Source organism: Methylophilus sp., from assembly GCF_035460085.1.
Classification (GTDB): domain Bacteria; phylum Pseudomonadota; class Gammaproteobacteria; order Burkholderiales; family Methylophilaceae; genus Methylophilus.
Genome location: NZ_DATHWZ010000016.1, coordinates 1 through 55,275, shown reverse-complemented (window position 1 = coordinate 55,275; position 55,275 = coordinate 1). Strand labels below are relative to the sequence as shown.

The window sequence follows — 55,275 nt, the reverse complement described above, 5'->3', positions numbered from 1 at the left end:
GAAACCATCGTCATCCGCATTCCTGCCAGCCAGAAGCCGGTGGTGAGTAACCTGATGGAAGCTTATGCTGCAAAGCAACGCCTCAATCAGTTGAAAGCAAACCTGGATGCAGTAGAAATGTTTACTCAGCCAACGGAGGATTTGCAGGCCATCAGCTTGCCGCTATTTCAATCCAAAGTCCCTGCTGGCTTCCCTTCTCCGGCAGATGATCATGTGGATAAGCGGCTGGACCCAAACGAATACCTGATTGACCAGGCAGATACCACTTTTTTTGTAACAATACAGGGCGAGTCGATGATTGACGTAGGCTTGATGCCGGGCGACAAAGCCGTGATTGATAAAGGAAAGGTAGCAGTGGTCGGCGATATTGTGCTGGCGATGGTGGATGGCGGATTTACTATTAAAACGCTGGCAGAGCAGAAAGATGGCCGCCCGAAATTATTACCGGCCAATGCATCCGGGAAGTATGCGCCTATCCTTATTCAAGAGCCTATGCAGTTTCAAATCTGGGGTGTAGTGATTGGCTCGTTCCGTCGATTCAGGTAACGCGCCTGAATAATACAAAACCCGGCATCTGGATCAGATCACCGGGTTTGTTGAACATAATAAACAAACTTATTTGTTCATAACGTACATAGTGACTTCAAAGCCAAAACGCATTTCAGTAGCAGCTGGTTTAGTCCACATGATGATCTCCTTATTTGATTCACCGAGCCGACCCCATGTCTGGCTGGTGTGAATGTATTATCGGCCCGGGGTTTAAAAAACATGCTATTGCAGATCATGAACAACCTTTAAAGAATTTCATGAAACAACCCTCATGCAAATAAATACTTCTAGCCCGCAACAGCCCTCAACGCGAGCCATCGCACTGGTTGACGTAAACAATTTTTACGTGAGTTGTGAGCGCGTGTTCAACCCCAAAATACGTAATCGACCCGTTGTTGTCTTAAGCAACAATGATGGCTGTGTGATCTCGCGCAGTGCTGAAGCCAAAGCGCTCGGTATTGCGATGGGCGCACCCTGGTTCAAGATTCGCAAATTTATTGAGCAGGAAAACGGATTTGTCTTCTCTTCAAACTATGCGCTTTATGCAGATATGAGTGACCGCGTGATGTCCATTCTGCGACGATTCAGTCCCTCCCAGGAGATCTACTCAATTGACGAATCTTTCCTCGATTTGAGTGGCTTCACTCATTTCGACCTCACTGAGTATGCGCAAAAACTGCGGCAAACCGTGCTGCAGGGAACCGACCTGCCGGTGTGCGTCGGTATAGGCAGCAGCAAGACCCTGGCAAAAATGGCCAATCACTGTGCCAAACAGCAGATATCCTTAAATGGTGTCTGCAATTTCAATACAATGACTGAAAGTGATGTAGATGCCAATTTGCGCGAAATTTCAGTAGGCAAGGTGTGGGGAATAGGCAGGGGATTATTCAAAAAAATGAATGACCTTGAGATTTACACCGCTTACGACCTGAAATGTAGCGAGGCTGCCACCATGCGCAAAAAATTTAGTGTGGTGCTGGAAAAAACCGTGCGCGAACTGAATGGCACGACTTGCCTGGAACTGGAACAGATCCGCGGGCCACACCAGCAAATCCTCAGCACCCGCAGTTTTGGCCAGACTGTGCGTGACCTGCAAACCCTGGAAGAAGCGGTCACCCTGCTCACCACGCGCGCAGGCGAGAAACTCCGCCAGCGCCAGATGTTTGCCGGATGTGTGTATGTCTATATCCGCACCAGCCCATTCCGTGACATCGAGCAACAATATGAAAATGGGTTCAACCTCCCGCTGCACACGCCAACCAACAGCACTTTGCGCCTGGTGGAAGCTGCTTTCAAGGCGCTACGGCAGATTTACCGGCCGGGTTTTGACTATATGAAAGCCGGCGTTTCATTGCGGGAACTGGCTACCGCGCAGGCACAGCAGCAGGACATGTTTGATACATCCACCACGCATGACAAGTCCGTGAGGCTGATGCAGACCATAGATACCATCAATCAGAAAATGGGCCGTGCCACGATCAAACTGGCCAGCGAGGGAGTACAAAAACACAGGGGCATGGATATAAAGCAGCCGTGGCGAATGAAACAGGAAATGATGAGCCCGCGTTACACCACCAGCTGGGACGAATTATTAGAAGTAGATTAATTATCTAAGGACCGTGAATCCGATTTCATTAACTAGATTTTGTCAGCCCGGTTTCGATAATGAAACAGAGCTAAAAGTCACCGCGCTAATAATAAGAAAAGCCCCAAACAACTGAGCATGCGTAGGTGGCATATGCTCGAAAGCGGCGATGATCATCGTAGTCACTGGCACCAGGTTCATAAAAATAGCTGCTTTGGATGGTCCGAGATGAGAGATGCTCGCGTTCCAGAATAGATAGGCCAACACCCCGCCACCCAAAGACATCATCAGGAGAGCAGTACCCGCATGGATGCCAGGCAAGGAAACATTACCCCCATGCATGAAGGCGGCAATGCTCAATGCTATGGCACCAAAGGTCATGATGCCTGCGGTATTCGCAATTCCACTCACATTCTTTGGCATCATCTTTTTCACTAACACGTTATACAGTGCCCAATTCAGCGTGGCGATCACAAGGTAGATATCACCAACCGAGACAGTCAATTGTGCGCCTGCGCCCAGCACTACGATCGCTACCCCTGCTATCCCCACCGGGAATGCAACCAGTTGACGATTGCTAGGCTTATCGCCAAGAATCAAATAGCCAAGGATAGCGGTCAATAAAGGATTCAACCCCATGATCAAGGCGCCGTTGATCGCTGAGGATGTCTCCATACCCAGAAAGAAAAACAGGTTAAAACCAAAAACGCCCACCACACCCAATGTGAGATACGCCTGCCAGTGCCTTAATGGCGTCGCTTCTTTTCTCATCTGCGCGATCAATATCATGACGGCGGCCGCCAAAACATAGCGGCTGGCACCCGCGATATAAGGGCTCATTTCAGCCAGCACCGGGCGCGCCAGATTGAAGTTTGCTCCCCAGAAAATTGCAGCCATGGTGGCCATTAAATAGGTTTTGCTATTACTCATTTATTTTTCTTTATGTACAAGTCAGGGGCCGGAATGTTCGTCATCTATCAATGTTTCATCAACATTTCAGCAACGGTCACATATTCACAAAGTACGACCTTAGCCGTCAATCCCTTCTACAATAAATACACGATACTCCGCGCCTTTATGCCTGTGTTTGACTGCATGCTGATATTGCGGGCTGTGATACCAGGCCTCTGCTGCCTTGACTGTCGGAAAGCGATGGATCAAACATCCTTCAAACGCCTGGCCTTCCAGGATATTCAGTACGCCATACCTGACCAGCGGCGTCACCGGATGCCCCTCCCTGGCGAGAGGGGCCTGGCTGGCGTAAGTATCCATTTCGACCTGATCCATCGTATGTTCGCGGATCATGACCACATAGGCGCTCATGATGTACTTTTACCCTGCAAAAACTGAATCAATGTGGTGGCAGCCTGGGCAGATGAAGCCGGATTTTGACCGGTAATCAGCAAGCCATCCTGCAACACATATGATTGCCAATCATCGCCTTTAGAATAATCACCACCAAGTTTTTTTAACTCGTCTTCCACCAGGAAAGGCACCACATTGGTCAGGCCCACCGCTTCTTCTTCAGCGTTGGTAAATCCGGTGACTTTCTTACCAGTCACTAATGGGTTTCCGTCAGGCTTTTTGGCATGACGCAACACGCCTGGCGCATGGCAAACCAGTGCAACCGGTTTACCGGCACTCAGGGTAGTCTCAATCAAGCCAATTGAATGTGTATCTTCAGCCAAGTCCCATAATGGGCCATGTCCACCGGGATAAAACACCGCATCAAATGCCTGATGTGAAACGGAATGCAAGGGTACGGTGTTAGCCAGCGCTGCTGTGGCCTCGGTATCCTGCTCAAGTCTTCTGGTGTCTTCGGTCTGAAAATCCAGCTCATTGCTTTTCGGGTCCAATGGTGGCTGCCCGCCTTTTGGTGAAGCCAGTGTCAACTTGGCACCTGCCGCTTTGAAAACATAATAAGGGGCAGCCAGCTCTTCCAGCCAGAATCCGGTTTTTCGGCCTGTGTTGCCAAGGGCGTCATGCGAGGTCAGTACAATAAGTATGTTCATTTCAGTGCTCCTTTATGGATGAAGATTATTAAGCGTTTCAAATTCAACTTAATTTGAGTTGTGATGGTTTGTTTACCAAAACAATCAGATGAAAGAATAATGATCTCTTTCATTCCATTTATGAAATTTATTATGTATATTTTAGTTATTCACCAGTAAAATAACTGACATGCGTTACGACCTGAATCTTTTACGTGTATTCATCGCAGTGATGGAAGAACGCAGCGCGACGCGCGCGGCTGATCGACTGGGCATTACACAGCCTGCACTATCAAATGCATTAAGCCGCCTGCGGGATATCCTCCAAGACCCGCTGTTCATCCGGGAACGCTATGGCATGCAACCGACCCAGAAAGCCGAAGCATTGGCGCCAGGCATCATGCTGGCGATTGGGCAATTGGATGAGCTGGTACTGGAACAACAGGCATTTGACCCGGCCAGCGCCAACCTGTTATTCACCATCGCGCCTAATAGCTATGTCGAATATGTCCTCGTGCCCGCTATCGTGGCAAAACTACGGGAACAGGCGCCGGGAATCAAATTGCGCATTATCCCTTACGGCAATGACCTCACCGAAACGGGCGTCATTTCCGGCACCACGGCGCTGGTGTTGGGGCGTATCATCGACCCGCCTGATAATTTGATCGTGCAACATTTAATGGAAGATAGCCTGGCGTGCGTGGTGAGAGCAGACCACCCAACGGTAGGGAATGTCATCACCAAAGACCAATATGAGCATTTGAAACATGTGAATGTAATGCCACCAGGACGCATGCGCGCGGGCCTGTTCCAGGCATTGGATAGACAAGGCTTAAAGCGTGAAGTTGCGGTGTCTGTCACGCACTTTCTGTCGGTGCCGGAAGTGATTTCGGTTACGGATTACTGCACTACATTGCCCAACCAGATTTGCCGGCGTCTGGCGAATGACGCGCGTTTGAAAATTTTAGCAACCCCGGTAGATCTTGGCACTTTCCCCATTGATATTGCCTGGCATGTGAGATACCGACATGACCCGGCACATCGCTGGTTACGTTCCGTGATTGAAGAAGTGGCGCGTTCGCTTTAGGCTATCAATGGGATGAGAGATCGGAGAATTTAAAGTCTCTGCAAAGTTAGGCAAGTTACTCTGTATCAATCAAACCATGCTTCATCGCCAGCCTGACCATTTCCACCGGGCTGTTCACTGACAGTTTTTGTTTAATTAATGTGTAGTAATTGGCGACGGTTTTCTGGCTGATTTTAAGCATATCCGCAACATCTTCAACCCGCTTGCCTTCGGCCAATAACCGGAAGACTTCAAATTCGCGCGAGGTCAGCTGTTGTAAGGGATTACTCTCCCCTATCAAAGTTTGCAACGCTACTTTTTGCGCGACATCCTGACTGAGGAAAGTTTTACCTTTGGAGACATCCAGCACCGCTTGCAATAAGTCATTGGCGGCACCAGTTTTAGTGACATAGCCTTTCACGCCAGTTTTCAATGCCTGTGCTGCAAACGAAACGGCTTCATGCATTGAAAAAATCACAATTCTGGCTTGTGGATAGCGCTGCAAAATACGTTTGGCAGCTTCCAGCCCGCCCATGCCCGGCATGGAAATATCCATCAGCACCACATCGGGCGATACCTCGCCATAGATTTGATAGGCCATTTCACCAGTATCCGCTTCGGCCACAATCTCAATCGACTTATGGCTTTCCAACAGCCGCCGCAAGCCTGAGCGCACGACAGTATGATCATCCACTAAAACAACTCTAACTGTCATGACGCTATATCCTGGAATTTATCTGTTTTATGAAAGCGCACTTCTATGCGCGTGCCTTGCTCGGGCGTACTGGTTATCTTCATGGTGCCCATTAATCCTTCAACTCTTTCCTGCATGCCTGCCAAACCATATCCGCGACTAGGCACAGCGGTATCAAATCCTCGGCCATCATCTTCTACCAACAAATAAAGACCTTGGTCGGTATCTGCCACTTTAATAGTCACCCGATTGGCCGCAGCGTGCTTGCTGATGTTAGTCAGGCACTCCTGCACAATGCGGTATACCGTCACCGCTACCGATTCATCCGGCTGCATCAGGTGATTGGAAATATCATTGACCACCATGATGTTGCGGTTACGGTCATGCCAGTGGTGAATCAACTCTGCCAGCGCCAGGCTTAACCCCAATTCATCCAGCACACGCGGACGCAAACGAGCCAGCAAATCCTGGATGGTGAACATCATCTGCCGCGTGATCTGCGCAATGGCGGTGGCACTTTCACGCGCAACCGTCAGTTTCTTGGCCGCCACCATCGCGCTGGCATCAATGTGGACCGCGGTCAGGTACTGGCCGATTTCATCATGCAGGTCACGCGCCAGCTTTTTACGTTCTTCTTCCTGCAAATGAATAATCTGCTGGGTCAAGCGATGATTATTGCGGATACTCTGCTCCAGCGTACTCGCCATCTTGTTGAATTTATCGCTGATCTCGCGTAATTCAATCTGCTCAAAACTGGGCAAGCGGCTTTGATATTCACCATGTTCGATCTGGTTTAAACCATGAATAATCTGCTTCACTGGCTTAAATGTGGTGCGCACCGCCAGATAAACAAAAAACAGCACACTCAAGCCAAACAATCCTACAATCGCCAGCAAACCGGAAGTATCTTCCCAGATTTCCCGCAGCTCAAAACTGGGATCCGGCGTGATCACCAACTCACCGATCAAACGGCCATTCAAAATGATATTCTTGCGCTTGGGTTCATTGAGCACACTTGAAATATCCAGTAACTTCACAAACCATGCAGGCGGGTCTTCCCCATCATGTTCTAGCCGCGTCGTGCGGTTAGACTCACGCAAATGGCCGGTAGGATCAAAAAAATCCACTTTCAAATGCCGTATATTCATTAACTCTTCCAGCTTGAAAATATCGATCTCACCTTTTTCACTACGATCAAGCCAGCCGAAATCGGTCATGTAATGTGCAATTTGCGCATCCAGCAAATGGATCACCAGGCTAGTGGTCGACTCCACTTCTGCCAGCACATCTTCCCGCGCGTTTTTGATCACAGAGATCGCCCAGGTAAACAGCAACCCCAGCAATAACAAGGTAATAGTCAGGTTGAGTTTGAACTGTAAACTGAAAGATTTCATCATGCTCAGCGGATTGTAAAGTTTATTGCCCAGAATCTATCGGGAATTTTTCCCAACTCATGCGCAGGCATGAATAGAAAACCACCCCATTATAGGGTGGTCGGGCATGAACTTGAAGTGCGCCTGACAATTTACCAGCTAGCACTGAAGTGATTAAGGACTTATGACATCACCATACATATCTAAGTCTATGCAACAGTGTTGAGATGTGTGCCTGGCCATATTTGTGTTTTAATGGATGACCACGCCCCAAGGCAAATTGCCTACCGCAATATCCTTCAATTTCGCATTCGTTTGCGTGTCTATCACCGACACACTATTGCTACGCCCATTAGCGACATAAAGCTTTCTTCCGTCCGGTGTCAGCGCCATATTCCACGGCCTTTGCCCGACGGCGATCGTTGCAATCACCTGATGCGTGCTGCTATCGATCACACTCACATTATGGTCGCCGCCATTACTGACATAGATACGGCTGCCATCGAAATTGACCTTGACTCCGTTAGAACGCAGCCCTACTTTGATATTGGCTTGCACTGTCCAGTCCTTGGTAGACACGATTTCCAGCAGGCTGGCAGCTTCGTTCGCGACATAAGCCCATTGGCCGTCCGGACTAAAGCCAATGCCTCGTGGATGTTTGGTTGCGGCAATCAAATGCTCGGATTTCAGTGACTTTAAATTAATTACATCGACATTATTGCTTTCTTCATTGCTGGCCAGCAGCCATTGCTGGTCAGGTGAAAAGACGCAGTGTTCAGGGTTCTTGCCTTGGGTAGCGATGGTGTGTTTGACCTTGTTGCTGTTTAAATCCACCAGGGCCACCGCATTTTCTTCTTCCAGGCAGGCAGCAAGTAATTTGCCATCCGGTGAAATATCTATGCCTTCCGGTTCATCACCCACTTGAATCAAGGCGATTTGTTTACCTTTTTCAGTATCCACCACGGCGACTGCGTTTTTATCGCGTACGACTACATATAGCTTTTGGTTAGTCGGGTGAATCGCGGCGGCCTGGACTTTTTTGCCCAGCTTACCTTTTGAAGGAAATTGTTTGATGACTTCATCAGTAGTGGTGTCAATGACTGACACCGTGCCATCTTTTTCATTAGGTACATAGGCCAATGGCTGTGCAAAAAGGGAGTAAGACAGGCTGATGAAAACTGTCGCGATGAGTGATTGTTGCAGTGTTTTTTGCATAGAGTGCCTTTTAAAAAAATTGGCCGATTGCTGCAACAACCGGCCTGTACATGGAGATATACTTTATGCAAATCAATTAAATTGAAGAATTTAAATTGATAATGCATCTTATGCGTTCAGGTTTTTCATCAATAGCGGCATGCTTCCTTATTTCACTGGGAAAACTTCCCGGAAACAACTTGTTACCCAGGCTGTCAAGCGACTGAATTCAGACGATTTCTTTAACGTAGACTGCCTATAAACTGTCCGAATGCGCGCGGTTGCGAGCCAACTTTAATGTCTTGCTTTAATGTCAGGCTTTGGCTATCGATGACTGCCACCACATTGTCCATCCAGCTGGCGACAAATATCTGTTGATGCTCGGCATCGTAAGCAATGCCTTCAGGCGTTCCCGGCACGCGAATTTTTCGGATGCGCTTTTGGCTGGCAAGGTCAATGACACTCACGCTGTCATCCCCGGTATTGGTCACGAACAAGCGTCCTCTGCTGTCTGCTGTCACACAATAAGGGTGATTACCGGTCGCTAGCGTACTGACTACCTGGTTGCTGCGGGTATCAATCACACTAATGTTGTTTGAATAGACATTGACGACAAATAGCTGCTGACCATCCGTACTCAAATTCAGGCCAAAAGGATGCTGGCCGACCTTGATTCGATGAAGCTGTTTATTGGCTTGCGTATCAATCACACTGACGTCATTGCTATCCCGGTTAGCGACATACAGCCTCGCTTCATCGCTACTCAACTGCAAGCCACCAGGTGCTTTGCCGACTTCAATTTCTGCCAGCGTTTTGCCAGAATCTGCAGCGATTACCAACACATTGGCGTGATGCCAGTCGGCCACATATAAACGGTCACCTGCTTTATTGAGCGTGATGCCTACTGGCGCAATCGATAAAGGAATCGTGTTTATCACTTGCTGACTCAACATATCGATCACCGAGAGTGAGTGTCCTTCTACGTTACTCACATACACTTTGTGGTTTTGCTGATCTATAGTCACGCCGACCGGGGCTTTGCCGACAGCCAGTGTTTTAATCACTTGCTGTTGCTCGATATCAATTACCGAAACCGTGTGTTCACCTTGATTGGTAATGTAAGCAAAATTTGCCGCCAGCCCGCAAATTGGCAGACAAAAGCCAGCTAAACAGAGCAAGGCTTTAAAGGACTGCTGCAAAATGTTGAGTGTGCGTAACTATTCATGTGTGCACTTTAGTTTTTTTCAACAGAAAAGGATTGAGCCGTGCTCCCGCGAGCTGCCGGGAATTTTTCACCAGCAGTTCGGGAGAGGTCAAAAAGCATCAGTGCTCTGCTGACGAACGCTGATTAAAATGTGCCGTGATCGCCGTCATATCCAGCGTTTGCCACATCTGCACATGATGGTTCAGTTCGTGTGCATGCATGGCGCCGTTGACCATATCAATCACCACCCGCTCACGGATCGCCATCAGGGCCGGCACTTGTGTGACGCGAAAATTGGCAGCCAGGTCTGCTGCGAGGTCAATATCCGCCGTCGCGAATACGGCGTGCGGATATTGTGCGGCGACTTCGGCAAACACGGGCGCAAATGGCTGGCAGGGATCACACCATTTTGCGGTAAACAGCACCACCAGAAAATCATGCGTTGTCACACGCTGGTTAAACTGTGCCTGGTTTTCTATCGTCACTGGCGTGGTGACCGTGTTTGCTTCGGCGCTCATTTATCATTCCTTTCGCGGTGGTACGCTGCCCGCAGGCAGGTGTTTGATGGTACTGATGGTCCAGTGCTGCGGCCCGGCAATGCTGTGCGAGCACCCAAGGTCATGTGCTGGCTCAGCTGCGGTCAACATATGTTTAGTGTGGTCAGCAGTTTGCACCTGCATAAACCAGCGGTCTACCCAGACTTCAACACCGCCTTCTTGTGCCACTTCAGTCAATTGCAATGTCACCAGCATGCCGCCATGCGCCAGGCAGAGTGAATCATCTGTTTCAACCAGCGTGACCAATTCTGTTTGAAGGACGCCAGCATGTGCTGTCATGCTGCAACATAGACCGATTAAACATAAAGCCAGTAAGCGAGCCCGTATAAGCATGGCGATCACTTAAGCGCAGACTGACATACCCAGGCTCTTAAACAGCGGTCGCATGGTCACACAAATTTTATTGCGCCATACAGTTTGGTTAGTCGCCGTATTTTTACGGCCATCTTTCAGGCCTTGCAGGCCGTCTTTGACAAAGGTATCCACTGCATTTTTGGCAGATTCATCATCTTGCCCTGCTGGCGGCTCATTACCGGTGAATGCGCGGTAGTAACGTGCGGTCCAAACCACCTTGGCATTGGCGCCCTCTGCGCTTACTTTTATTTTGCCATTGAGCGAGCTGACAGGCAGCGCTTCCAAGTCGATGTCGCCGGATAAGCGGTAAGCCACCACCATCTCGGCGGCAGATACTTCATCAATTTCCTGCAACAGTTGCTTGCCGTTTTTGAGGGTGATCTTTTGCTGTTTATCACTCACCGCTTCGCAAGCGGTGACTTGCGGATGCCATTGTGCCAAACCGCACGGGGCGCTCACTCGCTTCCATACTGCTTCAGCAGCGGCATTCACCTGTATGGATTCATCGGTTTTTTGCGGCGTTGGACCATGCGCCCACACATTGGCACTTAACATTAATCCCGCTATTAAAAAATATCTATTCATTACGACTCCTTCTTTATAAAATCTAACCATACTTGCCTCCGATCACTGCTTATCCCACCTTTTGGCTGGGATAAAAGCCTGCCTGATGCCTTGCAATAGTCTGCTTAACCCACTACTCCACGTTGCACCCCAGTGACTTCCTGCAAATGTCAGTGCCAGGTATATCAGCCAGCAAAGGCAGGCAGGTAAAGCCAGCCAAGGTCGATAGTCAGTATCTGCCCAGCGCCAGGCGGTCATGCCTAAACCGGTCGCCCAATGACTGCTTTGTGGAGCAGATTCCAGCCGCACATAATGCAAACCGGTAGTATTCGCCAGGCGTTGCAGATTCTGTTCATCCAACCCTGACAAATGCGCATTGCTTAGCAACTCATTGCCCGGCCCATGACCGCCATTGCGGTCATGTTGCCCTTGCTCCATCGCAAGTACTGACAAGGTTTCTGCCATGCCGAAATTACCAAAGCGCTGCACCTCTTCCTGCTCCCAATAACCGGCAACCGCATTCTTTTCATCCAGCTTGGGGATTTTGCTGGGCGTAGTGTTACCCATGCCGACCAGGTATCCCTGCACGTCCCCAAGCTTGCCAGCATAAGCAGGCATATATTTAGGATTAGCCGGCGGTGCTTGCTGGCCATCGGTAAAAAACATCACCCGCATCTGCTTGCCTAGCTGCGGCGCCTGTTCCAGCGCGTTATACAAGCCGTGGGCGATAAACGAGTCCGCCGCCCAGGCCATGCGCCAATCCATGCTGGCAACCGTTTGGTCCAGTGCCGCAAAATGACTGCACACTTCTATAGGCTCAACCACATTGACCACATTGCGCTCGGTAAACATGCCCAGCGCCACCTGTGAGCCACACGGCAATGCCGATAAGGTTTTGCGTATGCTTTGTTTGGCCATCTGCAAACGGCTGATGCTTTTGCCAGCCAGCTGGTAATCTGGCACATTCATGCTTTGTGTGATATCCACCACGAAATACCAGTCATACACGCGGTTGGGTAGCTGAAAATGTGGCTTGAACAAAGCAAGGGTCAGCAGGAAAAACGCAATAATGAGGGAGAGTTTGCGCCAAAGATCCAGCCGGGAATCTGCGCCAATCAGCATCCTCAAATGCCTGGCCCAGGCATTGAACCGGAACTGCATTTAAGGCATACCTCTTGGATTACCGGGCATCGCAGGCCAGCCGCTGGGCTCATCCTCTGCTTTTAATTGCTCATCCTCATATTGCTGCGGGCCGGACATGCCATGGGTAGTTGGAGCCAGCCTTAATGCCAGGTGATAGTTATATTTTGCTTCTGACCAATGGGGATCTATACGCAAGGCTTTCTGGTAACTCTCTTTGGCTAGCGCGACCAACGGCCCAGCTTCATCCCAAGCCGGCAAACCACGCTCTTCCAGCAAACGCACAGCCGTGCGCATGTAGATATTCCCCGAATTGAAATAGGCCTGTTTCCGGAGCGGGTCATCCTCGGCCACTTTACCAACTAGCGCGGCATACTGCGAAAGCGCCTGTTCGGTTTTTCGCTGACGGTCATAAAACACGGCATTGGCGAACAATGCTTTCGGCGTCTGGTTGGCATCCACAAAGTTTTTTTCTATTAGCACATGGGGATCCAAGCTATCGCGATAAACCTGTGCCTGGTAGATTTCAATCACTTGCCTGACCAGCATGATGACTGCAATCAGCAATAGCAAACCCGCCCAGGGTAAGCCGCGTCGCAATGTGTTTAGCCAGTGAGTATTCATTTTTGCCACCGCTTTAACTCCAGTCCGGTCAACCCTAGCAATACCGCAGTTGCCAGCCACGCCATGACGTAAGCATATTGGCTTAAATCTTGTCGCGAGACTGGCTCCAGGTATCGGGTAGGTTTATTTTTTAACTTGGAAATATCACTCACCGCTGCCATCACCGCTTCCGGATTTTCGGCTTCGTACATGTGATATGGCACATTTAAAGTCTGGAAATATTCGTGCAGCGCATATTCGGGATAGGCATCAATGTTTTCATCTTCGCCCAGGCTTTGCTTGAGGCTGACGCCATTCTCCGAGCGCAGGTAAATCCAGTAGAGGGAAGCCTGTTGCCGCATGACCATGGCCCTTAACATGTCCTGCGTTTTGCCATCCAGGTGTGCGCCACCATCAGACACCAGGACAATGGCACGTGCGCCGGTCACCGGCTGATCAGCAAAGTAATCCAGCGCCATGCCCAAGCCACGCGCGACAGCAGTAAAGCCCATGCCACCGGCTTCTGTTGCATCCAGCGCCGCCTGCACAAACTCCCTATCCGTGCCCAAAGGCGCGGCCAGAATCGGTGAAGTGCTGAATGTCACCATGCCCATCAAATCATCCTGGCCTTGCTGCACCAGCGTTTTTAATACATTGCGGGCGACCTGCATCTTGGGCAGGCGTGCCTGCGCATCGCCCTTTTTCACGAAAGGCTCATTCATGCTGGCACTGCGGTCCAGCACGATCATAACGTGAGCACCGCGGCCTACTTTCTCTATCATTTGTGATTTGAGGTATGGGCCCGTGAGTGCCATGCTCAATGCCAGGATCAACAGGCTGACAGCGACTTTCCAGGAACGCTCCAGCCAAACGGACAAGGGGTCGGCAGGCAATCCTTGCAAGGCTGGATGCGAGAAACTCTGTTTGCCCTGCAATATCCAAGGCAACACTGCCAGCGGCACCAGAATGAGTGGCCAGAGTTGCATCAAGCCCCAGTGCTCGCCAAAGCCGGAAACGAAGATCACCGCTTGCAAACCTTCATCCCACATATTCAGGAAAGCTCCACCTGGCTTAGCTGTTTAGCCAACTGCTTTAAATCAGCCAATGATGCCGATACCGGCTTGCCTGCGAAAAAAGCTTGTTGTATATCCTGATAAAAGGCTTGCAACTGGCTTTGATAAGCAGTGAGCGCAATATGCATAGAGGTCACCTGGTTTAAATTTTCAGCGGTCACCGCGACGCCGGCAAATTGATCCATGGCGCGGCTGATCAGGCGCATGGCTTGTTTTGCGACTTCCTGTGGATTGCCTTTTAATTTGCGAATCTCGCGCCATGCTTGTCGGAAAGGCATGTTTTTTTCTTGTGGCAACTGGATCCAGCCCATCACCCAGGCAATATAGATCAGGCCTAGCACTGCAAGACTTAACCAGCCAGCCAGTGTCCATAATTGTTTGGCTAGTGACCATTCAGGTAATGGCGAATCCGGATAAAGCTGGACGTGCGCCTGATCGATACGCGCGGGCAAAAGACTGGAGACAATGACTTTATCTGGCGGCACATCGATGGTCAGGCGCTGTTGCTCTTTCTTGAATTCAAGATGCAATTTTTTTAATGGCATAATCCTGACTGAGTCACCAGCCACGAATATCTGCCAATCTATGTCCAGATTTATCAGACGCTCAGTTTTTGATTCAGTGGTCGTCCAGTGTGCACTCCTTAATTCAATGGCCTCATTCTGGGCGGGCGCTGGCAAGCTGGCGGGGTCGAGTTCGAATCCTGGTGGCACATGCAGCGTGAGATGCTGCCTGGCGATGCTACCCAGGGTGTAATCTGCTTCACGCGTGCTGCTTTCAGCCCGTAACTGAAAACGACTTTCTCCCGCATCTGCACTGGTTAACAAACACAGGCATAGCACCAGGCCGCCAATCAACTGCTGCATGGTTTTGCAATCAATCAATACCCTCATGCCATGGTCTCCATCAGATGGCGGCTGACTTCTTCGGCCCGCCACTGTGGCGCGAGCCATAAAGGCGAGCGTGTGCCGGCTTTCATAAACTGTGTATTGAGAATATGTTTCTGTTGTACAACGTGAGCTCCGATTTGCTGATGCAAGCGCTTACGCAGCATCCAGCTACGTTCTTCACCGCTTTCCATATCCCGCAACCTCGCCCAGCCAAAGGCCGGCATTCCTTCTGTCGCAGAAAGGTCGCGTAACACCACAGGAATGACATCGTGTGCTTGCGCGGCTTTAAGGCTTTGCTGTAATAACGGTGTATCCCAATAAAAATCTGATATTAAAAACACCAGTGCCCGTTGCGGGCCTATCTCTTCAATTGCCGCGGGTATGGCTGAGGCATCGCGCGCAGACAAGGCATGATTGCTTTGCCAGTACCGGGTGATTTTTTCTGCCGCCACTTGCGCGGTGCCGGGTTGAAAAGTAGGCATTATTTGCCATGCTGACTGCACAGCATCATTAGCCGCTGTCATGCCAAAAGCATCACCTTGCCGATTGGCTGACCATGCCAGTGAAGACACAAACTCGGTCACCTGCTGACGCATATTGGCCTCACCCTGAAATAACATCGAGCTGGAAACATCGACAATGGCAAACACGCGCACGGCGGCGCGTTCGAGGTAGGTCCTGACCAGCCATTGCTGTGGGACAGTACGTACACTGGCGCGAATATCAATCCGCTTGGGGTCAGGGCAGGCCAGCAACGAAGCGAAGCCGGCGAAATCACTGCCATTGCCATGGTGGGAAGTGAGGGTTGCGCCAGCGTGATAGGTACGCGAACGCCAGTTGATATTGTAGAAAAACTGGCGGGGTTCAAACGCAGCATGCAAGTGAGCTGAATGACTTTTCATGGCTGAAAAATCTGCTGTGGAATCTGTGGAAATAGCCATAGGGGAAACTGCCAATCACCTAACCAGGGCCAATTAAGGCGCAGATACTTTATCCAGCACCGCTTGCAGCAACAGTGGCGCCAGTCGCTCGTGTTGCAATGCATAAGCGCCATTGAAAAACACCCGGTGCTTGACTACAACGGTCCATACCGCGCGAATATCATCTGGAATTAAATAGTCACGTTCTTCGAGCCAGGCACGTGTGCGTGCACTACGCATCAGCATCGCCATACCGCGCGGGCTGGCACCGCCAGCTAACAATCGCGACATATCCACATCGGGCAATTGAATACCTGCTGCCAAAGGGTCTTTCAGCACACGCCATAATTCGACTGCATAGTTTTGCAACGGCATTTCTGCCCTGACTGAAGCCTGCACAGCCTCGGCTACGAGATTCAATTGGTCATAAGGCGTTAACCCTGAAGGTGATTGGCTGATCAGTGCATCAACATCGTAATAGCGGGTATCAAACATCAATGCGCGTTGCAGGTCAGGCTCATCCGGTGCTTTGACTGAAATCTCCATCAGAAAACGATCGCGCGCCGCAACGGGAATTTCAAAGGTCTCTTCACGCTCCAGCCGGTTACGGTCGGCGAACACAGTCAGGTGCGGGAAATGATATTCACGGTTGAATGCATTGACTGAACGCTCAGCCATCAGCCGTAAAAACAAGGCATGCGCCTGTGGCCGGGCACGATTGATCTCGTTAAAGAAAAACACCGCCAGTGCTTCTTCATGCTGTAATAATGGCCCCGGCTTAACCGCGGCTTGCCCCTGCTCATTGATAAACGCGTTGTAGAGAAAGTCGCTGGGCATCAGGTCAATCGCGCCTTCGATGCGTTGGTAACCACCCCCCAGCAAATGCGCTGCAGCACGCAATAAAGTGGTTTTGCCGACCCCTACATCGCCTTCGAGCAACACGTGTCCGCGTGAAAAAATCGCAATTGTCAGGGCCCGGATCTGCTCCGGCATACCCACAACGACCGTATTCAACGCCTGCTCAAAAGCCAGTGCGCGCTCGCGCCAGGCTGGTAATTCAATTTTATTTTGCATACATACCATATCGAATGAAACAGGCCACTGCCGACTGCACGCAATCGACACCGGTTTGCCACATACACAGGAGCGATACTGACAACAGACACGCGCCGGATTTTTGGGAAACACTGGATAATTGGCTACTCGTGCAGATGGCAGCGTTGCACGTTACTTAAAACCTTCATATACCTGATTTGTACATTCCGGTTACTGCGTTCCGTACGCCTTGCACTTTGCCCGTTCGCTCAACTATCCAGCGCGTCCTTTTTTGGTGGGGGGACTTCAGATTACTTCACGTCAAACACGAAATTACCGCTGGATTTTGCATTCGCAATACGTTTTGCATTACGTTCATCCATCGCTTTAATCGACTGCTCTTGCTTGTTGAGTTCAACCGGGTCATGTTTCGGGTCATATTTCGAACCCGCGATTTTTTCCGGATAGCCGGGTTTGGCTTCCCAGCAGTTTCCTGGCTCTTTACAGTTTTGACCGTCGTAAGCCAGCGCCTGATTTGACACAGCAAACACACCGGCGACTGCCAGTAATGTCAATACGTGTTTCATCACTTTCTCCTTCATCACAAATTAGCTGGTGTATTGTTTTCTATTAACGGATTGCCCACCAGCCTAACAATCCGATAATCGGTTTAACCGTGGGGTGCTGCACCACCGTTTTTAAGGTTCTCTTCGGCTTGATGGCGAATCCAGGCGATCACATGCAGGATCTCATCTACCGTCATGCGCCCTTGCTGTGGGCCCATCATGCCGGCTGCACCGCCATAAATGGTTTCGAAGATACCCTTATCGGTTTCATTCTTGGGATATGTCCAATATTCGTCTGCCAGCGCCGGGCCCAACTTACCTTCAGCCAGATGGCCGTGACAGCCGGAGCAGGCGGTAGAGAAAATGGTGTAACCCTTCTTGATTTCGGCCTCGTTACCGCGGTAAGGATTCTCACCGGTCGCCATGAAATGCTTGGCTTCAGGGGTGAAAGTTTCATCTTCCATCGGTGCCAGATCCAGCACATCGCCGGACAGCGTGCCGCGGAATTCTATAGGCGGCCCGTCTTTCAGCGCGACTTTGGCCGGTGCAGCCTGGGCTGCCTTATCGGCACTGGCCGGTGCATCATCCTTGGCGCAAGCGACGGTGAGAAAAGCCGCCACTACCAGCCCGCTGATACCAAATGCCATCGCCAGCGGTTGCCGCATGCGGCGCGATTGAGGTTGTTGAGATACTTTCAATTCAAACTCCAAAACTTGATTAATAAACTGTATTCATAAAACGGGGATTAATGCAGTGCCAGCAGCGGTACGCCTTCATCCTTGAGGATGGCGGCAATCTCGGCCCCCTGGCTATCGATGACCCGGTTCAGGGCTTCTACCAGTTCAGGATGCTGCTTGCTGACGCCCATGACGACGTCGTAATGCATGGGTATTTTTTCACCATTGGTTTTCTTGGCGGTGTCATCGACCAGCACCATGTTCAATGGCACCTCTGAAGCACGCACATAACGTGCAGCCTCCGGCGCCCACAACATCGCCATATGCAGATGCATATTGGCAACATCATTCACCAGGCGTGAAGGTTCGACATGCACATAGCGGTTACGGGTAGACTGGAAATTCTGGATTTCGGTGAAGTAATCAAACATGTCGTCAAAGCGGTTGATTTGCAGCAACATGTTTTTACCAGGGCTATCCGGCATCACGCCGATACGGAAATTCTTTTCTTTCAGGTACGGGTGATCCCAGGAAGTGATATCTATTTCGCGGTCTTTGCGGGTGACAAATACATAACCGGAACGGTAGTAAGGTTTGGTGACCAGTACACGCGGATCATGCGGATCTGTGCCGATCAGCAGGTCACATTTGCCCTCCTCCATGTCTTTTTGCAGGGTCAGCGGATTAGTCCACCAGAAATAATTCACAGGGACATTCAATGATTTACCAATGACAGCGGCAATCTTGTTTTCAAAGCCTTGTTTCTGGTCATTGGAAAAAGGTAATTCGGATTTACCGGCACAGATATTCAGTGCACTGGCAGCCAGTGTCGGCAAGGCAAACACGCTTAGCGCCACGGAGAAACATAGACTCAACCATTTGCGGTGAGATTTTTTTACTTCAGGAAACATCTGCTCTCTTCTCCATGCTTAGAGAACAGGATGACCATCGTTGTGGCTGACGGCCATCCTGCACATTACATCAACAGGTTAACTGTATGAAATTACAGGCTGAACACCATCAGGCCACCGCCCATTTGTGTGTGGTTTTGCAGTTCTTTGAACGCACCAACCGCACCCAAACCAGCGCTAGGGTCTGTCAGGTCAAACACCAGACCTACACCAGGCCAGCCACCAACACCGTACATGCTGCCAACGTACTGTTTACCCTTGAAGGAGTAAGTCATAGGAGATCCGATACCACCGGATGGCATCTTGAAGTTCCACAACTCTTTACCGTCTTTGTTATCCAAAGCCTTCAGGTAACCATCAAGTGTTGCGTACCAGACCAGACCACCTTTGGTATACAAAGTACCGCCCCAAGCCGCGAATTTCTCCCACTTGGTCCATTTCGCCTTACCTGTAGTCAGGTCGAAAGCACGGATCTGACCCATTTCTTTCTTGGTCGGGCCGTTAGGTCCAGGGTACATCGCCAGCGTTGCACCGACGAAGAACTGACCTGCACGGTATGGCAGCATGAACGGCTCCCAATCCATACAAATGTGGTTCAGGCCTGCGTACAAGGTACGGCTTTCAGGATCGTAAGAATCAACACCCTGGTTGTGGAAGCCCATCGCTGATGGACAAATGTTGGTACCTTTGTGGTCCATACGGGTTGCAAACTCTGGATCACGTACTGGCGTACCTGTTTTCAGGTCCACTTTTTTAAACACGTTCACAGCCGGGTCCACTTTTTCAGCGACGATCAGGTTGCCGTTTTCACGGTTCAATGTGTACAGGATACCGTTACGGTCAATGTGGCTCAGCAGCGGCGTCATTTTGCCGTTGACTGGCTGGTCAGTCAGCACCATCTGGTTCACACCAGCAAAGTCCCACTCATCATGAGGCGTCTTTTGGTAACCCCATTTCGCCATACCGGTGTCCAGATCGCGACCCCAGATGGTCATGGTCCACTTGTTGTCACCAGGACGCATGGTTTCGTTCCATGGTGCCGGGTTGCCGGAACCGTAGTAGAACAGGTTCAATTTAGGGTCATAGGCATACCAGCCCCAGTTTGTACCGCCACCGATTTTCCAGGCATCGCCTTCCCAGGTTTTTGTACCCAGGCCGAATTGGCCATAATGTGGATTGTCTTTGTTGAAGTCTTTAGCCAGGCGAACAGAATCATCAGAACCGGTCGCAAATGCACGCCATTTCAACTCACCTGTTTTCAGGTCAAAAGCATTCACTGCGCCACGTACACCCAGCTCAGCACCTGAACAACCCATCAAGACAGTGTCTTTCGCTACGAATGGGGCTTGTGTCAGTGTTGAACCCACTTTTGGATCACATACTTCCACTTCCCAGTTGGTTTTACCGGTTTTAGCATCCAAAGCCAGCAAATGACCGTTAGCTTGTTTCTTGATGATCTGACCAGCACCGAATGCCAGGCCGCGGTCAACCACGTCACAGCACATTACCGCTTTAGTTGAAGCATCCTGCTTAGGCTTGTGTTGCCAAACAATTTTGCCTGGATCGTTCAGGTTCAGGGCGTATGTATTGTTCGGGAAAGCAGAGTGGATGTACATCATGTCACCGATGACCAATGGCGCACCTTCGTGACCATTCAATACCCCGGTGGAAAATGACCACGCAGCTTTTACGTTTTTAACATTAGATTTGTTGATTTGCGCGAGTGGGCTGTTGTGTTGGCTATAATAGCCACCCGTTGCGATGGGCCAGGCGCCAGGTGTATTTACCTGCTTGTCCAAGTCCGCATCTGCCATGGCCAGGCCGGAAAAGCTTGCAAACAAGCCCCCGACCAAAGCGCCAAGAATGGCACTAGATGATTTTACTTTCATACTTTCTCCTAATCTCTCAAGAATGCGTTTTTACGTGGTGTCGCGGACATCCCCCCGAATGCCGCACTTCACGAACTGAATTGTTAATAATTTGTAACAAAGGCAATAGATGAATGATTCCCTATGATGGGTTCAACAATTCATCCGTGCAGACTGGTCATTAACGGGAATTTTTCATGAGGTACTGGGGATTGATGTGGTCTATAGTTGCCCAGGTCAAGAGCAAGAGGCTCTATCCGCAGTTTTGAAAGTCTTTGGTTCTTCAGTCATGCATTCTTATAACCGGTCTACCCCTGTGGTTAATGTCACTCACAAATTCGGCAAGCTTAAATTCGGCAAGCTCAGCCGTCCTGCCCAGGACACGCTCATCGTTATCGCGGGCGTGATACTGACGTTCGTCTGCTCTTCAGAGTTTGATTTAGCCGAGCGCATCAATGCGTGGCTGCTTACCTATGAATACGCCCAGCTGGATGAGATCCCGCTGACCTTATTTGTATTTGTGCTGTTTAGTGTGTGGTTTGGCCAGCGGCGCATGCGCGAAATTCATGCAGAAATCCAGCGGCGCAAACAGACCGAGCTGCAATTGAGCAACAGCCAGTTGCTTTATAAAACATTATTCGATGGGGATTTAACCGGCAATGTCGTGCTGGATTTAAATGGCAATATCGGCATGCATAATCGCGCTTTTGACCGCATCTGTCGTTTGCTCACCACCGACAGCAATGCGCGCCGCCTGTTTGCTTTTGACTGGGCAGAGTTTGTGATCCAATTACAGCATCATCAGGAAATCAATTTCAGCAAACTGCAGATCCAGCGTCCTGATGGCTTGCCTTGTTATGTCGGTGCCCGATTTGTATATGTGCCGGCAGAAGAAAATACTCAAGAGAAAAATAGCGCTGCGATACACGGCTACCTGGTCGATATGACCGAGCAATGCCTGGTAGAACTGGATCTAGAGCGCACCTTGAATGAAAACCGAATCCTGGCGCGCCATGCCATGCAGGTACAAGAACAGGAACGCAAATACATCGCCAGTGAAATTCATGATGAAACCGGGCAGTATTTAACCGCCATCCGCATGGATGCGCTGGCGCTGCAAAAAAGTACTCCGGCACAAGCCAATGTGATCGCCGTCAGGATCGCTTCGAATACCCAGCATGTACAGCAATCCATCCGCGTGCTCATCAAGCATCTGCGGCCACCCGCGCTGGATTCTTTAGGCCTGATTGGCGCAGTCGAACGACTGATTAATGACTGGAAAAAACTCAATACGCAGGTGGAATGCCATGTGCAACTGGATACCAATGAGCATGCGTTGAGTGAAGATATTAATATAGTTGCCTTCCGCGTAGTGCAAGAGGCTCTGACCAATATCACGCGCCATGCACAAGCCAGCGAAATATGGATAGATATCCAGGTAATCAAACGGCAAGAAGTGCCTATGCTGCAGATCGAAATCCGTGACAACGGCAAAGGCATGGATACCACACAATCCACCGAAGGCGTCGGCCTGGTGGGCATGCGCGAACGTGTTGAGTCACAGCACGGCAGCTTCAAACTGATGAGCGGTTTAGATGCCGGCACGCTGATCACCGGATTAATTCCGTTACAAGGGCAAAGACCACCATCGTCCCGGCCCGCCACTTTATCATCTGACTCAGGAGTAAATGAATATGCCACATCCTAAATGGTTAGCTTTGATTGCATTGGCTTTGCCTTTAGTGTTATCTGCCAAAGATTTAAAAACCGAAGAGCGGCCTTTTCTTGATGCTTACAGCGGCCGGTCGCGCCAGTATGTCGAAGAGAATTTAGGCAAACCGGTCAAAAAGGAAACTGCCATCAAGCCGCATAATGCAGACCAGATTTTGCAGGAAAAGGGCCAAGCCCTTGCCGGCGAAGGTGAAAATGTCGAGATGTGGTATTACCGCGGCAAAATCCAGTACGCGCCAAACAAGTATTTCAATACTGCCGAACTCACATTTGCCAATGACAAATGTGTCAACATTACTTTTGCCAATAAGAAGTAAACCTTTATGGCAAAAGTAATGATTGCTGATGACCATGCCATGCTCAGACAAGGTCTGCGCACCTTGCTTGAACAGGCACATCATGACGTCACCACCGACGCGCTCAATGGGGAAGACGCTTGTGTCCTGGTTGAAAAACATCATCCTGAGTTATTGATTCTGGATCTGGATATGCCAGGCATAGGCGGGCTGGAAACGCTAAAACGCATATTGCACCGCAAACCGCAAATGCGGGTGCTAGTGTTCAGCATGCATGATGATTGCATTTATGCGACCCGCGCCATCCAGGCCGGTGCCCGCGGTTATGTGACTAAAACAGAGCCCCCAGAAATCGTATTGGAGGCAGTACAAAAAATACTGAAAGGCGGGCGTTACATCAATAATGACCTGGCGCAAAGTCTCTCCATGTATCACCTGGAGAGCCCGGAAAATCCGATTCAAAGATTGTCCCCGCGCGAGTTTGAAGTGTTCAGGCGGATTGCGCAGGGTGAAGCCCTGGCCGCCATTGCCAAGGGCATGCATATCGGCTACAAAACCGTTGCTAATATCCAGACTAATGTACGCCAAAAGCTGGGGGTGGAAACCACCGGCCAAGTGGTACACATCGCGGTTCGTTTTGGCATTATCAAAGGCTTATAACGCCGTTTTTTGGATAATTCACATGATTCTGGTCATTGCCCGCAAAGAACTGCGCAGTTTATTCGCCACGCCGATGGGTTGGCTGGTGCTGGGCATTTTCCAGGCTATCGTTGGTACTTATTACAGCCTGAGCTTCAACCAATACTTTGAGATCATGCAGAGCGCACAATGGCAGGTGCAGCGTATTGGCATCACGCAATTTATGGCAGAAGGCGTATTTGGGGTGGCTGCGGTATTGATGCTGTTTGTCGTGCCGCTGGTGACCATGAAATTGATCAGTGAAGAACGCAAAAACCAGACCATGGCCTTGTTAATGAGCGCGCCATTATCGATGAGCGAGCTGATCCTGGGCAAATTGCTGGGGATAGTGAGCTACCTCAGCCTGCTGATCGTGACGATGGTGCTGATGATTGCGATGATGTTGCCCTGGACCGAAATAGATATACCTTACTTACTCACACACGCTTTTGGCCTGTGGCTTTTAGTAGTCGCGAGTTGTGCACTGGGCTTGTATGTCTCCTGCCTGACAGCCAACCCTATTTTGGCGGCGTTTGGTAGCCTGGCGGCGCTGACCGTCTGCTTGTTGCTGGACAAGTTTTTTGCAGATAACAATCAGCTTCTTTTCCACGATTTTTCATTGATGCAGCATTATCGCCAGTTTGCGCTCGGCATGCTGAATAGTTACGACGTGTTGTTTTTTGTGCTGTTCTCGACATTCTTTGTGCTGCTATCAGTTCGCCGTTTAGATGCTGATCGACTGTATGGCTAATTCACAATCATCCAAATTGTCCAAATCCTGGCAATCCCTAACGCTGGCATGGCAGCATCGTCTTGTCGTGCCGGGATTACTACTGGTAACTCTGGCACTGGGCGCATTTGCCTGGCACTTTAATATCATCACTGATCACACCAGCAATCGCCGCAACACGCTTTCCAAAGCAAGTATTGAAGTGTTGCAAGCATTACCAGGAACGATAGAAATCAGCGCGTTTTGCAGCAATAGTCCTTACAAAGGCCGCTATTTCAGAAAATCGATTCTGGCGATGGTACAACGCTACCAGCATATGCACCATGATATGCATTTGCAATTTATTGACCCATCCATTTCACCGAGACTGGCGCGCGAACAACAGGTCAAAAAAGAAGGCGAAATGATCATCCGCTATCGCGGGCAACAAAAGCGCATGTACCTGCCTTATACAGAAGAAGCATTGACCAATGTGCTGTTGCAACTGCAACATGGTGAACGCGCGCCATTGCTGTTCTCCACCGGGTTGGGCGAAACGGCATTAGACAGTGAGGCGGCGAATGGCGCCAGTCAACTGGCAGAAGCAATGCGTTCAGCAGGATTGCAGGTGATCAGCAGCGCTGGTTTTGAACGCTACTCCAGCCCCCATGAAAACCTGCCGACATTAGTGCTTGCTGGTGCGAAACAGCCTTACTCACCGACGCAGGTCAACGCTATAAAAACGCATATAAGCAAAGGCGGCAACCTGGTTTGGCTGGTAGACGATGCAACCACCCAAGGCCTGGGGGCTTTAGCCGAAAGCCTTGGACTGAATATCAGCAAAGGCATGGTGATAGACCCCGCCAACCGTCAATATGATATCCCCTTGCACGCATTAAGTACGCAACGGTATTCCAGCCAAGGGCCTACCCAGGAGTTCTCCCTGCGCACATTTTTTGACCAGGCGCACGCCATTGTGCGCTATCGGCAACCGGAAGACCCATGGCGTACCTTGCCACTGGTTGCCGCTGCAGAAAGCGGTTGGGCCAGTGCAAGCTATCGGATAGAACAGCCTGAAAAACTGCCGGCTTTTAACGCGCAAACAGATGTTCAAGGGCCGGCGACCATTGTCCTGGCATTGGAAAAAACGCGCCCTTCAGGCGAGTTTCAAAGAATTATGGTGATTGGCAGTGCGGGATTTTTCAGTAATAAGCAGCAGCAAAGAGGCGGAAATCTGGCGCTCACAATGCAAAGCTTGCAATGGGTAGTCAACAATCAACCCAGCATCAGCTTGCCGGTGGCACCGTTGCGCGATAGCATCATTTTGTTACCCTCTCAACAAACCTGGTTAATGCTGTTGTTTAACAGCTTTCAGTTTGGTTTGCCGGCACTGTTATTCTTGGCAGGTTGGCACAGATGGCGCAGGAAAAATCAGCACTAAGCTTTCCCCACCAGGCTTCTCCCAGAGGCGACTGCTAAACCAAATAGCTGAATGTCATGCTTTAAACATTATCCATATGCATATAGCCGCACCGTCAAATAAGACAAGCGATCATCCTGATTTGCATACTGGCCGGTGACTTGAGTTCACTGACAGGCTTGCCCTTACAATCGCACTAAAGAAAAAGCCCTGGCATGACCAGGGCTTTGCACATCCAGTGACTGCCAGTTACAAACCAGACAGACCTTTTTCAATCGATTTATTATGGGTAGGCTCGCCTGCTGGCTCAGCGGCAGGAGTAGCCACCGGCAACTCAGGTTTCGCAGCGGCTGGGGCACTTGCTCCAGGCACAGTTGCATCACTACTATTCAATGTCATTGTTGAGAAGTCGCCATAGAACTCCACTTTAGCCTCTTTACGCAAAGCGGCCACTTCGTTTTTGATCAACGTTTGCTGGCCGGAATTCACCAGGTATTGCTGGATGACCGGTTTCGCTTTTTCAACATCGACAGGTTGCCTGTCCACTTTGGCCAGGAACAATAACACCAATGCATCAGGCCCTTTAACAATCAGGGTATCGCCAGCTTTCAGTGTATTCAGCTTTTTCAGCAAATCAAGCGGTAATTGTTCTGCTGCTTTACGGCTGGCATTGGCATTGAACACATAGTTATTGTCTTTCAGCCATTTACCCAGATCATCGGCAGTTTTGGCTGCACTGATCCCCGCTTCAATATCGCTGGCATGCTGGTTACCGTCTTTGACGACAAACTCCTGAATCACGTAAACATTACGCTCACTGAATAATTCAGGATGGGTATCGTAAAACTTCTTGATATCGTCACTTGAAGGTGCGGCTTGCTTGGCAGCCACTTTTTGCATATAGGCTTGCGCCAGCAACTGCTGTTTGGTTGCTTCAAGCACTTGCAACACATTCGGGTCGCGATCAAGTTTCGCATCCAGTGCCTTTTGCTTGAGCAATTCGATATCAACCATTTGCTGCAGGACCTTTTCTGAGGCTGGTTTCAGCTGTGCCTGGTCGATCTTGCCGGCTTTGGAAAGTGCAAAGTTTAGCTGATGCACCGTAATTTCATTTCCATTCACCTTGGCAACCACTTGCGTGGATCCCTTGCCGGCTTCTTCGTGCTTGCTGCATCCTGCCATGACCAGCATCAATGCCGGTACGATTAATGCGATTTTTTTCATTATCACCCTTTAAGAAAATTCATATTTATTGTGTTTATGCTTATGGCGCGCCAGGCTCGCCCCAGGCCACACCTGAGCTGCTAACCTAATTTAGTGATGCTCAATTATTCACAATGCATGTTAACACACTCTTTTTACCAGTATTGCCAATGGCCGCCAAACACCACCCATGCTCCGAGCACGGCATTGGTGACCATATGGGCTAATATTGGTATCCAGAGCACCTGGAATCGACGGTATAACCAGGCATATACCAGTCCTGCCAACAACCCTGCTAACCAGAGCTGATGTTCAATCGCAAATAATACGCTACTTACTACTACTGCATAAGTACCCACATGGGCTGGTGAGACAGACATAAATTCACTGTGTTCCAGCCTGCGCATGAAATAGGAGCGCCAGAACAATTCTTCAATGAGTGGCACCAGCAGCGCAGAGCCACTCCAGCGGCACACCAGCCAGAACATATCCATTGCATCACGCATAGGCATGGCTTCAGGGTTGTTCTGTGCTTGCCCTCCCATCCATTCGGGATAAGGCAAAACCCAGAGCACAAATACCAGCAACCCGCTGAGAATAGCAATGACAGCTTGGGAAAGACTGGGCGTAAGGGATAGCTCAACGTAGTCACGACGGTAATGGATCAATAGTGCAACGGCTGCCAGCGTGCGCACAAGATATGTCGGCTGGCTGCCAAGCCCTAAGGATGCCAGGCCTGCAGCGATGAGTGGCTCGCATGCAAGCAACAGGATAAAGCCGATAAACGGATATATGCGCGCACGCTCATGCAGCGTAAAGAAGGATTGCAGTCGAGAAAACATCACTAAGCCAATACTCAAAATAACAAAACGCCCAACCAGAGAGCAAGTTTAGGGCGTTGCTATTGTATCAACTTTATTTTCAATCAGTTGTGACCGTTTATCTTGCAGGATATTTTCCAGCTCCACCCGCTTCAACTGGAAAAAAGGTTCTGCACGCATGACCTTCTGGTAGGTGCTGGCATCGGCATACAAGCCGACCAGATCATTACCATACGCATACAGGCGACTATTTTTCTCTTCGCAGGAAACCAGTTTCTGATGTGCATTGCTGACATTGGCAACCAGTTTCTTGCGCTGCTCGTCATTTACATCTAGGTCAGATTTGGCCACCTTAAGTTGCTGTTCAGTGCTTGCCAGACGCTGCGTTTGTTCAGCGAGTTGCGCCTGCAACTGCTGTAACTGGGCAGAAAGCGCAGTTTTTTCCTGTGCCAGTTTCTGGGCTTCCGACTGCAATTGCTGGGTTCGCCTGGCTTGGCCCTGCAACTGCGCAGAATGGGAGCGCTGAGCACTTTGTGCCTGATTCAGGGCATCTGAGATACTTTTCTTTTCCTGCTCAAACTGCGTTTGCAAAGCGCTCTTCTCAGCTTCCATATCCTGTTTCATCTTCTGCATCAGGATAGCCGCGCGCTTGGCCGCTTTGTCTTGTTTATCAGCGGCAACCGCAGACAGGTGCAAAGTAAACAATAAAATACCAGCGATGATCGATAAGACAGGCTTCATGGTATCCCCTCTAGAATCGTGCATTCAGATCAATTAACAACACATCAACAGAAAAATTCTGTTGCTGGCTACTCCCTGTGATCGGGTCAAGTGGACCGCTGATAGAGTCCGCACTCATGTAACGGGCACTGATCCAGGCATTCTTGTCAACCGCATAGTTTGCGTACATGTACCAGCCTTTTGCATTGGTACCGCCCAACCTGAAGTTAGAGTCTGTGAAACCATCCATGACTGCATCAGCCTCCAGGTATTTATAGCCCAGCGAAACCTGCCATTCATGCGCATTCACATTCTGCACATATGGCCCCAGGAAACTGTTGTTACCCACATCAATCCTGACGTTATAGCCTTCATTTTCCTTTTTGTAGAGATTCCCTGTCCGTTGCAGGACTTCGTTCTGGTCGAAGCCGATATTTCTGACGTAATCACCCGTGAACGTCACATGCACGGGATCAAAATTCATCAGGTCAACCTGTGCCATCAGATTGATCAATTCAAACTTTGAGGCCAGCCCGATGATGCTGCCTTGGCCAGGTGTGCCTAGATTATTAGCATTGATATCAAATGTGTTATTACCGCGTTGACGCCATTCAGGTGCCGTACCGCTGTAGTCATTCAACCCCACCGTATTCAGTTGGCCTTCAACATTCTTGAAATCATGATAGGCCGCAGCCACTTTAACTGAAGACTTGTTTGGGGCGGTCCACTTGATTCCGGTCTGCAAGGAATACAACCATTTATCCCTGGCTTTATTGACAGAGGATGATTCAACTTCTTCAATCGGGAAAGCGCCCACTGTGGTAAACGACGTTAACCTGTCATTGATTTTAGGTGTAAAAGTTGCCGTAAAGCCATCAAAAGCCAGATCAGGATCCCATAGCATGTCGGTATACATAAACGGGTTTGCAAAACGGCCGCCTGTGACAGTTGCCCACTCTGCAGGTTTCGCTTGAAGAAAAGCTCTATCCAGTGTGAATTGATATTTGCCTTGCGCAATACCTTCGGTCTGATTTGGCGTCACTGGTGTGTTTTGCACACCAGTCACCAATTGCAAGCCTCCCGTCAGCCAGTCATTGATACGCATATCGGCTGCCAACCTTGCCCGGATCCTGGCGCGCCGACGCTCTTCACTAGAATTTTCCAGATTCATGCTGCGTCTGAGATCATTATTCAATGTAACAAAATCGTCATTATCCCCGGGGAATTCATCCGCCTGGCCACGCAAACGGATATCGCCGTGGAAACTGATGCGATCTATCCACTCCGGTACACCCAGGCGTTCACCCGCTTTATAGTTCAGTTTTTCCATGACGTCATGCTCGATCTCTTCACGCATGGCTTGTTTCACGTGCTGGGGAATGTATTGCACTCGCACAGTCTTTTCATCCATGGCTTTGTTGACTTCATTTTTCACGTCATCGTGCAATTCGGCTTGCTGGCTGGCCTGCTGGCTTGCTTTGGCATCGGCAGCGGCTTTTTGTAGCAACGTATCTGCTTTCTGCTTGGATAACACGCCTTCCTGCACCAGCAATTCAATCAGGTTAGTCGTCGTGGCTCGTAGTTGCTCCAGAGACTCGCGCTCATCCGCATGTGCACTCCCTGTCGCCAGTAACTGGGTAAACAGCCATACGGCAACGGTCGTTCTTTTTAAGGGGGTATTGAGAGTCTGCATATCCTCACTCACAGTGTTTGGTTTGACACATTGGTTATGTGGTTTCATGAATTAGCCCATTTTCTTTGCCGAAATCCGCATACGGATCGGCATCGGCATATTTTCAGGTGGGCTTTCCTGCATGGCCGGTAAATCATTTAATGCTTCACGGATGCCTTGTTCGATTTCAGGTGTCGTATCCGACTGCTCGACAGACAGTCTTTCAAACTGCCCATTGGGTTTTAACCAGACGCTGACGACGATCTTGTATTGGCCCTGGGTCAGCTTTTTATCGCGTTCTATGGCGCGTTCAATCTGGGATTTCACCAATCCGGCGTACCAGCGATACTTCACGCCACCATCTGAACCTATGGTCGCGACAGCGCCACCTTTATATTCATTATTTACCGCCCCGGATTGAAAAGGACTTGGTCCATCGCCAGCTGCACCCTCCATCTTCAATGTTTCAGCCGGTGGCGTTTCTGCAGGTTTAGGTTGCGGCTCTTTTGGTGCTTCTTTAGGCTGCTCTTTAGGCGTTTCCTTTGGTGGTTCTTTCGGGGGTGGCGGAGGCGGAGGTGGCGGGGTATCCGGCAACAATTTCACAGTAGTGATTTGTTTTTTATGTGTCGTTCCGCCTGCAAACATTTTTTTTAAGCCATAACCAATCCCTGCAAGCACCGCCAAGATCAGCAATAGCATGGCACAGCGGGTGATCCATACCCGTGCAGCAGAAGCCTCTGCCTGGTCTGCCATGGAGTCCATTTCCTGTAAATCCATGACTCAGGTTCCGATCTTGCCGGTGACCAGGCCGACATTTTCGATTTCGAGTCGGTTCACGAGGTCGATCACAGAGATCACACCGGCATAAGGTGCCTGTGCCTGGCCCTTGATCATGATGTTGACCTTGGGATCCATCGCTTTGGCCTGGTTCAGCTGCGTTTCCAGTTCTGCCATACTGACGCCCACGCCATTAATCGTCAGCGTGCCGCCCTGCTGTACCTGCACGATCTTCATATCGTGTTTTTCAATGCTGGGCTTGTTGGATGGCTTGGGCAGGTTCATGGTCAGCCCCTGGACTCCTGCCGTGGTCATCAGGATAAAAATCACCAATAACACATAAGCCAGATCCAGCATCGGCGTGATGTTGATAGTGTCATAGGGTTGTGCGTCGTTTTGAACTTGCATGTTTACTCCACAACCTTTTTAGTCACGAGGCCGACTTCGGTGATATCCAGGCGCTTACAGATTTCCAGTACTTCGGAAACCTTCTCGTAATGTGCTGCCGCGTCACCCTTAAGCACTACCGGCAACTCAGGATTACTGCCTTTGTATTCGGCCAGCCGTTGCTCCAGTTGCGCCATATCCACCGGGAAAGCGTCCAGGTAAACACTGCCATCACTGGTCACGGTGATCGCGCGCATTTGCGGTTTGGCCAAGGCGGCAGTGTTCACGGTATGCGGCATATCGACTTTGACGCCTTGTACTGACGCAGTGGTCATGATGATAAAAATCACCAGCAACACATACGCGAGATCCAGCATGGGCGTAATATTGATTTCATCGTAAAGCTGGTTCTCTTCTTTGACGCCTTCTGACATCTTCTGCCTTATTCCTTACCGTACAGTTCAGCAGTACGGGTAATGAATTCATCGACGAAAATCTGCATGGCGATGGTGATATTCTTCACGCGGCTGGCCAGGTAGTTGTAACCAAACAATGCTGGGATCGCCACGCCCAGGCCGGCCACCGTGGCCAGCAACGCAGCCGCAATACCAGGCGCAATCGCGTTGACGTTGACGTCACCGGCAGCAGCAATCGCGGCAAAGGTAATCATTACACCCACCACCGTCCCCAGCAGGCCGAGGAAAGGCCCACCGGAAATCGCAATGGTGAGTAACACCATCATGCTGTTCATACGCTGGGTTTCACGCACCAGGTCGGCGTCGACTGCGGCTTTGATCGCATCAATGGACGCGCCACCCAATGACACTTTGCCATCATGCTCACGTTTCTTGATTTCACGCAGACCCGCTTTGTACAAGCCGAACAGATTGGAGTTTTTATAGACGCCAGTCTTATCCAGATTCAATAAATCCTGGGTAGAAGCTTGCTGGAAGCGCTTGAGGAATAGCGCATTGTCTTTATCGGTACGCGTCACTAACACGCCTTTGCTAAACATCACCCAGACACTGATCACGAACATCACGGCGAGAATACCAATCACCACTTTGGCATCGACCGTCAGGCTGTCGATCAGGATGCCCATATAGTTGGCTTCACCCTCCTCTTCTCCTTCGCTCTCACCAGCCGGCGTGACCTTGACCAGTTTGGCATCTGCACCTTGTGACTGCACAACCAGGCTTAACCATGCGGCACTACGGGCAGTAGAAGCCAGTTGCAATTCATCGATCTCGGCATTCAATGCATCGCCAACCGTCAGTGTTGCCGCAGCCTGGGCATCATTTGCTGCGACCTGGCCGACCGATTGACCATTGATATAAACAATGGCCTGGCCGCCCTGGAATACCAGTGCGACATGCTGCCACTGGCCTGGCTTCAACTCACCACCGCCAGCAGAAGCTGCACCGGCTTGTAATGCCAGCGTATTACCATTCAGTTTCAGGCTGATATTGCCACTCTTGAATACTTCTGCGGTTTGCGGCAGATTGCCCGGTTTTAACCACACTGACCAGGTGGCACCATTGGATAACTGTGGGGCCGTAGGCAACGCAATGGTTAGCGGACTATTGTTAAGCACTGCGCTCTCGGCAATCAAGCCGGCTTTTTGCTGTGTTGCATTGCCGCTGGCGCTTAGTTGTGCGGGGCCACTATCTTTCAGCAAGGCTTTATCAGAGAAAGCGAAGCGGGCCAGCAGTGCCGGATCATTCAAAGCTTGTGCATCACTGGCGGCTTTAGCGCCTTCGTTTCCGGTATACAAACCAATCGCCAAATCTTTATTCGCTGAGGATACTTGCGGTAGCACTACCCAAGCTACGGCCAGTTCATTCACCGCGTCATACTTCTCTAATAAGAACTTGAGTTCTGTTTTGTCATCTGCGGCAATAAAGCGGATATCTGAGCCATCAATGTTAGACCCGGTAAAGTCAAAATTACCGGAATGCAGACGCACCAGTACTGGCGCCTGATTCACAGCCTCCTTGATATTGGCTGTCTCAAGGGTGATTTTTTGTTGGGTGGCCCAATCTGCATTCCAGGCAGCTTTCACTGGCAAAGCAAGGGTCAAGAAACAGAGGCTGGCTATTAAACCAAGGGTAGACTTCTTCATATCCATCGCAGTCGAGTTAATTCGAGGAGCAAGTCTATAGAGCGAATGTTGCAGAGAAATTAAGAACGGACTATGCGGACTAGTTTTTTTATTTTCATAAAAAAACAGCCCGGCAGAGCCGGGCCGAGGTAAGCGTTTGTGCCTGTTAAACAGGTCTGAGTAAAAGTGCGTTAAGCCGGTTATTTTGGCTGGCGGCGAGCGGCGATGTAGCCCATCAGACCCAAGCCGATCAGGATCATACCGGACTGCGTTGGCTCGGGTACTGCTGACAATGTGTATGTCAGGCTACCAGCACCGGACAAACCCAGTGAGGTGTCATAAGCAAAGAAGGCATCCGTCGTATCTGACCAGCCGGCAATCAGGCTGAAGCCAATCGCAGGGTTAGTCGCATCTACAGACCATTCGATACCTGTAAATACGCCATCCTGGAAAACCGCAGTCGCATCTGCCAGGGCAGGTGTCCCCAGGTTAAACAGGCTGCTGCCGAAGTTGAATTGCAGGCTGCTTAAATTCAGCAGTTCGGTGCCTGAAGACAACAGGCCTGCGTCATCAAAGCTGAACTGGCCCTGATAAGTAGTCCCGTTGTAATGCCCGGAATCCACTGCCCCAGACACTTGCCAGGACTGGATCGCCGCTTGTGCAGGCATCACTGTCGCCATCAATGCAACCAGCGCTGCTTTTTTAATTAAAGATTTCATTTTAAATTTCCTTTAGTAATTATTTAAAGAATAAAGTCTCTGGCAGGCGCCACTTGCTTAGCGGTCAGGCCTTTCAGGGTGACCAGGGGTTTAGCCGCGGCAGGGCCTGTTGCGCCATCCGCATCTACCAGCACCTGTACGCCACCTGTCACATCCAGCAGCCTGATATAACCATCTGCAATCGCGACATTGGCTGAAATACCCAGGGAAGCCAGCAATGCGCTCAACTGCAATTTATCGGCATAAGGGGTAAAGTCGGTGATGGTGTCACCAGCGTCACGTATGCTGTTGTAGACAAATACATCGTTACCCGCGCCGCCGGTCAGTGTATCCACTCCCAAGCCACCATTGATGATGTCATCACCTGCCGTACCCACCAGCACATCGCGACTGGCAGTACCAGTGCGTGTCACACCAGCAGTGGTAGTGGCAATCGCCAGGTCAATCAGGCGGCCACCTCTGTCATACTGGTTTTCCAGGCCATACAAGTTAACCGTGATCTCATCGCCATCGGCATTGTTCAAGCGGCCAAGGCCACCTTCTGCTTTTGGTGACTGGATGTAATTGGCTAATGCTTCCTGATAGGTAATGGTGAACGGACTGTCTTCAAACACCACATTATTAGCAGCGAAAGGGAAACCGTCGCCACCCGCAGCCGTGAAATCAATCGTAGTGAAAGAGAAAGTACGGCTGTTGTTCACCACTACACCGTTATCAATCAGCACAGTGCCGTCATCGAGTACCACACGTTGCACACGATTACCGGTGCCTTGAGTCGTTCTGGCAACATTGTTACTGTTGTAAGTCACCTGCATGCCGGAGATCTGCGGGTAACGGCCATTGGCACGTCCGGTCGGACTGGTATCGCCATAGCCATGCTCAAGCAAATCTTTCAATTGTGTGGCATTGACAGCAGGTGCGCGTTTTACCAGGTTGGTAAATGGCAGGATATTAAAGGTATCGCCAACAGACACATTACCGGCGGCAGCGATATTGGTACGGATACCACCACTGTTCTGGATCGCGACATCAGTTTTACCGGCAAAACGCATGGCATCGGCAACCAGGTCACCCAGGCCAGTTTCAGCGTTACGTACACCGGCAACAAATGTACATGGCAATGCTGCACACGTCGTATGTGTCGGGCCATTTAGTTTCACCGCTGTGGTACCGATGATTTGTGCATTCAGCACAGAAATATAGTTCTGCACTGGCGTCACTACTTGTGCATTAATCGTAGGATCGCCGTTGACGCGATCAGCATCTGCAGTTGCGCCGCTCACTCGCATCATTTTGCTGGATTCAATCGCAACGAATGTGCCATTGCTGTCATCAATGGTGAAATTCACCTGACCAACATAACGGTTACCAAAGTGGCTGGTCAGTACTGGCACTGTTTTACCATGCGCATCTACCGCATTCACCGGATGCGAAGTAAAGGTCGCTGCCACGCCGCCGTTAATGAGTGCGTCATCCGGATCTACCATCAGTTCGTGGCCGCCACCTGACAACACTAAATCAACACCTGTCAGTGCCGGAATAACGACACTGATTTCATTCGCTGCATTTTGCAGGTGACTCATCAAAATGACAGTACTCACCCCTTGTTCACTGCGCAGGCGATTCACTTCGGCTTGAATCAGCGGAATCAAATTCTGCAGGTTTTGTGCTTCGGTATTGCTGGCGTCGTAGCCAATCACATTCACTGCACCGGGCGAAGAAATATTAGGTAACAATGGGGTGGTTGCACCGACCAGGCCAATTTTATGACCGGCAGCCGTGGTGATTACTTTGGATGGGGCTACTTTACCGCTAGCTTTCAGGGCACTGAATTCGGCAGTGGCATTGAAATTCAAATTGCTCGAAAGATAGGTACTGCCGGATACTTTGGCAAAACGTGCCGCCACTTGTGGACCCAGGTCAAATTCGTGGTTACCAAACACCATGGCGTCAAAACCAATTTGGCGCAAGGCGATTGAATCGTAGAAGTCCTGGCCGCCATCGGTGAAGCTATTGGCCAGATTATTCAGGCTGGCAGTGAACCGAGGGCCTGGCAGGAAAGCATCACCAGCGTTCAGTTTCAACACTGTGCGGCCTTGACCGCTTGCTGCGGTTTCGGCATTTTTAATCACGGTTGCCAGGCGGTCGATACCACCATAATAAGAAATTGCTTGCCCTGCGTTATCACGCAAATTGCCTTGTGCAGATAATAACCAGCTTTCCTGATCACCCACATGCAATACAGTGACGCCTTCTGCCCACGCGCCACCAGTAGTGAATGCCAGCGCCACACAAGCCGTTAATTGTTTCAGTTTAAACATGTTCTTCTCCATGAAGTGCCGCGAAAAATCACGGCACTCTTTTTCAGTATTAACGTGATTGGCGACGACGTACCAGGCCCAACAGACCCAGTCCCGCCAGCAACAATGCAGCGCTGTCGGCTTCAGGCACCGGTGTCACTGCATTGATAGCGAATGCAGCGGTGTTAGGCACCACCCCTGCAGAAACACTGTTGTTTACAGTGTCTACAGTCCAGTTGTTAACGTTGACCACCTGTGCTTTGTAATCAGAGAAATTATCGAAGCCACTGCGTACACCGTTGTATTCGGCATAGTCCGGTTGGCTGGAAGCGCCCGCTTTGGCTGTCAACTCAATAGCATTGACACCTTTGGTCAAACCAGTGCTAGTCAAAGAGCCATCAGCAGCAAATGTGCCGTTAGTGATCGCTGTCAGGAAAGTAGTAGGTGCAGTGGCACCACTGCCTAAATAGGCGTATACCGTTTCATTGGAGTTGGAGATGCCCCAATTGCTGCTACCGCTGACAGTCGCACGCGATAACACACCGGTAGAGGCTGACAAGCTAGCGGTGTCATACGCTGAAAAACGTACCACAGTCCCTGCAGTCACTACGCTGTTGGAAATCCATTGGTTATAGCTTTCACCGGTGTTGAATGCACTGCCAGTCCATTCGTTATCAGTGAAGTAGATGCTGGTATTCGCAGCGATATCAACAAAAGTCACGAATGACAGGCCATCTTCATCGGCGTTGAATGAAGTGAACATGATGTCGCCGGCATTCAGGGCTGCGTTAGCTTGTGTAGACAGCAACAATGCTGCGATCAAACTGATTTTTTTCATAATTAATCCTCTCAAAGTAAATTTTAATAAACGCTTATTTCATGGTTTGTTTTTGCCGGCGTGATGCTTGGGTCACGCCGGCTTATGAACAATTACTTACTTACCAACGTACATCGCGCTGCGCATTCAGGTTGGCCGTGGTCACCCCTTTCAAGGTCACCAGTGGCTTGGCTGAAATCTGCAATTGCGTACCGCCGGCAACGCTGACCCAGCGGGCAACCCCATCCTCGAAAGGTTGTGCGCCCTGGTAACCAATGCTTTGCAGCAATTCACGGATATCCAGCTGGTCTTCACTTGGCGTAAAGTCAGTAATGGTGTCGGTCGCGTCACGCAGGCTCTGGTAAACAAACAGGTCGCGGCCAGCGCCACCGGTCAGGGTGTCAGCACCGATGCCGCCAGTCAGCACGTCATCTCCTGCTGTCCCCACCAAAGTGTCACGCTGACCACTGCCTTGCACGGATTTCACCAGTTGCAGACCCACAATCACCGGATCATGGTCAGATGAACGGTAAGGTGAGTCTGTGTACAAGTCTTGTGGTTTGAACTCGGTGTTGTAATCGATGACGAACGGTTCATCGGCGTTAATATGCCAATGCACAGTGCCCGTAACTTTCGCGGCCAAGTCAGCATTTGCCAGTGCGTGGTCCAGGTAACCAGATTCGCCATCAAACACGTAGGAGTAACCATCCTGGTCATTGAAGCGCGCAATCTGATCCTGCAAACCGGCGTTTTCAAGCACCAGCACAGGGTCTTCCTTGCCGTAGGCGTTCAGATCACCGATCACCATCACATCGGGATCATTGGCCTGGTTCTTCACGGTCTGGATGAATTGCACCAGCTGGTTGGCTTGTGCCAGACGTTGTGCGTTGTAGCAACCCTGGCCATCGCCCTGATCCGCGTCTGCACCACCCGCATCGGAGCAGCTTTTGGATTTCAGGTGATTCACCAGCACAGAGAACTTCTCACCATTGGCGGCCTGGAAGGTTTGCGCGAGTGTCGGACGGTTATTGATACTGTTGGTGTCAGACAAGGCACCCGCAGTCGGTGTCAATTTAGCCGGTTTGTAAATCATGGCTACCTTGATCGCATCTGTACCAGTCCCGTTGGCCGGGTCAGCAATCACAGCATAGGTATTGGCGCCTAACACGGCATTCAGGCCATCCACCAGGTTTTGTGCCGCCACCGTGCCGTTATTCTGAATTTCCATCAGGCCAACTGCATCGGCATTGATGGCGGTCAGTGCACGAATGATCTTGTTACGTTGACGGTTGAACTCGACCAGGTTATTGGCACCACGGCAGTTTGAGGCAGAAACGCTGCTGCCCAAACGGCAACCCTGGCCAGTCTGGCCGCTGGCTGTCGCGCCGTTAGTGAAGGTGGTGAAGTAGTTCAGCACGTTAAAGCTGGCAACTTTATAGTTACCGCCTACGCCGGCAGGTGCTGCCGTGCGCACATTGTCACGTGTGAAATTCACGGCTTCGGTTGGATGCAGCTTGTAGTCACGCGGACCCGGGTTGGAAGCCGTGATCAAGCCATGATCAATCACCCCAACCAGGTTTTCCACGATATCACCAGCACGTAAGGTATCGTCTTCGCCGATAAATGGAATCGGGTTCGGGTTCTGCAAGCTGCTGCCGTCATCCAGTACCAGGCGGCGGCGGGCATTATCATCAGCCGCTTGTGCTGCAGCCGCTGAGTTGGCCGGGTGGATATTGGTCGGCTTGATCATGCGGCCTTCAGCAGACAAAGTCACTTGACCATAACGGCCCTGGAAGTAATTCTGCGAAGCGGTCATTGGCGTAGTGATGCGTACCAGCATGCCTTCGTAAGCTTCCAGATCACCTTCGGTGGCTTCCGGCAGGGCGATATCGGTTGGCAGGATGACGTTGTTGCTGCTCAACACCTGCAAGCCACTGACGTTGATCAGCTCGGTGATGGTGTTGAATTCAGTCACGCTGGCATTCAAGCGCACTTTCTGGCCTTTGCTGACCGTGGGTGTCACACCGGTGCCCAGGTAAACAAAGATACCGTCAGAAGTCAGCGGGTTATTATCGCCGGCTGCATCCTGTAGATAGAAGCCATTCAAGCCTGGGAAAACGGCAGTGACTACACCCTCTGTTGTCACCGTTTGACCATTGAGCGGGCTGACTGAAGCAACGCCTAATCCGCTACCCTGGATTTGGAAAATACGTGTGATGCTGCTGCTTTGTACAGTCACGTTGACGCTACAGGTCGCTGTTTGCGCTTCGTTATTGGCGAAGTTCACTTCAACTGCGTAATTGCCTGCTGGCAGGCTGCCATCCAGTTGCAAGCTGGTGCTGGCTGACTGGCCATCGCTACCGGCAGCCACAAAGTTATTCAAGGTGACACCGGCTGGTGCAGAGGCTGAAAGTGTGGCTGCATTGACGATGCTATCTACATCAGAAGCTTGCAATAACACTGAACCGACTTCGCCCACTTGCAGGGTCACTGCCGGGCAAGAGGTGACGATAGGCTGGTTGCCACCGGTACCGCCGCCGCAGACATTCACAGCACTGCTGCTGTTGCGAGGGGCAGGTGTGCCGGTTGAGAAATCGCTACCGTTTTGATTGGTATCCTGGCAGCCATTGTTTTTTCTCAACAATGCTGTACTGCTGCTGATCGCTGAAGCCGCCGAGCCTTCAAAGAAGTTAGCTGAACCATAACCTACCAGGTCAACAATCTGTGCCAGTTGTGCCGGGCTACAAGCGGTCGAACCACCGTTACAGGCTAAACCTGTGCTGCTGTTTACCAGCACCACTTTGCCGTTGGTGCCGCTCATATCAGTCGCGTTGTTGCTGGTATCAGGCGTTGGCAGCGCTGAGCCATTGGCAGCACTTCTTAAGCCCGCCAGGTAATATTGACCAGGCTGCAACAGGCCAGACAACGTTGTCACGCCGTTGGCAGAAAAGTTGCCGGTACCGGTTGCGCTACTATATTGCACAGACCAGCCACTGATATCGACGGCAGTTGTGCCGTTATTGAACAGCTCCACATAATCCTGGTTAAAGACATTGCCCTGACCGCCATAAATCTGGCTAATGACAACACCCGCCTGGGCTGTCAGGCTCATTTGCACCAGCCCGGACAAGGCCAGCAACCACTGTAATTTTTTTAATTTCATTTCTCAGACTCCGCAAGTTTTCGACTTGAATAAAAGCCTGATTAATTTAGCAATTTAGCCAGGGGAAATTATTAAGTTTGCTGCCACAAAACTAGGTAGGTCGGACTAGGAAAGAGGGATTAAAGCAGGTGGATTAATACATTTTCAGGTCAGGGACCAGTCGGTGGAACTACATTCGGGAGGAAAATTTCATAGACATGCTATTTATGCGTATAGGCAAAAGAGTTAAAAACAGCCTGTCTGAAAGACATTGCCAGCATAAAAATACTTGTAAAGCTTGTCCTACATGAAATTGGTGGGATGCCTGATAGGAACGGCATATGTATGGCGCTAAGGTAGGGTTTTACCGAATTACCCTCTGAATAAGCTAAGAAAGGAAAGCCATGACAACCACATCAAGAAACGACTCATTGCTCAATAAAGTTGCAGGGATTATTCCTGCGATTGAGGGCTCAGCTCCTGTAGAAGCAATAAAAAAAGCATTAGGTGGTGAACCACCCAGTGCAGACCCTGACATGCAAGTCGTGTTAGATATGCTTGGCTCTCTGAGTGGCAAACCAATTGAGGAGTTGTCCCCGGAAGAAGCCCGCCAGCAGCCGACACCGACAGATGCGGTCAAAAAGATACTGTCAGATAATGGTCACCCGCCGCGTGCGCAGTTATTCACCTCAACCACGATCAGCATTCCCGGGGGGCCGTTAGGTAGCGTGCCTGCACAAGTGTATACGCCTATTGTTGGAGATGGGCCATTTCCGGTGATTTTGTATTTTCATGGCGGTGGTTTTGTCATTGCTGACACCAAAACTTATGAAGGTTCAATCATTGCCCTGGCTCAAGGTGTCCAGGCCATTGTAGTGTCACTAGACTATCATCAGGCGCCGGAACATCAGTTTCCTACGCAACCTAATGAAGCCTTTGCCGCCTATCAATGGCTGCTTGCACATGCAGAGGAAATCAATGGCGACCGCAAGCGCATAGCTGTGGCCGGTGAAAGCGCAGGTGGCAACCTGGCAGCCGTGGTTTCATTGATGGCGCGTGATAAGGATGTCACATTGCCTGTTCACCAGCTATTGATTTACCCATTGGTGAATAATAATGTGTTCAATTCATCATACATAGACAATGCCAACGCCAAACCCTTGAATGCGGCTATGATGAACTGGTTTTTCAAGCATTACAGCGAACCTATCGATGCTTATAGTTCTTATGCTTTGCCAGACAAAGCCAGTTCGTTGAAAGACCTGCCGCCAGCTACAGTCATTACCGCTGAAATTGATCCGCTATATGAAGAAGGCAAAGAGTTTGCCGAGCGACTCGAAAGCGATGGCGTGCCAGTCGCTTATCGCCACTACACCGGGGTGACACACGAATTCTTTGGCATGGCGGATGTAGTTGCCAAAGCCAGGGAAGCGCAAGCGTTTGCAATTGGCGAGTTAAAGAAGTCATTTGCAGCAAATTAGACGCCTCATTGTTTCAGAATATTCAGGAAAAAAACGCCCACTTGAAGTGGGCGTTTTTAATACTCAGTAAACGTTCAGGCAGAATTAACGGCCAATACCGATCACATCCACCGAAATGATGGAAGGCAATACCGGTTTGGTAAAAGCATTAGTGGCTGCAGAATTTGCCACGCTCTGCGATACCGCCTGTGCAGCCGCATTCACTGAATCCGGGTTGCTGGTCGTATTGAGACCCGCGACAGGCGTCGTGGTAGAAGCGGGAACCCCGGTAGATCCTGCACCAGCCTGAATATTGACTGCATTCAGTATCACAGGCGCCACGATTCTGACAATACCCTCAATCCCGGCCTCTCCCGCATCGACAACGGGGGCCGTCAAATAGACATTGCCCTGGGTGGGTGCTTTTTGTCTGCCGTTAGGACCATCCGGATCATAAGTCTGGGCGCGGATACCACTGCCTGAAGCAACACCGCGCACTTCCACTCGTGTATTGCCGTAAACATCCGTTTGCACGATGCGTTCTGGAATAGAGGTTGCAGCCTTCGAGCCCCGCCCGGCATCTATAGTGCCATTGGTAGACCAGATAGCAATATCGCTGCCAAACTGGGTGATCACCTTGGACTGGTTCACCGAAAAATCACCATCTGCAATCGCGCGGATCTCGCCGCCTTTTTCGGTGATGATACCAATGTCATCTCCCCCCTGACCTGGCACGCCTACATTGATCAGGCCATTTGGTGCGACCATGTCTATGCTACCGCCGCTATTGGTGGAAACTTTTGAGTTGAACAGCAGGATATCGCCTATAGTCTTTGTAGGATACAAGGTTGCCAATGCATCGTATCCGCGCTCATGGTTACCGGCCTTGGCGAAACCTTCCGCCGAGTTGATCAGTTCGGTAGTGAGATGACGGTTTACGAACACAGTTTTAATGGCTTCTGTCTGATCATTGAATCGGGTAAAAGCCTGCTGCTGGGTCAGCGTATTATCGCCAGTCAATTTTTTCATGAAAGAGAGCAGGTATGCAGCTGTTTTTTCACGGTATCCAGCGAGCGCGCTTGCACTATCTGCAAGCACTTCAGGGCCAGCACCAGTGGGTGCGATGTATCTGTCGATGTAAGACTGGACTTTGCCGCCAGTGCCGACACCTGCCAGCATACTGATGGAGGCGCCAGTGGCTGGCAATAAGCTGTTAGAGCGCAAGGCCGGTGTATAGTCAAAAGCACCATTCTGCGAACCTGTACTCCCTACCGCCTGAATGCTGCTCACCTCGGGATAAATCAGATCCACGTTTCTCCCCGCCTGCACCAACAGGTTACCAGGCCCCGCAATCACGACATGCTTGGTATTCACATCACGGCCCGCGGCAATCACACTGATGTCACTGCTACGGTTATTCTGCAATGCAATATTCAGGTTGGTTACATCCTGTCCGGCCACAATTTGTGAAGCCTTTGGCAAATAAATAACGCCAGCCACAGAGGCTTCATAGCTGTTGATATCACCAGTTTTACTGACAATCAGCGATGACTGCAGATCATTGGCATGCAACAGGCTACTGGCGTGATTATTGAAATATGGCAGGTCATTCGATAACAGGTTATTGTCGAACCCATAGCTACCAATGAATGATGATTCCTCAGGACGATTGATATTAGGCAAATCACTGATATTGGCATCCGACATCAGTAGTCTGTCAATCGAAATGGTTTGTTCTGACAATAATGACAGATTACCTTTGCTGGCAGGTACCAGATAAGCCTGACCAAGGGTAATGCTGCCATTATGTGCTGCCATATTCACGGTGCCCGGATTCAAACCCACACCACCATCGCTGCCGGCACGTAAACCAGTGGACCCTGTCAGCAGACTCTGTAACTGCGTCGCATAGCGGATATTACCAGTGAGTGCATTGAGAGTGACAGCAGCTGCTTCACTGTAGGTGTTAAAGTAACTGTTATGCACCCTGGTGAGGCCATTGGCGGCTGCATTGGTCGTGGATTGAGGCAATAATGTGGGATTGAGAGTGCCTTCTATACTGACATCTCCATTGGCGCTTACATCAAACTGGCCATCCATCATGGCCAATATTGTCCCGTATGCCTTGTCAGGTTGTACACCAATGCTGCCACCTACCTTGATGGTACCTTCACCTTTACCGACAAAATATACACCGCTGTATAAATCACCGCCGGCTGCAATACTGAGATCACCACCGCCATTCACCACGCTGGCACCTGTTGCATCCTCGCCAAAGTTATCAAACCGGGCTGATGTGGGGACTGATGCTGAAAAATTCGCAATGTTGCCACCCGCATTGATTGTCACATCGCCGCCGCCCAATGCGCCCAGGCTTTGTCGGAACTGATCATTGCGTATCCACCACGAGGCGTCTTTCAATTGGCTGCCACCAGCCTGGCGGAACAACCATTGATTGATCACCTGACGGTTATCACTTTCTGCACCATTAATGTTACCGCGCACATTCAGCGTAATATCGCCGCCATTGTCCAGGTATAAAGGACGTTGCGTGCTGACTGGCAAGGTGAAGCCAGGCAGCTCTGCAGCTTCAACGCCAGCGGTGTAAATCACTGAACTCTCGCTACTCATGATGAGATCACCACCGGTGGCGATCTCAATATCACCGGTGCCGGTTCTGATCAATTTATTGCTGCCCAGGGCCAGATTGCCTGATTCGCTGTTTCCATCAAAACCAATGGTAGAGGGCAATGTACTCATGACATTCGCCGAACCCATATCGGCACCAGCCACCAGGCGATAGCTCCAGGAATCTCCAGTACCAATCGTTGCACCTGTGGCGGCATTAGCGAAACCATCACTAATGGAACCGTTGACATTCAGGTTATTGGCTGCACGCAATGTCAGGATACCCGGCTCATTTCCAGCGCGTGCGTCGCTATAAAGATTCCAGTCGGCATTCACTGCCAGATCACCATTTGAGCGAATTTCCTGTCCGGCACGTAAATGGAAGCTGCTATCACCGTTTTTACCCAATGCAGTCAGAATACCGGCCTGATTCGCCATGAAGCTGCTGACATCATTGGCAAGGGTGTTATAGCCCAATGTACTGCCGGAGCCATTTCCAGTAGTCAGGGTATTTACATTGTCGTATACGCGGAACGCTTCCAGAACCACTGTTTTGGCTCCTGTAATCGTTGTTTCAAGCGCGCTCACTGCGACCCCGGTACCCGAACCTCCTCCGGTACGGGGTGCACGCAGGTGCACTGTTCCGCCTGAGCCATTTGTACCGCCAGCCACGGTGATGGTGGAGCCCTGGTCCAAATTGAGTACGCCATTCTGAGTGGCCAACATGACCTTGCCACCTTCGGCACCGGCCTTCGAAGAGTTAGCAGTCAGCTGCGCGCTGGACTGCAAGTTAAGGTCACCGTTTGCATACAGGCCGATGGAGCCTTGCTTGTCACTATTGGCATTGATGGTGCCAGAAACATTGATGGCGCCCTGATCTGCAGTCACGCTTACGTTTTTCGCAGCCAGTGCCTGTGCACCGGTACCATCCACAGCGACATCACCGGTACGTACACGGTAACTGCGGCTTTGGTTAAAGCCCTGCGCCTGCTGGTCAACGGCAACAACAGAGGGCAATGCGTTGACATCCACCTCCAGAGAACCGCCTTTCCCTGTCCCCAGTGCCCGGCCATCCAGTTGGCCTTGCAACTGCAGATCGCCGGAGGTGGCCGAAACGGTGACTTTACCGGCATCTGCATCGCCCTGAGCGCTGACATTCACCACAGCCCCCGCATCCGCGATGATATCGCCGCCACTGCTTAACTGGACTTTGCCGGCATCAATATACGTGGTTTTTTCGGCGTAGGTTTTGGTGGCTGAGGCGGCTGTGACAACAGCCTGGCTGCCAAGATGCAACTGCGAGTCAGCTTGCAGATTCACTTGGCCGGCCAGCGTTTCAATCCGGCTATTCACGTTGAGCTGATCTGCCTGTAAGGTCAACTTGCCTCCAATATTGGTATTGGCAGCCAGTCCGGTGGTATCTCCTTGCGTTGTGGTTAACGTCCCGGTAGTCCCGATCGTGTAATTCGCTGAACTCGTTGCAGTGATCCTGCCTACATTCAACTGGGTTTGATTCACCTGCAGATCCAGTGCGCCACGCTCTGCTACTGTCAATGATTTAGCATTGATCTGCACACTATCAAATCCGCCTATGGTGTTTTTATCTATAGCGGCGACAGCGTTATTCTCCAGGACTCCGCTTGGGTCACCCATCAAATGCACAGACTCCGCGTTGATCTGCAAGGTCCGGCCAGAAGGGTCTGCACCGCCTGCATAAGTGGCATCCGCGGTATTCTTCATGGTAAATGTCTTGGTAATAAAGGTTACCGTCTGATTTGCAGGCGCAGCAACCTCCCCATCCGCCAGATGGCCGGCAATACCGGCAGCATTCACTGTCAGGTTCAACTTGTCATTGCCAAAAGAGACATCCCCGTAAGTATCCACGGTACTGTAGCTGTTCAATGTCAGGCTAGCTACATTATCCAGTTGCGCGAGTGTCTGGTCGCTCACATGCAAGCCGGAAACTCCGGTTGGCACATCGCCGATCACGATGCGGTTGGAAGCAAGTGTTGCAGTTGCGCCATCTGCCAGGGCGATATTCCCTTCAAATGTCACATTCTGGCTACCATCGATGACCAGCGCGCTACCTGCCGAAATTTGAGAATTGGCAGCAATATTCAAATTGCCGCTCTGGGCATTGATGGAGGAGCCTGTACGCGTGTATTGCAACTGGTTATTGGATGACAGCCCAAGAAAAGCACCATCACCACTGGTATTCACATTGACTGTTTTAGCATTGGCGTTTTTAGCGCCAGTATTGATCTGCGCACCAGAGGCTACGGTGACACTGTCTGTTGCAGTGGCCATGAGTTCACCTGTCTGCAACACCTGGCCGGCATCATTTTCAATACTCACAGTATTGGCAACGGTATTAATATTGGTGGTGTTATTGCTTTGCGTGCGCGTGCCACCCAGCAAGATACTGTCTGCATTCAGTGCATTTAACTGGCTGGCCTGCAATTGCAGGCTTGTGTTGTCCGCGCTGTCTTTTTGATTGACCACTCGGATGCTGTTTGAGCTGATATCCACCATCAGCCCATCTGCACCGGTGATTTTGCGGCCAACAACACTTGCTTCAAGGGCTAATTGTTGTGCCTGTAAAGTCAGCTTGCCTGCATCTCTCGTATTTTTTACATCGACACCACCGGTATTCAATGGATCATTGAAATAGCTACTGGCATTGGTAATGATGTATTGTGAAGGCGCTTTGGAAACAGCGCCCTCTACCGGACGTAACACGCTGCCGGCTATGACGCGGAAAGTAGACCAGTTTGCATCTTTTGCGCCGGTGTTCAGGTCGGCCATATAACCGGTGGTCAGCATGCTGCCATCCTGCAAAGCAGAGGTCTGTCCACGTACTAAGGATGCATCGCTACGCTGCACGATAAAGGCCCCAGGCACCAGTGCATAACGTGCCGGCAACAAGGTGTAAGTGCCGGAAGGCACACCCGCAACACCGGTGATGTAAATGGTTTGCCCTATGCCCGCAGAACCATTGTTATATACCCTGTCAGCCGCGGCATACTCGGACTTCATGGCAGGAATGAGAGCATAGGTATCAGGCTGGGCCAGAATGTCCTGTGTACCACCCACCCCACCGCTCACCCATTCATAAGCAAATAATTCACCGCCGCCGGACAAGTCTACGGTCGCCCCTTTATTGAGCGTTGTATCGGGGGCATTAATGGAAATTTCCTTTTCTACCAGGTTACGGGTTTTGCCGTCACCAGGATTGAATACTTCGCCAGCAGATATCGACATACCAAAAGGAATATTCTGGCCGCTACCTGAAACGGTGGTCAAACTACGGGCACCTAATGTGACACTTTCGGCAGCATTCAGGTGGATTTGCCCGAATGGCGCTTTGAGTACACCATCCTGTTGTATTTTATTCGCCTGTAAGGTAAGGATCCCGCCACCTGACAATACATTGGAAGGTGCCAATCCACTGGAGCGCACATTTATCCGGCTGTCAGCGCCTTCTGCAGTGAACGTCAGCTTTGCACCTGAGTCAGGATAAATCTGCCTGGCGGTCAGGTTTAATTCTCCTTGCGTAGTCAGCCCTGACTGACTGGCTACCTGGCCGATTTGCACAAAAGTCGTTTCACCCTGGCCATGAATATCACGTACGGCATTCAGGTTGGTACGATTGACGCCACTGGTCGCCATCAGACCGTCAATGTAAATCTGGTTTGCCTTCAGGGTCAGTTGACCATTGCCATTCAGTACCGCCGGGTCCACATCCGCCTTGCGGCTATATAACTGCAGATGCCCCGCACTCAGCTTGGCATGACCATCATCAAGCACTTGCAGTACAGAACTATCCAGCCTTAAGTTTCCTGCAATCGCCAGATCGAGGTTGGGAGATAACACCAGGCGGCTGTTCGCATCGGAGAATTTGTTGATAAAGCTACCCAGGCGCACATTATCAAAACCGCCAGACTCTATTTGAGCTGCGGAGACTTGTGCACGCTGTAGCTGGCCGGTAGTGGCATCGACCGGATCACTCGTATTTTTAAGTGCATCGCCCGCCTGTATATTTGTAGTCAGTAGCGCCTGTGCATTAGTCACATGAAAACGGCCACTGTCATTCACATATTGGTTGCCAGGCTCATAATCCACAGAATCAAAAAGCATTGTCAGGCTGCCGCCACGCCCTGTTCCTTGCGCCTTACCCAATAGTTTCCCATCTACCAGCAAGCTACCGTAACCATACAGGTTGATGTCACCAGCATCGCCGTACAGGGTCTCGGTGATGTAACCACGGTTAGTCAGCGTTTTGGTGCCGACATTTGCTCCGGATACGTTTAATAACGCGCCCTGCTTGATGACCACAGCGCCTTTTTGCTGAGCGTCATCACTATTAATCGTGATGGTACCTGCATTCACAACCTGGTTCCTTTCCAGGCCGCTACGCGAATCGGGCAGGCTGTAACTGGTGCCGGATGCATTCAGCACAGCCTTACTGCCAACAAATACCATTTGGCTTGGGTCTTCGGGTAAGTCAGTAGAGTTATCGTTAATCTTGAGCGTGATATCCCCTCCTCTAGCGGTTATATCACCTAATACATTCACCTGTTTACCGGCTGACAACTGGATACTGCCGCCTATATCCGTTTGGATATGGGCATTCTCATGTACAGTCAGGACACCCAGGTTCGCACCCTCACGAAAGGTCGCAAAATCAAAGGAAACTGCCTGGCGCAGGTAGTCAGGCAAGGTGGTGAGGCGGGTGACGCTCAAGATATCATCAGCACTGCTTGTTGCGGTGAAGCCAGACTTCATCTGCAAGTTTTTGGCTACCCCGGCCACGGTACTGGTGGTTCCCACATTCTCGGTACCGACATGAATATTGAACGCACCTAGATGGTATTTGGAAAAGCCGCCCTGGCTGAAGAAACTGTTTGCCAAGCTGAAGTTAAGCACGTCCGGGGTCACGCCTTTCGCGCCTATATACAGATTGGATTGCACCTCTTGCCCAAACTGGATATTGAGTTCACCACCTTTATCAAAGCCATAAGCGCTTAATGCAAGATTAGAAGGTAACTGGCCCGCTGTTGTGAAAGAGATGTTGCCGGCGTCACCATAATGTATGACACCGCCAGTATCAAGGTAGGCACCTGCAGATGCATCCAGGGTGACCCCTTTGCCCAACTCAACAAGGCCGACCTGGATACTGCCTGCATTTTCGGCAGTTTCTTGTGTCAGCGCCCCTTGTATCCCCGTCCTGTTATTGACAAAGTTACCAGCGGTGGAGATTTTTACATTGTCAGCAATACGGGTCAGGGTGCCATCCAGCTTTACGTCAGCACCGCGGGCGATAATGCTCTTGTTGATATTGACTGTACTGCCCTGGCGACCTAGCGTCAGTGAGCCGTTTGCATCCACATTGAGCGCGGTATTCACATTCAGCGTCTTCACATCCTGCAGGTCAATCCGGTTGAATCCCTGTTTCAGGAAGCTGGTATTGATGCGCGAGATATAATCATCGCCCCCTGCCAATACATCGCCAAATGCAAAATCCACGGGTAGATTCCGGGATGAATTCACTAAATCAAGATTGATAGCGCTGGCTACCAGTGCAGCACCGACAGGGATACTTTGCGAAAGTAACTGTTGCTGGCTGACTCTCGTGTTTCCGAGCAACGTCCCATCCAGTACCAGCTTCTGTACAAACGCATTCCCTGGCGTTTGGGTCACTGCGCGTAACGTTCCGGCATTGCCTCCTTCAAAAAAAGTCGGCACCTTATAGCTTAGATTACCCAATGTATAGGTAGTGGAGGTGCCCCATTTCGAGTCCACCACAGTGGTGGTATCGCCGATACCGCTGTAAGCCAAACCTGTTTGGGCCTGCGATATCGGGACCAGCTTGCCGTTAAAGACAAGTTGCGACTCTTTTATTGACCCTCCGGTATAGGTGGTGGAGCCGCCTGAAACATTGATGATGGAGCCTTTTTCAGCAATGATCTCACTGCCGTTGGTCAATGTCACCGTCCCTGCATTGGTCATTTTCTCGGCAACCGTGGCAACACGCGTCGAGTCGATATAGGGCTGCAAGTCAAACAGGTCAGTCCCCTTGCGTGCATCGACATACACTGTTTTGCCGAACAGGTTGGACCCGCGCAGGATCGGGTTGTCTTTCAGGGCATCTGAGTTCAACTGGACTTCCAGTTGAAAGCGGGACATAGAGGCAGTCGCATCCACCCCGGAAACATCGATGGTGGCATTCTCGCCCAGATGAATACGCTGAGCCACCGGGCTATTCAGCACGGAAGCGGCATCCACCAGGCTGCTCACCGTGACATTGCCTCCCTTGGCACTGACCAGGCCATCGATATTGACCAGGCTACCCTGGATATTGATTTCGGAGGTTTTGAAGGCCAGTGAAGCAAGCACCTCCTCTTTATTGTTCATTTCAGGAGAGACCTTGGTCACACTGCCTTTGCCCAGTGTCACGATGCCGTCACGACGCTCGTCAGGCACCCCACTCACCACATTCGTATCCGCCTGTGCGATCAGCTTGATAGAACCATTGGCACGGACAGAAGTGGTGGCTGAAAGGGTACCCATCTGATTCACGGCCAGACCCATCATAGTGATATTGCCACGCTCGGCTATGATCTTGCCCAGGTTGGTAGCAGTACCGCCTGAAGCGACTTCCACTAACATGCCGGCAGGATCCTTACTGGCTTTCAGGTAGATCTTTTTACCTGCGGCCAGAATAGTCTGGCCGTCGGGCGTCTTGATCACAGCGTCTTTCTCAACGGTGACTTTAGGTGCAAAAAGCATCACTTTGCCACCTTTGGCTGCATTGATCTGTGCACCGGACTCGACACGTACTTCAGCGTTATGTACATTAGCGGCCTGGTCTGGCGTCAAGTTAATCGTATCCACCAGTTCGAATACACTTTTATAACCGCTCTCATCAATAAATCCGGACTGAAAAAGCTCATCAGTGATATTGAGGGTACCTGCAAACAGCGAGCCGACATTGAATACCGCATCTTTGCCAATCACCACGCCATTGCCGTTCACAAAATAAAGATTACCGGCCGCATTGACAGAGCCATTCAGGATACTGGGATCCACGCTATGGACACGGTTGAGCATCGACCAGCCGGCCTGCATGTTGACGTTGAATTGCTGGCCGGCATTCAGGTTCAATTTATCGTAGTTAACGATGGCCTGAGGTTTCAATTGCTGGAAAGTGATCTGGTTGGTCGTAGAGCTGATCACCTTGGTTGACTCATTCACGATATCACGAATCTGGATACCGGCTGGTAAGTCCGCCCAGGCAGACATGACCATCCAGGGGCCCGGCAGCATCGTGAGTGCCAACCAGACACCCGCTGCCCTGCGCGCGCGGCGGCGACCTTCACCGGAACGTGAGGAAACGATCTCCGCCACTACTACCATAGCACGGTGAATTTTGCTAAACACCAGTTTATATAACCCGTGATTCATGTCTTTACTCCATTCACTCGCTAAAATTTACCACTCGTACCCAACACGGAAATGCAATCGGTAATCGCCTTGCTCCACCTCTGGCGCTTCATTCATGGCCTGCGCATAATCGAGGTATGAAAACCAGCCGGTGGTGGTTTTAAGCTTAAGCCCCAATCCTGCGGAATACAGTTCGTAATCATCATCCAGTCCTAGTGGGTTTTTAATGCGTACATAGCCGGCATCGGCAAAGGTGTACGCATAAAAATCCTTGATGTATTCAACGAAGCGATATTGCTTGAGATATTGCGAGAGTGGCGGTGTACGTAATTCAAGCGAACCGGAAATACCGTTATCTCCCAGGCGGCTTGACTCCAGGTATCCCCGTATGGAGTCCACGCCACCGATGGTGAACTGCTCTGTAGAAATCAATGGCTGGCTGGCCAGCTGGAAGGCCGCTTTTCCCTGTATCGCCCAACCGGAAGAAAATGTATACAGCTGCTTGGCATCTGCCCTGAGGTAAACGTAATTTGCTTCAGCACCACTACGCTTGCGCTGGAACTCACTACTGGTGTTTCCCATAAAGCGGGGAGCCATATTCAGGACAAAGCTGGCCTGTGTCTGTCCAAAACCTGATTGCAGGTTAGCGTCATACCCTAACGAGGTTGCCCAGTAAGAAATAGGGGTATCCAAACTGGTATCCGCCCCAAGTAAAAACAGATTTTCTTTGAATACTTTATAGTCGAAGCCAAAAGTCAGGCTATGGTAGAAACCTTCGGAAAGCGGCAGCGGCCGGATGTAACGGGCGCCGGCGATGTAGCCTTTACCCAGCACATTAATATCGCCCACTGCCGCTATATTGCTGTCTGAGGCCACCGCATAGGCTGCGAAGTAATCCCCATTGTCTCGCGGAATGATGTAAGTGCCCGAAAACACTTTTACTTCGCTGGTGTCTTCCGGGGAAACCTGGATATTCATGCCCAGGCTATGATCCTTCTGGAACAGGTTTTCATATTTCAACCCGGCATTTAATCTTAACTCCGTGGTATTTGGCGAATAACGGTCATTCAACTCAACATTGCCATGGACAGGGAGCTTGTCCTTGACCTGTAAATCCACTTCTACTGTACCCGGTGACTTGCCCGGACGAAGTACCGGGGTGACCTGGCGGTTCTGATTGCGGTTCAGCGTGCCCAGCTCTTTTTGCGCTGTCGGGAAATGTGGTACTGACCCTTCAGAAAATTGCCGTGCCCTGGATTTGATTTCACCAGGCGTGTGATAGTGCGAATCCACAATTTGTAAGCGCTCAACCTTTCCTTCGGTGACCAATAAACGTACCGTTCCCTGATTCACTTCCTGCTGGGGAATGCTGACGGAGACTGTCAGGTAGCCGGCCTCCTGATAGGTTTTTTCCAGGGCTGCACGGGCCTGCTCTACATCTTCAATACTTTTTTCTTCTCCCATGTAGGGATAAACCGCTTTTTCAATCTCTCCGCTGTTCAGTACTGAATTACCATCTACCTGGTATTCGAATACATTAAACTTCAACACTTCTTCAGGTGCTGAAGTTTGCTCTGGCTGTGATGGCGCTTGGTAGACCTGCTCTTCAGCAAAGGCCATCTGGAACATACAGCATGTCAACAACCCAGCACACACGAATTTAAATTTCAAACGCAAAGCTTGCACCCTATATTCACAATATGTCGCTATTCAACAGACCAGCATTTTCTTAAAGTTTTATGTCATGCACATGAAACGGACTAGTCCGCAAACCGCATAATCCAAAAGAAAAAACGCACTCCTTTTTGAGGAGTGCGTCTATCAAGTATTTACCCTGGTCAAGGATAAATTTTTTAACTTTTTATTACTCGTACAATACTGCTGGTGAGCAGTTGTTACCAAAGTTAGTGAACTTGGCTTTTACAACACCAGCTTCACAGGTTGTGTTGCCGCCATCTGGGTTCAGTGTCAAACCGCGTGGCAATGTTGCACAAGCAGCAGCCGTTGGGTTTTTCAGGGCGTTAACGATGGTAGTCACGATGGTTCTCTGGAAACCGGCTGGTGCAGTGTTAGCAACAAATGCTTTCATTTCCATATGGAAAGGATAAGTACCTGAAGCGGCAGCCAAACGGGCATTAACCACATCACCAGTTTCTGGATGTGAACCGTCGATCTTGATGTAGCGATAGCCATTGTTAGCCGCATTCTCTACAGTCGGATCATTTTCCATGGACAACACACCGATGGCATAACGTGAACCAGCAGCTGCGTTACTTGCAGTGGTGATGTTGGTTTTAACGTTACCGGAACCGGAGTTCAAGGTCACTTGGTAGTTACCAGTAGTAGTTGTGGTAGGCAACAACAGGTTACCGCCTAGGCATGGGTTACCCAGGAAGAACGCGTTGGAAGAGGCTTGTGAACCTGAAGTATCTACACGGCGCTGGATAATCACCTTCTCGCCATCATCTTCACCTAGGATAGGGAACCATGATTCAGCAGTCTGTACAGCACCACCTTCTTGAAGGATAGAAGCAATCTGGCCTTTAGTTAAAGAAGGAGCCAATGCTGGTGAGTATGAAGAACCAGACTCAGAAATACCTTGAATCTCTTGCAGCTTGCGGTACAGCGGAGTTGAAACTGCTACACCAAACGCCTGACCCAGGAACGCGTTGCTTACTAAACCAAAGCTGGATACGTTACCGCCGCCAATAGTAGTTGAGAATAATGTTGGTTCCACGTCAGAGAAACCACCAACGATTTGTTGTGGAGCCAATGGGTTGGAGGCCAATGCTGCTGCGTTAACTGATTTGTTTGCAGCTGTTTGCACACCTGTTGCATCCAGGGCTATCGCAGCGCCGGATTGTGCACAACCTTTGTAAACATCAGCATTGTTTGCGGTGTTTGTTGCGTCAGTATAACCAGTAGCCAATTTAGTGCAGCTTGCATTACCAACATAAGAAACACGCGCCAGTTTTGTACCGTTTGTGAATGGTGTGAATGCGTTCAATGAGCCACCATCTACTGTGTGATACAACACAGAAGTGCGAGTACCACGCACACAGGCGTAAGCAACGAAGTTGCCCAGTGAGCCTGGTGTCACAGCATTGCTGGAAGAGGCTTGTGCAGTGAAAATAGAACCAGTACCGGCCTGGCAACCTTTTACCCAGCCCTCATAGATTGACTTGGTTGGTGCAGAAGCACCAGCAATCCAGGCTTGATCCAAAGTACCTGCACCGCGTGCAGTTTCAATTTGAGCTGGCGTAACACCGGCTGCAGCCAATGTACTGACAGACAGGGCTGCCAGTGCAAATGCGATTTTTTTGATGTTCATCATCATATTTCCCTTAAATTTTTTGAATCAGCAATCGTGAAAGAGCAGAGGGGCTCATACTGAGCCCCTTTTTTTATTATTTTGCAGATTTACGACGACGCGCAGC

45 protein-coding genes are annotated in these 55,275 nt (G+C 50.4%); 9 read left to right on the top strand and 36 right to left on the bottom strand.

All coding sequences use genetic code 11. The features are described from left to right. The coding region (locus tag VK958_RS02475) for a LexA family protein (protein ID WP_325238742.1) at window positions 1-546 on the top strand (546 nt) is incomplete at its 5' end. Window positions 547-615: 69 nt separating this feature from the next. On the opposite strand, the gene pqqA is transcribed toward VK958_RS02475, so the two are convergent. Beyond that, window positions 616-687 carry a pyrroloquinoline quinone precursor peptide PqqA gene (gene pqqA / locus VK958_RS02470; protein ID WP_081624291.1) on the bottom strand — a complete coding sequence of 24 codons (72 nt, stop codon included), beginning with the start codon at window positions 685-687 and terminating at the stop codon, window positions 616-618. Between the two features lie 133 nt (window positions 688-820). Between pqqA and VK958_RS02465 the strand changes: the two genes are divergently transcribed. After that, window positions 821-2,155: a Y-family DNA polymerase gene (locus VK958_RS02465; protein WP_325238741.1), complete on the top strand. Its 1,335-nt coding sequence runs from the start codon at window positions 821-823 to the stop codon at window positions 2,153-2,155. Window positions 2,156-2,197: 42 nt separating this feature from the next. On the opposite strand, the gene VK958_RS02460 is transcribed toward VK958_RS02465, so the two are convergent. The 3 genes from VK958_RS02460 to VK958_RS02450 all read right to left on the bottom strand — a co-directional run bounded on the left by VK958_RS02460 (window position 2,198) and on the right by VK958_RS02450 (window position 4,146). Continuing rightward, window positions 2,198-3,064 carry a DMT family transporter gene (locus tag VK958_RS02460; RefSeq protein ID WP_325238739.1) on the bottom strand — a complete coding sequence of 289 codons (867 nt, stop codon included), beginning with the start codon at window positions 3,062-3,064 and terminating at the stop codon, window positions 2,198-2,200. Window positions 3,065-3,163: 99 nt separating this feature from the next. Then, a complete protein-coding gene (locus VK958_RS02455; protein WP_325238738.1) occupies window positions 3,164-3,457 on the bottom strand; it encodes a DUF1330 domain-containing protein in 294 nt (97 codons plus the stop codon). Further along, window positions 3,454-4,146 (bottom strand): type 1 glutamine amidotransferase domain-containing protein, encoded by a 693-nt coding sequence (locus tag VK958_RS02450; protein ID WP_325238737.1) that lies wholly within the window; start codon window positions 4,144-4,146, stop codon window positions 3,454-3,456. The genes VK958_RS02455 and VK958_RS02450 overlap by 4 nt, the downstream gene beginning before the upstream one ends. 169 nt (window positions 4,147-4,315) lie before the next feature. Here VK958_RS02450 and VK958_RS02445 point away from each other — a divergent pair, with 169 nt between their 5' ends. Then, the gene (locus tag VK958_RS02445; RefSeq protein ID WP_325238736.1) at window positions 4,316-5,212 is read left to right on the top strand and encodes a LysR family transcriptional regulator; all 897 of its coding nucleotides are present in this window, start codon (window positions 4,316-4,318) and stop codon (window positions 5,210-5,212) included. A gap of 55 nt (window positions 5,213-5,267) precedes the next feature. On the opposite strand, the gene VK958_RS02440 is transcribed toward VK958_RS02445, so the two are convergent. The 17 genes from VK958_RS02440 to VK958_RS02360 all read right to left on the bottom strand — a co-directional run bounded on the left by VK958_RS02440 (window position 5,268) and on the right by VK958_RS02360 (window position 20,835). Continuing rightward, the gene (locus VK958_RS02440) at window positions 5,268-5,906 is read right to left on the bottom strand and encodes a response regulator transcription factor (protein ID WP_325238735.1); all 639 of its coding nucleotides are present in this window, start codon (window positions 5,904-5,906) and stop codon (window positions 5,268-5,270) included. Further along, complete coding sequence (locus tag VK958_RS02435; RefSeq protein ID WP_325238734.1) at window positions 5,903-7,282, bottom strand: ATP-binding protein; 1,380 nt, start codon at window positions 7,280-7,282, stop codon at window positions 5,903-5,905. Before VK958_RS02435 ends, VK958_RS02440 begins: the two co-directional genes overlap by 4 nt. Window positions 7,283-7,510: 228 nt before the next feature. Next, window positions 7,511-8,473, bottom strand: a complete 963-nt coding sequence (locus VK958_RS02430; RefSeq protein ID WP_325238733.1) for a beta-propeller fold lactonase family protein — start codon at window positions 8,471-8,473, stop codon at window positions 7,511-7,513. Window positions 8,474-8,694: 221 nt separating this feature from the next. Next, entirely contained in the window at window positions 8,695-9,630 is a 936-nt protein-coding gene (locus VK958_RS02425) for a YncE family protein (protein ID WP_325238732.1), read from the bottom strand. Window positions 9,631-9,775: 145 nt separating this feature from the next. Continuing rightward, a complete protein-coding gene (locus tag VK958_RS02420) occupies window positions 9,776-10,174 on the bottom strand; it encodes a thioredoxin family protein (protein ID WP_325238730.1) in 399 nt (132 codons plus the stop codon). Between the two features lie 3 nt (window positions 10,175-10,177). Then, window positions 10,178-10,492, bottom strand: coding sequence for a hypothetical protein (locus VK958_RS02415; protein ID WP_325238729.1), 315 nt, complete (start codon window positions 10,490-10,492; stop codon window positions 10,178-10,180). 63 nt (window positions 10,493-10,555) lie between these two features. After that, window positions 10,556-11,152 (bottom strand): SRPBCC family protein, encoded by a 597-nt coding sequence (locus VK958_RS02410; RefSeq protein WP_325238727.1) that lies wholly within the window; start codon window positions 11,150-11,152, stop codon window positions 10,556-10,558. 42 nt (window positions 11,153-11,194) lie between these two features. Further along, window positions 11,195-12,292: a vWA domain-containing protein gene (locus VK958_RS02405; protein WP_325238725.1), complete on the bottom strand. Its 1,098-nt coding sequence runs from the start codon at window positions 12,290-12,292 to the stop codon at window positions 11,195-11,197. After that, window positions 12,293-12,895: a hypothetical protein gene (locus VK958_RS02400; protein WP_325238723.1), complete on the bottom strand. Its 603-nt coding sequence runs from the start codon at window positions 12,893-12,895 to the stop codon at window positions 12,293-12,295. Then, window positions 12,892-13,923, bottom strand: a complete 1,032-nt coding sequence (locus tag VK958_RS02395) for a vWA domain-containing protein (RefSeq protein ID WP_325238721.1) — start codon at window positions 13,921-13,923, stop codon at window positions 12,892-12,894. Before VK958_RS02395 ends, VK958_RS02400 begins: the two co-directional genes overlap by 4 nt. Before the next feature lie 2 nt (window positions 13,924-13,925). Beyond that, complete coding sequence (locus VK958_RS02390; protein WP_325238719.1) at window positions 13,926-14,840, bottom strand: hypothetical protein; 915 nt, start codon at window positions 14,838-14,840, stop codon at window positions 13,926-13,928. Continuing rightward, the gene (locus VK958_RS02385) at window positions 14,837-15,739 is read right to left on the bottom strand and encodes a DUF58 domain-containing protein (protein WP_325238717.1); all 903 of its coding nucleotides are present in this window, start codon (window positions 15,737-15,739) and stop codon (window positions 14,837-14,839) included. The genes VK958_RS02390 and VK958_RS02385 overlap by 4 nt, the downstream gene beginning before the upstream one ends. Before the next feature lie 72 nt (window positions 15,740-15,811). After that, window positions 15,812-16,831 (bottom strand): AAA family ATPase, encoded by a 1,020-nt coding sequence (locus VK958_RS02380; protein WP_325238715.1) that lies wholly within the window; start codon window positions 16,829-16,831, stop codon window positions 15,812-15,814. Window positions 16,832-17,103: 272 nt separating this feature from the next. After that, a complete protein-coding gene (locus VK958_RS02375) occupies window positions 17,104-17,379 on the bottom strand; it encodes a methanol dehydrogenase [cytochrome c] subunit (protein ID WP_325238713.1) in 276 nt (91 codons plus the stop codon). 83 nt (window positions 17,380-17,462) lie between these two features. Next, window positions 17,463-18,005: a cytochrome c(L), periplasmic gene (gene moxG, locus VK958_RS02370; RefSeq protein ID WP_414683827.1), complete on the bottom strand. Its 543-nt coding sequence runs from the start codon at window positions 18,003-18,005 to the stop codon at window positions 17,463-17,465. 98 nt (window positions 18,006-18,103) lie between these two features. Then, window positions 18,104-18,946 (bottom strand): methanol oxidation system protein MoxJ, encoded by an 843-nt coding sequence (gene moxJ / locus VK958_RS02365; RefSeq protein WP_325238712.1) that lies wholly within the window; start codon window positions 18,944-18,946, stop codon window positions 18,104-18,106. Window positions 18,947-19,038: 92 nt separating this feature from the next. Further along, window positions 19,039-20,835: a methanol/ethanol family PQQ-dependent dehydrogenase gene (locus tag VK958_RS02360; protein ID WP_325238710.1), complete on the bottom strand. Its 1,797-nt coding sequence runs from the start codon at window positions 20,833-20,835 to the stop codon at window positions 19,039-19,041. 268 nt (window positions 20,836-21,103) lie between these two features. On the opposite strand from VK958_RS02360, the gene VK958_RS02355 reads away from it, so the two are divergent. From VK958_RS02355 to VK958_RS02335, 5 genes are read left to right on the top strand one after another with little or no spacing between them, the layout of a single operon-like run. Then, entirely contained in the window at window positions 21,104-22,522 is a 1,419-nt protein-coding gene (locus tag VK958_RS02355) for a sensor histidine kinase (protein ID WP_325238708.1), read from the top strand. Next, a complete protein-coding gene (locus VK958_RS02350) occupies window positions 22,509-22,862 on the top strand; it encodes a hypothetical protein (RefSeq protein ID WP_325238707.1) in 354 nt (117 codons plus the stop codon). The genes VK958_RS02355 and VK958_RS02350 overlap by 14 nt, the downstream gene beginning before the upstream one ends. 6 nt (window positions 22,863-22,868) lie before the next feature. Continuing rightward, window positions 22,869-23,501 carry a response regulator transcription factor gene (locus tag VK958_RS02345; protein ID WP_325238705.1) on the top strand — a complete coding sequence of 211 codons (633 nt, stop codon included), beginning with the start codon at window positions 22,869-22,871 and terminating at the stop codon, window positions 23,499-23,501. Window positions 23,502-23,523: 22 nt separating this feature from the next. Next, on the top strand, window positions 23,524-24,270 hold the full coding sequence (locus VK958_RS02340) for an ABC transporter permease (RefSeq protein ID WP_325238704.1): 747 nt from the start codon (window positions 23,524-23,526) through the stop codon (window positions 24,268-24,270). Next, window positions 24,263-25,669, top strand: coding sequence for a DUF4350 domain-containing protein (locus VK958_RS02335; RefSeq protein ID WP_325238702.1), 1,407 nt, complete (start codon window positions 24,263-24,265; stop codon window positions 25,667-25,669). The genes VK958_RS02340 and VK958_RS02335 overlap by 8 nt, the downstream gene beginning before the upstream one ends. 228 nt (window positions 25,670-25,897) lie before the next feature. Here the strand turns inward: VK958_RS02335 and VK958_RS02330 are convergent, their stop codons facing one another. From VK958_RS02330 to VK958_RS02275, 12 genes are all read right to left on the bottom strand, one after another. Next, a complete protein-coding gene (locus tag VK958_RS02330) occupies window positions 25,898-26,872 on the bottom strand; it encodes an EpsD family peptidyl-prolyl cis-trans isomerase (protein ID WP_325238701.1) in 975 nt (324 codons plus the stop codon). Between the two features lie 134 nt (window positions 26,873-27,006). Further along, window positions 27,007-27,693, bottom strand: coding sequence for a CAAX prenyl protease-related protein (locus tag VK958_RS02325; RefSeq protein WP_325238700.1), 687 nt, complete (start codon window positions 27,691-27,693; stop codon window positions 27,007-27,009). Window positions 27,694-27,741: 48 nt separating this feature from the next. After that, window positions 27,742-28,413, bottom strand: coding sequence for a hypothetical protein (locus VK958_RS02320; RefSeq protein ID WP_325238698.1), 672 nt, complete (start codon window positions 28,411-28,413; stop codon window positions 27,742-27,744). Window positions 28,414-28,423: 10 nt separating this feature from the next. Beyond that, window positions 28,424-30,133, bottom strand: coding sequence for a putative porin (locus tag VK958_RS02315; RefSeq protein WP_325238697.1), 1,710 nt, complete (start codon window positions 30,131-30,133; stop codon window positions 28,424-28,426). Between the two features lie 3 nt (window positions 30,134-30,136). Further along, entirely contained in the window at window positions 30,137-30,841 is a 705-nt protein-coding gene (locus tag VK958_RS02310; RefSeq protein WP_325238695.1) for a TonB C-terminal domain-containing protein, read from the bottom strand. Between the two features lie 3 nt (window positions 30,842-30,844). After that, on the bottom strand, window positions 30,845-31,249 hold the full coding sequence (locus VK958_RS02305; protein WP_325238694.1) for an ExbD/TolR family protein: 405 nt from the start codon (window positions 31,247-31,249) through the stop codon (window positions 30,845-30,847). Window positions 31,250-31,251: 2 nt separating this feature from the next. Then, window positions 31,252-31,662, bottom strand: coding sequence for an ExbD/TolR family protein (locus tag VK958_RS02300; protein ID WP_325238692.1), 411 nt, complete (start codon window positions 31,660-31,662; stop codon window positions 31,252-31,254). A gap of 8 nt (window positions 31,663-31,670) precedes the next feature. After that, entirely contained in the window at window positions 31,671-33,350 is a 1,680-nt protein-coding gene (locus tag VK958_RS02295; RefSeq protein ID WP_325238690.1) for a DUF2341 domain-containing protein, read from the bottom strand. A gap of 179 nt (window positions 33,351-33,529) precedes the next feature. Further along, entirely contained in the window at window positions 33,530-34,048 is a 519-nt protein-coding gene (locus VK958_RS02290; RefSeq protein WP_325238689.1) for a PEP-CTERM sorting domain-containing protein, read from the bottom strand. A gap of 23 nt (window positions 34,049-34,071) precedes the next feature. Further along, complete coding sequence (locus tag VK958_RS02285; RefSeq protein WP_325238687.1) at window positions 34,072-36,369, bottom strand: 5'-nucleotidase C-terminal domain-containing protein; 2,298 nt, start codon at window positions 36,367-36,369, stop codon at window positions 34,072-34,074. Window positions 36,370-36,418: 49 nt separating this feature from the next. Further along, window positions 36,419-37,186, bottom strand: a complete 768-nt coding sequence (locus VK958_RS02280; RefSeq protein ID WP_325238686.1) for a PEP-CTERM sorting domain-containing protein — start codon at window positions 37,184-37,186, stop codon at window positions 36,419-36,421. Between the two features lie 100 nt (window positions 37,187-37,286). After that, window positions 37,287-40,328 carry an ExeM/NucH family extracellular endonuclease gene (locus VK958_RS02275; protein WP_325238685.1) on the bottom strand — a complete coding sequence of 1,014 codons (3,042 nt, stop codon included), beginning with the start codon at window positions 40,326-40,328 and terminating at the stop codon, window positions 37,287-37,289. Window positions 40,329-40,711: 383 nt separating this feature from the next. On the opposite strand from VK958_RS02275, the gene VK958_RS02270 reads away from it, so the two are divergent. Beyond that, a complete protein-coding gene (locus VK958_RS02270) occupies window positions 40,712-41,788 on the top strand; it encodes an alpha/beta hydrolase (protein ID WP_325238683.1) in 1,077 nt (358 codons plus the stop codon). Window positions 41,789-41,872: 84 nt separating this feature from the next. Here VK958_RS02270 and VK958_RS02265 read toward each other — a convergent pair whose 3' ends face one another. The 3 genes from VK958_RS02265 to VK958_RS02255 all read right to left on the bottom strand — a co-directional run bounded on the left by VK958_RS02265 (window position 41,873) and on the right by VK958_RS02255 (window position 55,172). Continuing rightward, window positions 41,873-51,859: a filamentous haemagglutinin family protein gene (locus VK958_RS02265; RefSeq protein WP_325238681.1), complete on the bottom strand. Its 9,987-nt coding sequence runs from the start codon at window positions 51,857-51,859 to the stop codon at window positions 41,873-41,875. A gap of 27 nt (window positions 51,860-51,886) precedes the next feature. Beyond that, window positions 51,887-53,467, bottom strand: a complete 1,581-nt coding sequence (locus tag VK958_RS02260) for a ShlB/FhaC/HecB family hemolysin secretion/activation protein (RefSeq protein ID WP_325238680.1) — start codon at window positions 53,465-53,467, stop codon at window positions 51,887-51,889. 235 nt (window positions 53,468-53,702) lie between these two features. Further along, the gene (locus VK958_RS02255) at window positions 53,703-55,172 is read right to left on the bottom strand and encodes a hypothetical protein (RefSeq protein WP_325238678.1); all 1,470 of its coding nucleotides are present in this window, start codon (window positions 55,170-55,172) and stop codon (window positions 53,703-53,705) included. Window positions 55,173-55,275: the final 103 nt, after the last annotated feature.

Coding starts and splice junctions, on each gene's coding strand:
- VK958_RS02465 (WP_325238741.1), top strand. CDS start 821: ATGCAAATAAATACTTCTAGCCCGCAACAGCCCTCAACGCGAGCCATC.
- VK958_RS02460 (WP_325238739.1), bottom strand. CDS start 3,064: ATGAGTAATAGCAAAACCTATTTAATGGCCACCATGGCTGCAATTTTC.
- VK958_RS02455 (WP_325238738.1), bottom strand. CDS start 3,457: ATGAGCGCCTATGTGGTCATGATCCGCGAACATACGATGGATCAGGTC.
- VK958_RS02450 (WP_325238737.1), bottom strand. CDS start 4,146: ATGAACATACTTATTGTACTGACCTCGCATGACGCCCTTGGCAACACA.
- VK958_RS02445 (WP_325238736.1), top strand. CDS start 4,316: ATGCGTTACGACCTGAATCTTTTACGTGTATTCATCGCAGTGATGGAA.
- VK958_RS02440 (WP_325238735.1), bottom strand. CDS start 5,906: ATGACAGTTAGAGTTGTTTTAGTGGATGATCATACTGTCGTGCGCTCA.
- VK958_RS02435 (WP_325238734.1), bottom strand. CDS start 7,282: ATGATGAAATCTTTCAGTTTACAGTTCAAACTCAACCTGACTATTACC.
- VK958_RS02430 (WP_325238733.1), bottom strand. CDS start 8,473: ATGCAAAAAACACTGCAACAATCACTCATCGCGACAGTTTTCATCAGC.
- VK958_RS02420 (WP_325238730.1), bottom strand. CDS start 10,174: ATGAGCGCCGAAGCAAACACGGTCACCACGCCAGTGACGATAGAAAAC.
- VK958_RS02415 (WP_325238729.1), bottom strand. CDS start 10,492: ATGACAGCACATGCTGGCGTCCTTCAAACAGAATTGGTCACGCTGGTT.
- VK958_RS02410 (WP_325238727.1), bottom strand. CDS start 11,152: ATGAATAGATATTTTTTAATAGCGGGATTAATGTTAAGTGCCAATGTG.
- VK958_RS02405 (WP_325238725.1), bottom strand. CDS start 12,292: ATGCAGTTCCGGTTCAATGCCTGGGCCAGGCATTTGAGGATGCTGATT.
- VK958_RS02400 (WP_325238723.1), bottom strand. CDS start 12,895: ATGAATACTCACTGGCTAAACACATTGCGACGCGGCTTACCCTGGGCG.
- VK958_RS02395 (WP_325238721.1), bottom strand. CDS start 13,923: ATGTGGGATGAAGGTTTGCAAGCGGTGATCTTCGTTTCCGGCTTTGGC.
- VK958_RS02390 (WP_325238719.1), bottom strand. CDS start 14,840: ATGAGGGTATTGATTGATTGCAAAACCATGCAGCAGTTGATTGGCGGC.
- VK958_RS02385 (WP_325238717.1), bottom strand. CDS start 15,739: ATGAAAAGTCATTCAGCTCACTTGCATGCTGCGTTTGAACCCCGCCAG.
- VK958_RS02380 (WP_325238715.1), bottom strand. CDS start 16,831: ATGCAAAATAAAATTGAATTACCAGCCTGGCGCGAGCGCGCACTGGCT.
- VK958_RS02375 (WP_325238713.1), bottom strand. CDS start 17,379: ATGAAACACGTATTGACATTACTGGCAGTCGCCGGTGTGTTTGCTGTG.
- moxG (WP_414683827.1), bottom strand. CDS start 18,005: ATGGCATTTGGTATCAGCGGGCTGGTAGTGGCGGCTTTTCTCACCGTC.
- moxJ (WP_325238712.1), bottom strand. CDS start 18,946: ATGTTTCCTGAAGTAAAAAAATCTCACCGCAAATGGTTGAGTCTATGT.
- VK958_RS02360 (WP_325238710.1), bottom strand. CDS start 20,835: ATGAAAGTAAAATCATCTAGTGCCATTCTTGGCGCTTTGGTCGGGGGC.
- VK958_RS02355 (WP_325238708.1), top strand. CDS start 21,104: ATGCATTCTTATAACCGGTCTACCCCTGTGGTTAATGTCACTCACAAA.
- VK958_RS02350 (WP_325238707.1), top strand. CDS start 22,509: ATGCCACATCCTAAATGGTTAGCTTTGATTGCATTGGCTTTGCCTTTA.
- VK958_RS02345 (WP_325238705.1), top strand. CDS start 22,869: ATGGCAAAAGTAATGATTGCTGATGACCATGCCATGCTCAGACAAGGT.
- VK958_RS02340 (WP_325238704.1), top strand. CDS start 23,524: ATGATTCTGGTCATTGCCCGCAAAGAACTGCGCAGTTTATTCGCCACG.
- VK958_RS02335 (WP_325238702.1), top strand. CDS start 24,263: ATGGCTAATTCACAATCATCCAAATTGTCCAAATCCTGGCAATCCCTA.
- VK958_RS02330 (WP_325238701.1), bottom strand. CDS start 26,872: ATGAAAAAAATCGCATTAATCGTACCGGCATTGATGCTGGTCATGGCA.
- VK958_RS02325 (WP_325238700.1), bottom strand. CDS start 27,693: ATGTTTTCTCGACTGCAATCCTTCTTTACGCTGCATGAGCGTGCGCGC.
- VK958_RS02320 (WP_325238698.1), bottom strand. CDS start 28,413: ATGAAGCCTGTCTTATCGATCATCGCTGGTATTTTATTGTTTACTTTG.
- VK958_RS02315 (WP_325238697.1), bottom strand. CDS start 30,133: ATGAAACCACATAACCAATGTGTCAAACCAAACACTGTGAGTGAGGAT.
- VK958_RS02310 (WP_325238695.1), bottom strand. CDS start 30,841: ATGGATTTACAGGAAATGGACTCCATGGCAGACCAGGCAGAGGCTTCT.
- VK958_RS02305 (WP_325238694.1), bottom strand. CDS start 31,249: ATGCAAGTTCAAAACGACGCACAACCCTATGACACTATCAACATCACG.
- VK958_RS02300 (WP_325238692.1), bottom strand. CDS start 31,662: ATGTCAGAAGGCGTCAAAGAAGAGAACCAGCTTTACGATGAAATCAAT.
- VK958_RS02295 (WP_325238690.1), bottom strand. CDS start 33,350: ATGAAGAAGTCTACCCTTGGTTTAATAGCCAGCCTCTGTTTCTTGACC.
- VK958_RS02290 (WP_325238689.1), bottom strand. CDS start 34,048: ATGAAATCTTTAATTAAAAAAGCAGCGCTGGTTGCATTGATGGCGACA.
- VK958_RS02285 (WP_325238687.1), bottom strand. CDS start 36,369: ATGTTTAAACTGAAACAATTAACGGCTTGTGTGGCGCTGGCATTCACT.
- VK958_RS02280 (WP_325238686.1), bottom strand. CDS start 37,186: ATGAAAAAAATCAGTTTGATCGCAGCATTGTTGCTGTCTACACAAGCT.
- VK958_RS02275 (WP_325238685.1), bottom strand. CDS start 40,328: ATGAAATTAAAAAAATTACAGTGGTTGCTGGCCTTGTCCGGGCTGGTG.
- VK958_RS02270 (WP_325238683.1), top strand. CDS start 40,712: ATGACAACCACATCAAGAAACGACTCATTGCTCAATAAAGTTGCAGGG.
- VK958_RS02265 (WP_325238681.1), bottom strand. CDS start 51,859: ATGAATCACGGGTTATATAAACTGGTGTTTAGCAAAATTCACCGTGCT.
- VK958_RS02260 (WP_325238680.1), bottom strand. CDS start 53,467: ATGTTCCAGATGGCCTTTGCTGAAGAGCAGGTCTACCAAGCGCCATCA.
- VK958_RS02255 (WP_325238678.1), bottom strand. CDS start 55,172: ATGATGAACATCAAAAAAATCGCATTTGCACTGGCAGCCCTGTCTGTC.